The following is a 57,671-nucleotide window of genomic DNA, read 5'->3' on the forward strand; positions in this document are numbered from 1 at the left end:
GATTGCCCGCCGAGGCGGTGATCACGCCGCGCTCGCGCTGGGCGGGCGTGAGGTGCGCCATCTTGTTGTAGGCGCCGCGCAGCTTGAAGGAGAACACCGGCTGGTTGTCCTCGCGCTTCAGGAACACGCGGTTGGAGAGGCGCGCCGAGAGGTTCGGGGCGCGCTCCAGCTCGGTCTCGCGGGCCACGTCGTAGACGCGGGCGGTGAGGATTTTCTTCAGGTAGTCGTCGTGGGTGGCCATGCGGGCGGGCGCTTAAGCGGGAGATGACGGGAAAAGAATCAATGATAGCGCCAACGGCGCACGCGCTGACAGCAGGGGCGGAAGCGAGGGAAGGAAGCGGCGCGGGCCGCCGCGCAGGGGCGGCGGGCGCGTGAACCGGCGTCGGGCAAAGGTGAAACTTGTATGTCCTGCGTATGTCCCTCATATGTTCCGCGTATGACCCTGCGCGCGCCGCGAAGCGTCAGCGCAGGTGCGGATCATGCGTTAAAATCCGCTTTTGACAAGCAGGATCGGAAGATGCTCTGGCAACCTCGGACCGCCCACTTGGTGCCCGCACGGCGCGAGACCCGCCCCGCGGCGCAGAGGCATGTCCGCCACGCACGATCGTGTCGCGGAGTCTGAGCGCCGGGGAACCGTCGGCGTGAGTGCTGCCGCCGCCCATCTTCCCCACCCCCCAGGTCCGCAACCAGCCACAGGCGGACAAGATTTCAGAATAGCGCCCCACGCGCCCAGTCCGCATCGGCCGGACGGCCAGCGAGCCGTTTGCTCGGTACTGACCCAAAGAGTCGTCCAACCATGAACGCACCTCAAGTTTTCGATCCTCACGGCGCCGCCGCTACGGTGACTGCCGACGTCGAACCGCGCCTGCGCGAGATTCCCTATAACTACACGTCCTTCTCGGATCGGGAAATCGTCATCCGCCTGCTGGGCGAGGAGGCCTGGAGCGCCCTTGCCGAGCTGCGCTCGGAGCGCCGCACCGGCCGCTCGGCGCGCATGCTCTACGAAGTGCTCGGCGACATCTGGGTCGTACGTCGCAATCCGTATCTGCAGGACGACCTGCTCGACAACCCGAAGCGCCGCGCGCTCCTGATCGAAGCGCTGAATCACCGTATCGCCGAAATCGAAAAGCGCCGCCGCGCCGACCTGAGCGAGCACGGCGACAACGCGGGCATGGACCGCGCCGCACGCGTCGAAACGCTGATTACCGCCGCGCGCCGCGCGATCGACGCGTTTGCCGGCGAATTCGGGGAAATGGCCGAGCTGCGCCGCCGCGCGACGAAGGTGCTGCGCCGCTGCACGCAGAAGGACAACATCCGCTTCGACGGCCTCTCGCGCGTCTCGCACGTCACGGACGCGACTGACTGGCGCGTCGAATATCCGTTCGTCGTACTCACGCCCGACACCGAAGCCGAGATTGCCGCGCTCGTGAAGGCCTGCTTCGAACTCGGCCTCACGGTGATCCCGCGCGGGGGCGGCACGGGTTACACGGGCGGCGCGGTGCCGCTCACGCCGTTCTCGGCCGTCATCAACACCGAAAAGCTCGAACAGCTGGGCGCGGTCGAAATGACCGACCTGCCGGGCGTCGAACGCCAGGTGCCGACGATCTTTTCGGGCGCGGGCGTCGTCACGCGCCGCGTGACCGAGGCCGCCGAAGCCGCGGGCTTCGTGTTCGCGGTCGACCCCACCTCGATCGACGCATCGTGCATCGGCGGCAACATCGCGATGAACGCGGGCGGCAAGAAAGCGGTGCTGTGGGGCACGGCGCTCGACAACCTCGCCTGGTGGCGCATGGTCGATCCCGAAGGCAACTGGCTCGAAGTCACGCGCCTCGACCACAACCTCGGCAAGATTCACGACGTCGCGCTCGCACGCTTCGAACTCAAGTGGTTCGACGGCGAGCGCGCGCCGGGCGAGAAGCTCTTGCGCACCGAGTGGCTCGACATCGAGGGCAAGCGGTTCCGCAAGGAAGGCCTCGGCAAGGACGTCACCGATAAATTTCTCTCGGGCCTGCCCGGCGTGCAAAAGGAAGGCTGCGACGGCCTCATCACGTCCGCGCGCTGGGTGCTGCACAAGATGCCCGCGCATACGCGCACCGTCTGCCTCGAATTCTTCGGCCAGGCGCGCGAGGCGATTCCGAGCATCGTCGAGATCAAGGACTACCTGTTCGAAACGGCGAAACGCGGAGGCGCGATTCTCGCCGGCCTCGAGCATCTCGACGAGCGCTATCTGCGCGCGGTCGGCTATGCGACCAAGAGCAAGCGCAACGCGTTTCCGAAGATGGTGCTGATCGGCGACATCGTCGGCGACGACGCCGATGCCGTCGCCACGGCGACTTCGGAAGTCGTGCGCATGGCCAACGGCAAGAGCGGCGAGGGCTTCGTCGCGATCTCGGCCGAGGCGCGCAAGCGCTTCTGGCTCGACCGCAGCCGCACGGCCGCCATCGCGAAGCATACGAACGCGTTCAAGATCAACGAAGACGTCGTGATCCCGCTCAATCGCATGGGCGAGTACACGGACGGCATCGAGCGCATCAACATCGAGCTGTCGATCAAGAACAAGCTGCAACTGCTCGACGCGCTCGAAGTGTTCTTCAAGGCCGGCAACCTGCCGCTCAGCAAGAGCGACGACGCGAGCGAAATCCCGAGCGCCGAGCTGCTCGAAGACCGCGTGCAGCAAGCGATCGAGCTGCTCAGGCGCGTGCGCGCGCGCTGGGAGTTCCTGCGCGACAAGCTCGATTTGCCGCTTGCCGAGGCGCAGCACTCGCTCGTGCAGCTCGGCTACGAGGCGCTGGCGGAAAAGTTCGCCGACCGCGTCGACGCGCAGCCCGGCGCGAACGTGTTCCACATCACCCAGGACCGTACGGTGCGCGTGTCGTGGAAGCAGGAGATCCGCGCCGAACTGCGCCAGATCTTCAACGGCGGCGCGTTCAAGGCGATCCTCGACGAAGCCCAGGCGATCCACAAGAAGGTGCTGCGCGCGCGCGTGTTCGTCGCGCTTCACATGCACGCGGGCGACGGCAACGTTCACACGAACATTCCGGTCAACTCCGACAACTACGAGATGCTGCAGGACGCCCACGCGGCGGTCGCGCGCATCATGAAGCTCGCGCGTTCGCTCGACGGCGTGATCTCGGGCGAGCACGGCATTGGCATCACGAAGCTCGAATTCCTCACGGACGACGAGATCGCCGAATTCCGCGCCTACAAGCAGCGCGTCGATCCGCAGGGCCGCTTCAACGCGGGCAAGCTGCTCGAAGGCGCCGACCTGCGCAACGCCTATACGCCGTCGTTCGGCCTCATGGGTTACGAATCGCTGATCATGCAGCAGTCCGATATCGGCGCGATCGCCGAATCGGTGAAGGACTGCCTGCGCTGCGGCAAGTGCAAGCCGGTGTGCGCGACCCACGTGCCGCGCGCGAACCTGCTCTACAGCCCGCGCAACAAGATCCTCGCGACTTCGCTTCTGATCGAGGCGTTCCTGTACGAAGAGCAGACGCGCCGCGGCGTGTCGATCAAGCACTGGGACGAGTTCAACGACGTCGCCGACCACTGCACGGTCTGCCACAAGTGCGTGACGCCGTGCCCGGTCAAGATCGACTTCGGCGACGTCACGATGAACATGCGCAACCTGCTGCGCAAGATGGGCAAGAAGAAATTCAACCCGGGCAGCGCGGCGGGCATGTTCTTCCTGAACGCCACCAATCCGCAGACCATCAACCTCGTGCGTACCGCGATGATGGGCGTGGGCTACAAGGCGCAGCGCTTCGGCAACGAACTGTTCAAGAAGGTCGCGAAAAAGCAGACCGCGCATCCGCCGTCATCCACGGGCAAGCCGCCGGTGGTCGAGCAGGTGATCCACTTCGTCAACAAGAAGATGCCGGGCAACCTGCCGAAGAAGACGGCGCGCGCGCTGCTCGACATCGAAGACAACAAGATCGTGCCGATCATCCGCAATCCGAAGACGACGAGCGTCGATTCGGAAGCGGTGTTCTACTTCCCGGGCTGCGGCTCCGAGCGCCTCTTCTCGCAGGTCGGGCTCGCGACGCAGGCGATGCTGTGGGAGGCGGGCGTGCAGACCGTGCTGCCGCCGGGCTATCTGTGCTGCGGCTATCCGCAGCGCGGCTCGGGCCAGTACGACAAGGCGGAGAAGATCGTCACCGATAACCGCGTGCTGTTCCACCGCGTCGCGAACACGCTGAACTACCTCGACATCAAGACCGTGGTGGTGTCGTGCGGGACGTGCTACGACCAGCTCGCCGGCTACGAATTCGAGAAGATCTTCCCGGGCTGCCGGATCATCGACATCCACGAGTTCCTGCTCGAAAAGGGCATCAAGCTCGAAGGCGTGAAGGGTACGCGCTACATGTATCACGACCCGTGCCACACGCCGATCAAGAACGTCGACGCGGTGAAACTCGTCAACGAACTGATGGGCAGCGATCACGACGGCTACAAGATCGAAAAGAACGAGCGTTGCTGCGGCGAATCCGGCACGCTGGCCGTGGCGCGGCCGGACGTGTCGACCCAGGTGCGTTTTCGCAAGGAAGAAGAAATTCGCCGGGGTGCGGCGAAGTTGCGCGGCATCCCGCTCGTCGGCACCGGCGCGAACGGCGTGCAACCGGCCACGCCGAAAGAGGCGGGCGGCGTGGGCACCGACGTGGACGTGAAGATCCTGACGAGCTGCCCGGCGTGCCTGCAAGGGCTCTTGCGGTACAACGAGGACGCCGATATCGACGCCGATTACATCGTGATCGAAATGGCCCGGCACCTGCTTGGCGAAAACTGGATGGCGGACTACGTTCAGAAGGCAAACAATGGCGGAATCGAGCGCGTGCTGGTTTAATGGCGGCGCGCAACGATTGCGCGAAGTTTTGTAACGATTCCGTGAACCGGTTCGGGGGCAACGATGGGATGCGTATTCTGCAGTGAGGAGGGCGGCGACGTGCTGTGGCAGGACGAGCGGATGCGCGTCGTGCTGGCGACGTCGGAGGCCGACTACCCGGGTTTTTGCCGCGTGATCTGGAACGCGCACGTCGCCGAGTTCTCGGATCTCGGCATGCCGGACCGGGAACACCTTATGCGCGCCGTCTATGCCGTCGAGCGGGCGCTGCGCCGCGTCATGCAACCGGCGAAGGTGAACCTGGCGAGCCTCGGCAACCAGGTGCCGCACGTGCACTGGCACGTGATTCCGCGCTTCACGAACGACGCGCACTTCCCGCTGCCGGTGTGGGCGCCGCGCCAGCGCACGGTTTCCGAGGCGATGCTCGGCCAGCGCCGTGCGCACGCCACGCTGCTGCGCGACGCCGTGCGCCAGGAAATGCAGCAGGCGCTGGCCTGATAAACAGGCCCTGACCCGAGGAGGCCCTGGCCCGAGGCGGCAGGGCGGCCTCGCTGAGCGGGCGGGAGCCCGAGGACGATCATGAGTGGACTGAAAAACGATACGCCGGTGCCGACCGGCGTCGTGGTGCACGCCGTTTCGCGCGTGCTGGAACTGCAATATGCGAACGGCGCGAGTTACCGCATCCCGTTCGAGCTGATGCGCGTGTATTCGCCCTCGGCGGAGGTGCGCGGCCATGGACCGGGCCAGGAGACGCTGCAGACGGGCAAGCGCGAGGTCGCCATTACGGCGCTCGAGGCCGTCGGCCACTACGCGTTGCAGCCGACCTTCTCGGACGGCCACAACAGCGGCATCTATTCCTGGGATCAGCTTTACGAACTGGCAACGTGCCAGGACGAGCTGTGGGCCGACTATTTCGCGAAGCTGAAGGCAGCGGGGGTTGATCGCGATGCGCCCATGGCGCCGCCTCCTGCCGCACATGGCCACTGCCACTGACGCTTCCTGTTACGATCCTGCCCCGTCGTCGCCGCGAGCATGCCGCGACGACTATTCTGAATACAACTGAAGACAAGACCCCCTGCGAAAGGAAGACCGCGATGAGCAAAACCCACTTCGGCTATCAGACAGTCGACGAACAGGACAAGGCGAAGAAGGTGGCCGGCGTGTTCCACTCGGTTGCCTCGAACTATGACCTGATGAACGACCTGATGTCGGGTGGCTTGCACCGCGCGTGGAAGGCCTTCACGATCGCGCAGGCCAACGTGCGGCCGGGCGCGAAGGTGCTCGACATCGCGGGCGGGACCGGCGATCTGTCGATGGCGTTCGCGAAGAAAGCGGGGCCGAAAGGCGAAGTCTGGCACACCGACATCAACGAATCGATGCTGCGCGTGGGTCGCGACCGGCTGCTCGACCGCGGCGTCGTCACGCCCGCGCTGCTCTGCGACGCGGAGAAAATTCCCTTTCCGGACAACTACTTCGATGTGGTGACCGTGGCTTTCGGGCTGCGCAACATGACCCACAAGGACGCCGCGCTCGGCGAGATGCGCCGCGTGCTCAAGCCGGGCGGCCGTGTGCTCGTGCTGGAATTCTCGAAGGTGTGGGAGCCGCTCAAGAAAGCCTACGACGTCTACTCGTTCAAGGTGCTGCCGTGGCTCGGCGAGCGCTTTGCCAACGATTCCGAAAGCTATCGCTATCTCGCGGAATCGATCCGTATGCACCCGGACCAGGAAACTTTGAAAACAATGATGGAACAAGTCGGCCTCGACGCCGTCAAATATTACAATTTGTCAGCTGGCGTGGTAGCCTTGCACGTCGCTACAAAATATTAGCGTCCATAGTTAACTGTTTTTAAAGGAAATTTCGATATGTCTGAGCCCCGAATCATTGCTTCCAAAAAGCTTTCATCGTGGTGGGCCAGACGGATCGGAACCCTGGCCGTAATCGGCGCGCTGGTTGCCGGCTCGTTCGCGTCGTTCGACGCCGAAGCCCGGCGCATGGGCGGTGGCCGCAGCTTCGGCAAGCAATCGCCGGTGGCCACGCAGCGCAGCGCGACTACGCCGCCTGCGCAGCAGAGCCCGGCGGCGCAGCCCGGCCAGGCGCAGCGCGCCCAGCCCGCCACGCCCGCGCCCGCCGCTCCGGCGCGCAACCGCTGGCTCGGGCCGATCGCGGGACTCGCCGCCGGCCTCGGCATCGCCGCGCTTCTTTCTCACTTCGGCCTTGGTGGAGCATTTGCCGGTGCGATGGCCAACGTCATCATCATTGCGCTGATCGCATTCGTCGCCATCTGGCTGATCCGCAAGATCGCGAACCGCCGCCGCGCGGCCCAGCCCGCCTGGCAGACCGGCGGCGGGCTGATGTCGCAGGGCGGTTTGCACGGTGGTCCGCAGGCGTCGGGCAGCTTTCCTTCGGAGCCGCGCTTCACGGCGCCGCCGACCGGCCAATACCTCGCACCCGAAGCGAATCCGCTCACGACGCCGCAGATCGGCGCCGCACCGTCCATCCCCGCGGGCTTCGACACCGAGGGGTTCCTGCGTAATGCCAAGGTCCATTTCGTACGTCTGCAGGCTGCGTGGGACGCGGCCAATCTGGACGACATCCGCGAATTCACGACGCCCGAGATGTTCGCGGAGATTCGCGTGGATCTCGCCGACCGTGGTACGCAGTCGAACCAGACCGACGTCGTGCAGCTCAACGCGGATCTGCTCGATGTGACCGAGCGCGGCGACGAGTATCTCGCGAGCGTGCGCTTTTCCGGCTTGATTCGCGAGACGCCGGGCGTTGCTGCCGAGCCGTTCGCGGAGATCTGGAATCTCTCGAAGTCGCGCTCGACGGGCGAGGGCTGGCTGCTCGCCGGTATCCAGCAGACCGAATCGCACTGAGATTCGCACCGAGAACGCACTGAACGCACTGAATCCCGCTGGCCCTCCGCCTGGCGCGGCACAGGGCCTCGCTTCAGACTGCGCGTCCTGTGGTCGTTCTTCATGATTTGCATCATGACGCCGTCGCGGCACGGTGACAGGACGCCACGTTAGCCGCCCGGCCAGGCCGGCGCGCACCGCGATCGGACCGCACGAACGCTACAATAGGAGCCCGCGCGAGCTTTTGCCCGCGCGGTTTTTCTTATTTCATGTCCGATGACCTTCGCCGCCAAGCCCTTCACCGCCGCCGTCAATCACCTGCTCGCCCGCGAATCGTGGGCCCGCGACCGCCTCGCGCCTTATGCGGGCAAGACGGCGCGCCTGTCGTGTCCGCCCGTCGTGCTTACGCTGCTCGTCCAGCCGGACGGCTACCTCGCCGCCGTGGATGAACACGACGCGCAGCACGCGGACGTCGCGCTGTCTCTGCCCGCCTCGGCGTTCTCGTCGTTCGTGCAGGGCGGCCAGGCCTCGGTGATGAAGCACGTCAAGATCGAGGGCGACGCGGAATTCGCGCAGGTCATCGGCAAGCTCGCGGAGCATCTGCGCTGGGAGCCCGAGGAGGATCTCGCGAAGCTGATCGGCGACGCGGGCGCATGGCGTATCGCCTCGCTCGCGCGTACGGCGCGCGACCAGGCGTGGCGCACCGGCCGCAACGTGCTCGGCTCGGTCACGGAATATCTGCTCGACGAAAACCCGCAACTCGTGCGGCGTGCCGAGCTGGATGGCTTGAACGTCGAACTCTCCCGCGCGCGCGATGCGCTCGCGCGCGTGGAGAAACGCATCGAGCGCCTCGAACAAAAAACGGTTGCCGGCGCGCCCACGCCGCTGCGCAGCATGCGCCCGACAACAGGCCACTAGAACATGCGTTTCCTGCGTTTTCTGAAGATTTTCTTCACGATTATCCGGTTCGGTCTCGACGAAGTGATGCTGAGCCGGATCAACGACCGGCGCGTGCGGCTGCTGTTGCGCATCACCACCATCGGCCGCCGTTTCAACCAGCCGCCCGGCGTGCGGCTGCGTCTCGCGCTGGAAAGCCTCGGCCCGATCTTCGTGAAGTTCGGCCAGGTGCTCTCCACGCGCAGCGATCTGCTGCCGCCCGATATCTCCAGCGAACTCGCGCGCTTGCAGGACCAGGTGCCGCCGTTCGACTCGGCCGTGGCCATCGGCCTGATCGAAAAAGCGCTTGGCGCGCCCGTGGATTCGCTCTTCGATGAGTTCGAGCGTGTGCCCGTGGCGAGCGCGTCGATTGCCCAGGTTCACTTCGCGAAGGTGAAATCGGGGCAGCACGCGGGCAAGCCGGTCGCGGTGAAGGTCCTGCGGCCGAACATGCGCCCCGTGATCGATTCCGATCTCGCGCTGCTGCGCGACCTCGCCATGTGGGCCGAGCGGCTGTGGGCGGACGGCAAGCGCCTGAAGCCGCGCGAAGTGGTCGCCGAATTCGACAAGTACCTGCACGACGAACTCGACCTCATGCGCGAGGCCGCCAACGCGAGCCAGTTGCGCCGCAACTTCGCGGGCCTCGACCTGCTGCTCGTGCCGGAGATGTACTGGGAGTTCAGCACGTCCAACGTGCTCGTCATGGAGCGCATGGTCGGCGTACCGATCAGCCGCGTGGACCGGCTGCGTGCGGCGGGCGTCGATATTCCGAAACTCGCGCGCGAGGGCGTCGAGATTTTCTTCACGCAGGTGTTCCGCGACGGCTTTTTCCACGCCGACATGCACCCCGGCAACATCCAGGTGAGCCTCGACCCGGCGCACTTCGGACGCTACATTGCACTCGATTTCGGCATCGTCGGCGCGCTCTCGGACTTCGACAAGAACTACCTCGCCCAGAACTTCCTCGCGTTCTTCAAGCGCGACTATCACCGGGTCGCTACGCTGCACATCGAGTCGGGCTGGGTGCCGGCCACGACGCGCGTCGAGGAGCTGGAGAGCGCGATTCGCGCCGTGTGCGAACCGTACTTCGACCGCGCGCTGAAGGACATCTCGCTCGGCCAGGTGCTGCTGCGGCTCTTCCAGACTTCGCGCCGTTTCAATGTCGAAATCCAGCCGCAGCTCGTACTGCTGCAAAAGACCATGCTGAACGTCGAGGGGCTTGGCCGCTCGCTCGATCCGGAGCTCGATCTCTGGAAGACGGCGAAGCCGTATCTCGAACGCTGGATGACCGAGCAGATCGGTCTGCGCGGCTGGTACGAGCGTTTCAAGATCGAAGCGCCGCAATGGAGCAAGACGCTGCCGCAGTTGCCGCGCCTCATCCATCAGGCGCTTCAGCACCGCGAGGGCACCGCCCATCTCGCCGACGAGGAAACGCTGCGCACCCTGCTCGCCGAACAACGCCGCACGAACCGGCTGCTGCAAGGCGCGCTGGTGTTCGGCATCGCGGTGGGGGTGGGCATGGTGGTGGCGCGCGTGTGGATTGCGCTCGCCGCGGGCGGTTGAGTCTTCGCAACAGGCACCAGACAGAAGGAGATCGAGCATGAACGAGCCGGTTCGCCCCACGCAGCCCCAAGGTGTACCCGAATTCGACACGCGCGATCCCGGGCTCGCATCGTTCTGGGACGAGCGCTTCAGCCGCGGCTTCACGCCGTGGGACCAGGCGGGCGTCCAGCCGCAATTCGAAGCGTTCGCCGCGGCTCACCCCGATGCAGCCGTGCTGATACCCGGCTGCGGCAACGCGTGGGAAGCGGGCTGGCTTGCCGGGCACGGCCGCACCGTGCGCGCCATCGACTTCGCCCCGGCTGCGGTCGCGAGCGCGCGTGCGGCGCTCGGCGAGCATGCGGCGGTGGTCGAGCAGGCCGACTTCTACACTTACGAGCCGCCGTTCGCACCCGGATGGATATTCGAGCGCGCATTCCTGTGCGCGCTGCCGCCCGCGCACTATCCGCGCTACGCGCAGCGTATGGCCACGTTGCTGAAGCCCGGCGCGCTGCTCGCGGGTTACTTTTTCATCGGCGAGCCGCAGAAAGGGCCGCCGTTTCCGATGCGGCGCGATCAGATCGAAGCGCTGCTTTCGCCGTACTTCACCTTGCTCGACGAGCAGCCTGCGGTCCGCTCGCTACCGGTGTTCGAGGGCCGCGAGCGCTGGATGACCTGGCGTCGCAACGACGTGCGCGTCGAAACTGTCGCGCAGGCCACTTGATCGGCGCTCGGTCCGCCCCAAACTGTCAGAAATTGGCCGCGACCGGCCCCGTCCCGGCAAAAGCCAGGGCGGGCGATCGATTGCGGCTATAATTCAAGGCTTTGCAGGCATTTGTCAGATTTTCACCGGGATAGAGATCATGCCGATCTACGCTTATCGCTGCGAGTCGTGCGGCTTCGAGAAGGACGTGCTGCAAAAGCTCAGCGATGCGCCCCTCACGAAATGCACACATTGCGGTGCCGAAACGTTCCGCAAGCAGGTGACCGCGGCTGGCTTCCAGCTGAAGGGCTCGGGCTGGTACGTGACCGATTTCCGCGGCGGTAACAGTGGCAACAACGGCGGCGGTACGAGCGCGGCTGCAACCGGCGCGAAGGCGGCGGGCGAGTCTGCGGCGTCGTCCGAGGGCAGCAAGCCGGCGGGCGAGAGCGCCGCGGCACCGGCTGGATCGGGCACAAGCGCGGGCACGAGCGCAGCGTCGGGCACGAGCACGAACACCAGCGCGACGGCCAGCACGGCGGGAACCACCTGAGAATCCGCGGCCCGGTTGTATACGCCGGGCCGCACGTACGCTGCGCTGATGGTGCGCGGCTCGCATGGCGGTGTAGACGATGACGAAGAAAGCGACGCTCAAATCCGTATTTCTGACCGGCCTCCTGGTGCTGGTTCCGCTCGCCATCACGCTGTGGGTGCTGAACCTGATCATCGGCACGATGGATGAGACGTTGCTGCTGCTGCCCGAATCGTGGCGGCCCGTGCGGCTATTCGGCCTGCGTCTGCCGGGCATTGGCGCGATCCTCACGCTCGCGTTCATCTTCGCGGTCGGCCTTCTGACGCACAACTTCATCGGCCAGAAGCTGGTCTCGTGGTGGAACGCGCTCGTGCGCCGCATTCCGCTCGTCGGGCCGCTGTACAGCAGCGTCCAGCAGGTCTCCGATACGTTGCTCTCGAGCAACGGCAACGCATTCCGCAAGGCGCTGCTGATCGAATACCCGCGCCGCGGCTCGTGGACGATTGCGTTCCTCACCGGCGTGCCGGGCGGCGACGTGGTGAATCACCTGCGCGAGCCGCACGTCAGCGTTTACGTTCCCACCACGCCGAATCCCACCTCGGGTTTTTTCCTGATGGTGCCGAAAAGCGAGGTGATCGAGCTGGATATGAGCGTCGATGCGGCGCTCAAGTATATTGTTTCGATGGGCGTCGTCGCCCCGGCAGCGCCTGTGCGCCGCCCCATCGATCCTCCGCTGTAATACCGGGCGCCGGACGCGGCTCATGACTGCGCGCGGCCGCCCGTTCAATTATTCATGCATAACGAAAGACGAACATCATGTCGATGAGATCTGAATATTGCGGTCTGGTGACCGAGCAGTTCCTGGGCCAAACTGTTTCGCTGTGCGGATGGGTGCATCGCCGCCGCGACCATGGCGGCGTCATCTTCATCGACCTGCGCGATCGCGAGGGCCTCGTTCAGGTGGTCTGCGACCCGGACCGCGCAGAGATGTTCAAGGTGGCCGAGGGCGTGCGCAACGAATTCTGCGTTCGCATCACGGGTGTCGTGCGCAACCGTCCGGAAGGCACGGTCAACGCGAACCTCACGAGCGGCAAGATCGAAGTGCTGTGCCACGAACTCGTGGTGCTGAACGCGTCGGTCACGCCGCCGTTCCAGCTCGACGACGACAACCTCTCCGAAACCACGCGCCTCACGCATCGCGTGCTCGACCTGCGCCGTCCGCAGATGCAGCACAACCTACGCCTGCGCTATCGCGTGACGATGGCCGTGCGCAAGTATCTCGACGCGCTCGGCTTCATCGACATCGAAACGCCGATGCTCACGAAGAGCACGCCGGAAGGCGCGCGCGACTACCTCGTGCCCTCGCGCGTGAACGCCGGCCAGTTCTTCGCACTGCCGCAATCGCCGCAGCTCTTCAAGCAGCTGCTGATGGTGGCGAACTTCGATCGCTACTACCAGATCGTCAAGTGCTTCCGCGACGAAGACCTGCGCGCCGACCGTCAGCCCGAATTCACGCAGATCGACTGCGAAACGTCGTTCCTCGGCGAGCAGGAAATCCGCGACCTGTTCGAAGACATGGCGCGTCACGTGTTCCGCGAAACCATCGGCGTCGAACTCGATGCGAAGTTCACGGTCATGCAGTACTCGGAAGCCATGAGCCGCTTCGGCTCGGACAAGCCGGACCTGCGCGTGAAGCTCGAATTCACCGAACTGACCGACGCCATGAAGGACGTCGACTTCAAGGTGTTCAGCGCCCCGGCCAATACGAAGGACGGCCGCGTCGCGGCGCTGCGCGTGCCGAAGGGCGGCGAACTCTCGCGCGGCGATATCGACGGCTACACGGAATTCGTGCGCATCTACGGCGCGAAGGGCCTCGCGTGGATCAAGGTCAACGAAGTGGCGAAGGGCCGCGACGGCCTGCAAAGCCCGATCGTCAAGAACCTGCACGACGCCGCGATTGCCGCGATCCTCGAGCGCACCGGCGCGCAGGACGGCGACATCATCTTCTTCGCGGCCGACCGCGCGAAGGTCGTGAACGACAGCCTGGGCGCGCTGCGCCTGAAGATCGGCCACTCGGAATTCGGCAAGGCCAATGGTCTCGTCGAGAGCGGCTGGCGTCCGCTGTGGGTCATCGACTTCCCGATGTTCGAGTACGACGAGGAAGAAAACCGCCACGTGGCCGCGCATCACCCGTTCACGAGCCCGAAGGACGAGCACCTGGAATACCTCGAATCGGATCCGGGCCGCTGCCTCGCGAAGGCCTACGACATGGTGCTGAACGGCTGGGAAATCGGCGGCGGCTCGGTGCGTATCTATCAGGAAGAAGTGCAGAGCAAGGTGTTCCGCGCGCTGAAGATCGGTCCGGAGGAAGCGCGTGCGAAGTTCGGCTTCCTGCTCGACGCGCTGCAGTACGGCGCGCCGCCGCACGGCGGTATCGCGTTCGGCCTCGACCGCATCGTCACGATGATGGCCGGCGCCGATTCGATCCGGGACGTGATCGCGTTCCCGAAGACGCAACGCGCCCAGTGTCTGCTTACGCAGGCGCCGAGCCCGGTGGACGAGCGCCAACTGCGCGAACTCCACATCCGTCTGCGTCAGCCCGAGCAGAAGGCTGCACAGTAAGCACGCGCAGTCCGTGCGGCGGGCCTCGCGGGCGGGGCGCCGCACGAGACAACGCAACGCAAAACCCAACGCAAAACCCAACGCAGGAAAGGCGCATCGAGCGCCTTTTTTGCTTTTTGCGTTACATTTTGTCCTTGTATTTCTCTTTGTAGTTTCTCTATCAGGCCCGCGCGAGCGACGACGCGTGCCGCGAGAGTCCACTCACGCTCCGTCACCATGCAGAAGCCGCCGAAGATTCCGGAATCCGTACTCGTCGTCATTCACACGCCGCAGCTCGAAGTGCTGGTCATCGAACGCGCCGACCGGCCGGGTTTCTGGCAGTCGGTGACGGGCTCGAAAGACCGCCTTGACGAGCCGCTCGCCGAAACCGCCGTGCGCGAGGTGGGCGAGGAAACCGGCATCGTCGTCGGGGCGGGCGACGTGCCGCATGCCGCGCTCGTCGACTGGCGCCACACGATCGAATACGAGATCTATCCGGTCTGGCGCCATCGTTACGCGAACGGCGTCACGCGCAACACCGAACACTGGTTCAGCCTCGAAGTGCCGCACGGCACGCCTGTGACGCTCGCGCCGCGCGAGCACATTGCGTATCTCTGGCTGCCGTACGAAGAGGCGGCTGCAAAGTGCTTCTCGTCGTCCAACCGCGAAGCGATCCTGCAGTTGCCCGGCCGGCTGCGCGGAGCGCGCGTGTGATGGATATCGATCCGCGGCGCGCCGTCCGGCTGCACGAACTGCTGCTCGGCCGGCGCTACCGGACTCGCTATCGCTTCACGAGCGGCAACGACGTGCGCCTGTTCGCCTCGGGCGCGGCGCTCTTTGGCGCGATGATCGAGCACATCGACGCGGCCACGCGCGACGTCGCGCTCGAAACCTACATCTTTCGCGACGACAGCATGGGCCGCGCGGTGTCGGCGGCGCTCGTGCGCGCCGCCGTGCGCGGCGTGCGCGTGCGCGTGATCACCGATGGCATCGGCAGCCCGCGCACGGCGCTCTTCGACGACTGGCCCACCGCCGGTGTCGAGCATCGCGTCTACAACCCGCACATCTTCGGCCGCTTCGGCTTTTCTCGCACGCACCGCAAGCTCGCCGTCATCGACGATCAGTACGCGTATTGCGGCGGCATCAACGTCATCGACGATCGCGAACAGGACGGCAGGACGTTGCCGTTCGCCCGTTGGGATTTTGCCGCCGAGCTGAGCGGTCCCGTGGTGGTCGACGTACGCGAGGCGTTCGAATTCCAGTGGCGCCGCATTCAACTCGGCTACCGTCCGCCGGTGCCGCGCTCAGCAGCGGTGCAGCCGTTTCCCGGTGTGCCCGCGAGCGTGGGCTTTCTCTCGCCGCATCCGACCGGCCAGGGCACGGGCCGCCGCGTACGGCCCGTCGACGACGCCCTGCGCGAACTGGCGAGAGCCGTGCCGCGCGGGCGCGCGGCGCGCATCGTCGAGCGGCTGCGTGCGCGCCTGCGCGCAAGCGTGCGCGACCCGCGCACCGCGCGCGTGCCGTGCGTGGCGTTCGTCGCGCGCGACAACGTCGTGAACCGGCGCACCATTGAAAGGGCCTATCTCGACGCCATCGGCGCCGCGCGCGACGAAGTGCTGCTCGCCAACCCGTATTTCATGCCCGGGCGGCGGCTGCGGCGCTCGCTCATCGAAGCGGCCGGACGCGGGATCACCGTGCGCCTCCTGATCGGACGAAAGGAGTTCAAACTCCTCGACTACGCGGTGCCGTTCCTCTATCACACGCTCTTGTCCGCGGGCGTGCACATCGCCGAATACGAAAAGACCATGCTGCACGGCAAGGTGGCGGTGGTCGACGCGAAGTGGGCCACCGTGGGCTCCTCGAATCTCGACGCGCTCAGCCTCGTGCTCAACAACGAGGCCAACGTGGTGATGGTGCTGCATCCGCAGATCCAGCAACTGCGCGACGCGATTCTGGCGGCGTTCAGCGACGCCAGGCCGATAGACCGCGCGCGCTATGAGGCACGCCCGGTGCTTGAGCGGGCGGTAAGCTGGCTTGCCTATTCGGCCTATCGTGCGGTCATGAAGCTGCTGACGGTCGGCGGCTACGATTAGCTGCAACCCGCGCCAACCCAGGCTCCCCCGTCGTGCCTGCCATACGAAGAGATAAGGGCGCAATCGATGGAAGCCCGCTTGTGCGCGGCACGCTTTGCCCCAGAATTAGAGCATTCGTTAGAAACCGGTTTCTAATAAAGTGCTTGTTTCGCGGACGGCTGTACTCAACAATAGTACGTCCGTTCGATTTTATATCGGCCTCCATTCCGGCCACATCGTTACGGTAAAAACAGCTATGCGAAAAGGCGAACAGACACGAGCCGCAATTCTCGATGCAGCACTCGACCTGGCAGGTCGTGATGGACTGGAAGGTCTGACGATCGGCCTGCTGGCGGAGCGCATGCAGATGAGCAAGAGCGGCGTCTTCGCTCATTTCGGTTCGCGCGAGGATCTGCAGGCCGAGGTGGTGCGCGAGTATCACCGCAGATTCGAGGAAGAAGTCTTCTTCCCGAGCTTGCGTGAACCGCGCGGTTTACCCCGTCTGCGTGCGATGCTGTCGCGGTGGTTCGAGAAGCGCATTCACGAAGTCACGACCGGCTGCATCTACATCAGCGGCGCGGTGGAGTACGACGACCGCGCGGACAGCCAGGTGCGCGAGCAGCTTGTGTCGAGCGTCACGATCTGGCGTGCGGCGCTGCTGCGCGCCATTTCGCAGGCGATCGAAGAAGGCCATCTGCGCCGCGACACCGATCCGGGGCTGATGTTGTTCGAAGTCTATAGCGTCACGCTCGGCCTGCATCATGACGGTCGCTTCCTGCATCTGCCGGACGCACCGAAGCATGCGTGGGCCGCGCTGGAAAAACTGATTGTTTCGTATCAGAGCGAAGGCCGGTAACGCCTGGCTATCGGCTGACTGGCGGCGCCGGGTGCGTCGCGGCGGCGGTTGACCGGCAACGCTCTTAATCTGGAGAGAAGAGATGGGACAGTACACCGCGCCGCTGCGCGACATGCAGTTCGTGCTGCACGAGCTGCTGAACGTGGAAGGCGAAGTGAAGCAGATGCCGAAGCATGCGGACCTCGACGCCGACACGATCAACCAGGTGCTCGAAGAAGCGGGCAAGTTCTGCTCCGAGGTGCTGTTTCCGCTGAACCAGGTGGGCGATCGCGAAGGTTGCACGTACAGCGGCGACGGCGTCGTCACCACGCCGGCCGGCTTCAGGCAGGCGTACGCGCAGTTCGTCGAAGCGGGCTGGCCCGCACTCGCGTGCGACCCCGACTTCGGCGGCCAGGGCCTGCCCGTGTTCATGAACAACGCGCTGTACGAAATGCTGAATTCGGCGAACCAGGCGTGGGGCATGTACCCGGGTCTCTCGCACGGCGCTTACGAATGCCTGCACGCGCACGGCACGCCTGAACTTCAGAAGACCTATCTGCCGAAGATCGTCTCGGGCGAGTGGACCGGCACGATGTGCCTGACCGAGCCGCACTGCGGCACCGACCTCGGCCTCCTGCGCACGAAGGCCGAACCCGGCAGCGACGGTTCGTACGCGATCTCCGGCACGAAGATCTTCATCTCGGCTGGCGAACACGACATGTCGGCCAATATCGTTCACCTCGTGCTGGCGCGCCTGCCGGATGCGCCGCTCGGGACCAAGGGCATTTCGCTCTTCGTCGTGCCGAAGTTCGTGCCGACGGCAGCGGGCGAGCCTGGCGAGCGCAACGGCATCAAGTGCGGCTCGATCGAGCACAAGATGGGCATTCACGGCAACGCGACGTGCGTGATGAACCTCGACGGCGCGAAGGGATGGCTGGTCGGCGAGCCGAACAAGGGCTTGAACGCCATGTTCGTGATGATGAACGCAGCGCGCCTCGGCGTCGGCATGCAAGGTCTCGGCCTCACCGAAATCGCGTACCAGAACTCGCTCGCGTATGCGAAGGACCGCTTGCAGATGCGCGCGCTGACCGGCCCGAAGGCGCCGGACAAGCCCGCCGATCCGATCATCGTCCATCCGGACGTGCGCCGCATGCTGCTCACGCAGAAGGCCTGGGCCGAAGGCGCCCGCGCGTTCACGTACTGGTCGGCGCTGCAGATCGACCGTGAGCTCTCGCACGCCGACGAAGACGAGCGCAAGCAGGCCGCCGATCTCGTCGCGCTGCTCACGCCGATCATCAAGGCGTTCCTCACCGACAACGCGTTCGAAAGCACCAACCTCGGCATGCAGGTGTTCGGCGGCCACGGCTTCATCTCCGAGTGGGGCATGGAGCAATACGTGCGCGACGCGCGCATCAACCAGATCTACGAAGGCACGAACGCGATCCAGTCGCTCGACCTGCTGGGCCGCAAGGTGCTCGGCGACATGGGTGCGAAGCTCAAGAAGTTCGGCAAGCTCGTGACCGATTTCGTCGAAGCCGAAGGCATCAAGCCGGAGATGCAGGAGTTCATCAACCCGCTCGCCGACATCGGCGACAAGGTGCAGAAGCTCACGATGGAAATCGGCATGAAGGCGATGCAGAACCCGGACGAAGTGGGCGCGGCTGCGGTGCCGTATCTGCGCACGGTCGGCCACCTCGTGTTCTCGTACTTCTGGGCGCGCATGGCGCGCATCGCCCTCGACAAGGAAGCGTCGGGCGACCTGTTCTACAAGTCGAAGCTCGCCACCGCGCGTTTCTATTTCGCGAAGCTGCTGCCGGAAACGGCCGCCGCGATCCGCCAGGCGCGCGCGGGCTCGAAGACGCTCATGGAAGTCGACGAAGCGCTGTTCTAAAAGCCTGTCCGGTGCGGCGCCGAGGCTGAGGTTGGGCCAGACAGCGCCGCACGGCCTCGATGTCCGAACGCGGCGTCGCAGCGTGCAGCAGTGCGTAACACATCGCACCCGATCGCACGCAGGGCGCCGCCCACACTCCCAATCCGCTCGACATTGCATATCCGCTGGAGGAACAACGTGAGCAATTTCATTATTCGCAAGGTCGCCGTGCTCGGCGCCGGCGTGATGGGCGCGCAGATCGCAGCGCACCTGATCAACGCCCGCGTGCCCGTGCTGCTGTTCGATCTGCCCGCGAAGGAAGGCCCGAAAAACGGCATCGCGCTCAAAGCCATCGAGAACCTCAAGAAGCTCTCGCCCGCGCCGTTCGGCGTGAAGGAAGACGCGCAGTACATCACGCCCGCGAACTACGAAGACGACATCGAAAAGCTCGCGCAATGCGACGTCGTGATCGAAGCCATCGCTGAGCGCATGGACTGGAAGCACGATCTGTACAAGAAGGTCGCGCCGCACATCGGCCCGAACGCGATCTTCGCGACCAACACGTCGGGGCTGTCGATCACCGAGCTTTCGCAAGGCTTCGGCGACGATCTGCGCGCGCGCTTTTGCGGCGTGCACTTCTTCAACCCGCCGCGCTACATGCACCTCGTCGAGCTGATTCCGACCGTGCACACGAAGCCCGAAATCCTCGACCAGCTCGAATCGTTCCTTACGAGCGTCGTCGGCAAGGGCGTGGTGCGCGCGAAGGATACGCCGAACTTCATCGCGAACCGCGTCGGCATCTTCTCGATCCTCGCGGTGATCGCCGAGGCAAAGAAGTTCGGTCTGCGCTTCGACGAAGTCGACGATCTCACCGGCAGCCGCCTCGGTCGCGCGAAGTCGGCGACGTTCCGCACGGCCGACGTCGTGGGCCTCGACACGATGGCGCACGTCATCAAGACGATGCAGGACAACCTGAAGGACGATCCGTTCTTCCCGGTCTACGAAACGCCCGCGGTGCTCGCGGGGCTCGTGGCGAAGGGCGCGCTCGGCCAGAAGAGCGGCGGTGGTTTCTATCGCAAGGAAGGCAAGACGATCAAGGTGCTCGATGCGAATTCGGGCGAGTACGTCGAAGCCGCCGGCAAGGCCGACGAGCTCGTCGGCCGTATCCTCAAGCGCCCGGCCGCCGAGCGCCTGAAGCTCCTGCGCGAGTCGCAGCATCCGCAGGCTCAGTTCCTGTGGTCGATCTTCCGCGACGTGTTCCATTACATCGGCGTGCATCTGGCGTCGATTGCCGAGAACGCGCGCGACGTCGATCTCGCGATCCGCTGGGGCTTCGGCTGGAACGAAGGCCCGTTCGAGGGCTGGCAGAGCGCGGGCTGGAAGCAGGTCGCCGACTGGGTCAAGGAAGACATCGACGCCGGCAAGGCGCTCTCGAATGCGCCGCTGCCCGCGTGGGTGTTCGAAGGCCCGGTCGCCGCGAACGGCGGCGTACACGGCGCACAAGGCTCGTGGTCGCCCGCCGAACGACGCTTCGTGCCGCGCTCGAACCTGCCGGTGTACGAGCGCCAGGTGTTCCGCGCGCCGCTCTTCGGCGAAGCCGGTGCACGCGATCCGTTGACCTTCGGCAAGACGCTTTTCGAAGACGACCACGTGCGCGCCTGGACCGACGAGCGTGCGGGTGAAGACGACGTCGTGATCGTCTCGTTCAAGAGCAAGATGAACACCATCGGCCCGGGCGTGCTCGACGGCCTCGCGAAGGCAATCGAGATCGCGGAAGCGGGCTACAAGGGCGTCGTCGTGTGGCAGCCCACGTCGCTCAAGCTCGGCACGCCGGGCGGCCCGTTCTCGGCTGGCGCGAACCTCGAAGAAGCCATGCCCGCCTTCATGATGGGCGGCGCGAAGGGCATCGAGCCGTTCGTGAAGAAGTTCCAGCAAGGCATGCTGCGCGTGAAGTACGCGAACGTGCCGGTCGTGGCGGCGGTGTCGGGCATCGCGCTCGGCGGCGGCTGCGAGCTGATGCTGCATAGCGCGAAGCGCGTCGTGCACGTCGAGAGCTATGTCGGTCTCGTCGAAGTGGGCGTGGGCCTCGTGCCCGCGGGCGGCGGCCTGAAGGAAGCCGCGCTGCGCGCTGCCGATGCCGCGAACGCGGCCGGTGCCGCGAACGCGGCCGGTGCCGCGCCGGGCGACCTGCTGCGCTTCCTGCAGAAGTCGTTCGAGAACGCCGCGATGGCGAAGGTGTCCGGCTCGGGTCTCGAAGCGCGCGCAATGGGTTACGTGAAGCAGTCGGACACGATCGTCTTCAACGTGTTCGAACTGCTCGACACGGCGAAGAAGGAAGCACGCGCGCTGAGCGCCGCCGGTTACCGCGCGCCGCTGCGCCCGGTGCAGATTCCGGTCGCGGGCCGCTCGGCGATTGCGACGATCAAGGCATCGCTCGTCGGCATGCGCGACGGCCGCTTCATCAGCGATCACGATTTCCTGATCGCGAGCCGCATCGCCGAAGCGGTGTGCGGCGGCGACGTCGAAGCGGGCAGCACGGTCGACGAAGAATGGCTGCTCACGCTCGAGCGCCGCGCATTCGTCGATCTGCTCGGCACGCAGAAGACGCAGGAACGCATCATGGGCATGTTGCAGACCGGCAAGCCGGTGCGCAACTAAGCGGCACGACGCACACCAGACACTGGAGTATCAGATGAGCAAACAGTTGCAGGACGCATACATCGTCGCCGCGAGCCGCACGCCCATCGGCAAGGCGCCGCGCGGCGCGTTCAGGAACACCCGCCCGGACGAGCTGCTCGTCCACGCGATCAAATCGGCGGTGGCGCACGTGCCGGGTCTCGACACGAAGGTGATCGAAGACGCAATCGTCGGCTGCGCGATTCCCGAAGCCGAGCAGGGCCTGAACGTGGCGCGCATCGGCGCGCTGCTGTCGGGACTGCCGAACACGGTGGGCGGCGTGACCGTCAACCGCTTCTGCGCGTCGGGCCTCACGGCGCTCGCGATGGCGGCGGACCGCATCCGCGTCGGCGAAGCCGATGCGATGATCGCGGCCGGCTGCGAATCGATGAGCATGGTGCCGATGATGGGCAACAAGCCGTCGATGTCGCCGCATATTTTCGATTCGGACGAAAACATCGGCATTGCCTACGGCATGGGCCTGACCGCCGAGAAGGTCGCTGAGCGCTGGAAGGTGAGCCGCGAGGCGCAGGACGCGTTTGCGGTGGAATCGCACCGCCGCGCGCTCGCCGCGCAGCAGGCAGGCGAGTTCGACGACGAGATCGCGCCGTACACGATCATCGAACGCTTGCCGGATCTCGCTTCGGGCGACGTGAAGGTGAAGGAGCGCGTGCTCTCGCTCGACGAAGGCCCGCGTGCGGATACGTCGATGGAAGGGCTCGCGAAGCTGCGCGCCGTGTTCGCGAACAAGGGCTCGGTGACGGCGGGCAACAGCTCGCAGACGTCGGACGGCGCGGGCGCGCTGATCGTCGTCTCCGAGAAGATGCTCAAGCAGTTCAACCTCACGCCGCTCGCGCGCTTCGTGAGCTTCGCGGTGCGCGGCGTGCCGCCCGAGATCATGGGCATCGGCCCGAAGGAAGCGATTCCGGCCGCGCTGAAGGCCGCGGGGCTCAAGCAGGACGACCTCGACTGGATCGAACTGAACGAGGCGTTTGCCGCGCAGTCGCTGGCGGTGATTCAGGACCTCGGCCTTGATCCGTCGAAGATCAACCCGATGGGCGGTGCGATTGCGCTGGGCCACCCGCTCGGCGCGACCGGCGCGATCCGCGCGTCGACGCTCGTGCACGGCCTGCGCCGCCGCAATCTGAAGTACGGCATGGTGACGATGTGCGTCGGCACCGGCATGGGCGCGGCGGGCATCATCGAGCGCCTGTAAGCGGCTCGGGCGCTTTGGGGTATTCGGTGCCGAAGCGCCGGAACAACACGGTTCGCAGGCTACACGTGGTCTGCGAACCGTTTTTCATCCTGGGTGGCGACGCATGGCCCACGAGGAGACAAAAGGAGAACGCGGATGACCAATACGGCGACGAAGGAAATCCAGATCGCGCGCGAAAACGGCGTGCTGTCGATCACCATCAACCGCCCCGAGCGCAAGAATGCGCTCACGCCGGCGATGTACGAGGCGATGAACGATGCGCTCGCCTCGGCGCAGGAGGACGCGTCGGTGCGTGTCGTGCTGCTGCGCGGCCAGGCCGATATCTTCACCGCTGGCAACGACATCGAAGACTTTCTGAAGACGCCGCCCGCTGGCGGCGATTCGCCCGTGATGCGCTTCCTCGGGGCGATTGCGAGCGCCGACAAGCCGCTCGTCGCGTCCGTGGCCGGTGCGGCGATCGGCGTGGGCACGACGCTGCTGCTGCATTGCGACATGGTCTATGCGGCCGATACCGCAAGCTTCGCCCTGCCGTTCGCGCAACTGGGGCTGTGCCCGGAAGCGGCGTCGTCGCTGCTGCTGCCGCGTATCGCCGGTTATCAGGCGGCGGCGGAAAAGCTGCTGCTCGGCGAGATGTTCGGCGCCGCCGAAGCGCACCGCATGGGCTTCGTGAACCGCGTGCTGCCCGCAGCCGAACTCGATGCGTTCGTGTCCGCGCAACTGGCGAAGCTCGTGGCGCTGCCCGCTTCGTCGCTGCGTCTGACGAAGGCGCTCATGAAGCGTGCGAGCGGCGAGGAGATCAAGATGCGGATCCAGGAAGAGGCGGTGCACTTCGGCAAGATGCTGCTGCAGCCGGAGGCGCGCGAGGCGTTCACGGCGTTTCTGCAAAAGCGCAAGCCGGACTTCCGGCAGTTCGACTGACGCGCGCCCGCGCGGCCTCGACAACGTTCTGGCCGCGCCGCCTGCAGCGCCTGCTCCTGGCGTCCGCCTTTAGCGAACCTCGTAGTCGATGTAACCGGATTCGCGGCAGAAGCTCACGAGGCGCAGACCGGCGCGCTGCGCGATGGCGATGGCGAGCGAGGAGGGCGCGGAGATCGTCGCGAGCATCGGGATGCCGACGCGTGCGGCCTTGCGCACCAGCTCGTAGCTCGCGCGGCTCGACAGGAACACGAAGCCTTGCTGCGTGTCAGTGCGGTCGAGCGCGAGTCGCCCGATGAGTTTGTCGAGCGCGTTGTGGCGGCCGACGTCCTCGAATGCGCAAAGGATCGAGCCTTGCGCGTCGCACCAGGCGGCTGCATGCAGGCCGCCGGTCAGCTTCGTGAGCGCCTGATGTTCCGGCAACTCGTGCGCGGCGCGTGCGATGGCGCCGGGCGCGAGACGCTCGACGAAGCCCGTGTCGGGCACGCGCTCGGGCTGCAGTTCGAGCAGGTCGATGCTCTCGACGCCGCACACGCCGCAGCCTGTGCGGCCGGCGAGTGCGCGGCGCTTCTGCTTGAGTCCGGCAAAGGCCTGCTGAACGACCGTGAGGTGGACCTCTGCGTGCGGCAGGTCCGCATCTTCGTGAAAGACGACCTCGATGTCCTGGATGTCCGCGTTGCGTGCAACGATGCCCTCCGAAATCGCGAAGCCCACGGCAAACGCTTCCAGATCGCAAGGGGTGCACATCATCACGGCATGCGAGATGCCGTTGAACACGAGCGCGACGGGCCATTCCTGGCCGACGTAGTCGGCGCGCGTTTCGACCGCCCCGCTGTCGTGCCGGCGCACATGCAGCCGGACGGTGCCGGGCTGGTCTTCTGTTTCGAGTGGGTTCAAGCGTGATACTCCGTCTTCTGGCCTCGCGTGGCGTGCTCGCGCGCCGCGCGGAAGGCTCTAAAATACCTCAAGCGGGCGCCTCCAGCATACGTCCGCCTTGCGAGGATACCGCCATGACATTGAACGCCGCTCCGCTTCTGTTCCGGTTCGAAGTCGAATCGTCGGAAAACCTCACCTACATTCCCATGTGCGTGCGCTTCAATCTGGACCGCTTCGGCCTGCGCATCTCGCTGTCCCAGTGGCAGTTGCTGCCGCTGGAGGATCGCAGGCTGCTCGCCCGCTTTCCCGTCGACGAAGACATCGCGACCGAGCCCAATTTCGACCACGCGCTCTTCGAAATGCTGCGCACGCACGCAAATGTCGAGCCCGAGTGGTTCGAGCCCGACGAAGCGCCGGCCTGGCGCGACCTCAACGCCGTGCCGGGCGGCATCGCGCAGCAGGCGGCGCTCGCGAGCGTCGCCGCGCCGGACCTCGAAGCGTGGGCGCGGCTTGCGCCGTTCCAGCGCTACGTGCTCGCCAAGCTCGCCCGCAAGCCCGAGAGCAACCACGATTTTGTTCCCGCCATGCGCGAGTTCGGGCTTGCAGCGGGCGCTTAAATCACGTCCGAGGGCCGTCCGGATCCCTTCATCGGCGAGCGCCGTCCTGGCGCCGCCGAATATTCCCGCCGAATATTCCAGCCCCTGGCTCTCAAGCCTCGCCGAAAGCGTGCCGTTATCCGGTTTGGCGCAGTAGACGCCGGCCATTCGCACGCAGGTCGTTTCCTTTCGTCCCGCGCACACCGTCCGGGGGACGAACGACGTTCGGCACACAATGAACCTTCTTTTTTCGAGACGCCAGCTCATCAATCTGGCGGTCGTCGTGGCAGCCATCGGGGCCAACGCGTTCGTCGCATGGTCGCAGATCGGTTTGCAGCGCGAGATCGATACGCAGGCCGCGCGCGCCTCGCGCGTGAGGCATGACATCGCGCGCGTGCGCGATGTGCTGACCGGCGCGATCGGCGCGCTTGCCCGCCTGCAGACGACCGGGGAGCAGGAGGCGCCCGCTGCGCGCGCCGGGCGTGCCGCGCTGCTCGACGAAATCGTGCGATCGGCGCGCGCCGGGCTCGCGAACAATCCCGAGCTTGCCGGCCGGTTCGATGCGGTGGCGCCCGAAGCGATCTCGCTCGAGCACGATATCGACGACGCGCAGGCGCGCGACGCCCGGCAGCTGGCCGATGCCCAGGCCGCAGGCGCCGCCGGTGACGGCCACGCGGATTCCGGCGCTGCAGGTGCTACGGGTACTGCGAGTGCTGCGGGCGCGGCGCGCGTGGCGGGCGCTGCAAGCGATGTGCAAGGCGCCGGCGCGTCCGCCATCGTGGGCGAAGCCCGCGCTTCGCTCGCGAGCGACTACATTCGGCTCGACGCGCGCACCCACCAGCTCAACGCGAAGCTTGCGGGGCTCCAGAGCTCGGAGGATCTCGCCCTGGCCGGTGCGCTCAGCGAAGCGGCCCGGTCGGCGAGCCGCACGCTGCTGATGCTGGTCGTGACGATGCTCGCGGGCGTTACCGTGCTCATCTACACCTTCGCCGCGCGCGAGAATGCGGCTCGCGAGCTGCTGCGCGGCGTGCGCTCGCGCGGCGAGCGCTTCCAGGGGCTGTTCGACGCGCACCCCGTGCCGATGTACGTCTTCGACCGCGAGACGCTGCGCTTTCTCGCCGTCAACGCGGCGGCCATCCAGCAGTACGGCTACAGCGAAGAAGAATTCCTGACGATGACGATCCGCGACATCCGCCCGCCCGAGGACGTCTCGCGACTCGAACAGCACCTCACGCGCTCGGACACGCTTACGCCGAACGTGCGCACGATGGCGGGCATCTGGCATCACCGGCGCCGCGACGGCTCGATCATTAGCGCGGATGTGTCGCACCACGCGCTGACCTTCCTCGGCCGCGCCGCCGTATTCGTGCTCGCCGACGACGTCACCGACCAGATCATGGCCGAAGCCGAAGCCCAGCGCTCGAACCAGATGCTCGAAACGGTCATCGACAACATTCCGCAGCGCATCTTCTGGAAGGATGCTCAATCGCGCTACCTCGGCTGCAACATGGCGTTCGCGCGCGACGCGGGCCTCGCGTATCCCGAGCAGGTGGTCGGCAAGATCGACGATGAGCTGCCGTGGAGCACCTACGCGGCGTCCCTGCGCAGGCAGGATCTCGAAGTGCTCGAATCGGGGCTGCCGAACATCAACTTCGAGCAGGACCTCGTGATCCGCGGCGAGCACAAGACGAGGCTTTCGAGCAAGCTGCCGATGCTCGACGGCGAGGGCCGCGTGATCGGCGTGCTCGGCACCTACACCGACACCACCGCGCACAAGCGTGCGGATCTCGCGCTGCGCCTGCAAAGCCGCGCGCTCGACGCCTGCGTGAACGCCATTCTCATCACGGCGCCGGGGCTGGACGGCAGCAATCTGATCGAATACGCGAACCCCGCATTCAGGCGCATCACGGGCTACGATCCCGCCGAAGTGCTCGGCCTCGACAGCCGCCTGCTGCAGCGCGACGACCGCAACCAGGACGGACTTGTCGCGGTCCGGAAGGCGCTTGTCGCGGACCGCGAGGTGAGCGCCGTGCTGCGCAATTACCGCAAGGACGGCGCGCTCTTCTGGAACCAGCTGCTGATCGCGCCGGTGCCCGGCGTCGATGGCCGCACCACGCACCACATCGGCATCATCAACGACGTCACCGAGCTGATCCGCTATCAGGAGCAGCTCGAATATCAGGCGAACTACGACAGCCTCACGATGCTGCCCAACCGCAACCTGCTGCGCACCCGCCTGCAGCAGGCGCTCATGGCTGCGCACCGGCAGGCGCGCAGCGTCGCCGTGGTGTTCGTCGACCTCGACGGTTTCAAGCACGTGAACGACAGCCTCGGCCACAGCGTCGGCGACCGGTTGCTCGCCGTGGTCGCCGAGCAGCTCGTGCGCTGCGTGGGTGCGGGCGACACCGTGGCGCGCCACGGCGGCGACGAGTTCGTGATCGTGCTCACCGATATCGTCGACGAGCGCGCGCTGGTCGGCTGGATGGAGCACGCGCGCGCGATCATCTCGGAGCCGTTGTGGGTCGACGGCACGGAGCTGTACGTCGGCTGCAGCATGGGCGCGAGCCTGTATCCGCAGGACGGCGACGACGCCGAATCGCTGCTCAAGAAGGCCGACGTCGCGATGTACCGCGCGAAGGACATGGGGCGCAACACGTTCCAGTTCTTCCAGCCGGAGATGAACGCGAACGTCGACGTGCGCATGAACCTCGAACGGCGCCTGCGCCGCGCGCTGCGCGACGGCGAATTCAAGCTGCACTACCAGCCGCAGGTCGAGGTGGAAACGGGACGGATCATCGGCATGGAGGCGCTGGTGCGCTGGTTCGATCCCGATTCGGGGCTCGTGCCGCCCGCGAAGTTCATCCCGGTCGCGGAGGAGAGCGGCCTGATCGGTCCGTTGACGGACTGGGTGCTGCGCGAGGCCTGCCGCCAGAACCGCGCGTGGCAGCGCGCGGGGCTCTTGCCCGTGCGCATGTCGGTCAACGTGTCGGCGCGCGAATTCCATCAGCGCAATATCGCCGAAGTGGTGACCGAAGTGCTGGCCGAAACGGGACTCGACCCCTGCTACCTCGAACTCGAACTCACCGAGAGCGCGCTCATGCGCAACGCGGAAGAAGCCGTGTCCATGCTCAACGAACTGCACGAGCTTGGAATTGGACTTGCGATCGACGACTTCGGCACCGGTTATTCGAGCCTGAGCTACCTGAAGCGCCTGCCCGTGGACCGGCTCAAGATCGACCAGTCGTTCGTGGCGGATATCGGCACGAACGGCAACGATCAGACGATCACGGCCGCGATCATCGCGCTCGCACACGAATTGCAGTTGAAGGTGATCGCGGAGGGCGTGGAGACGACCGTGCAGTTCGAGTTTCTGCGCGAGCGCGCGTGCGAGGAGATGCAGGGCTTCTTCTTTGCGCCTGCGCTGCCGGGCGACGATATCGAGCGCTTGCTGCGCGCGAGCGCCACGCCAGTCGAAAGCCGTGGCGTCGCGTGGGTGTCGTGACGCACCGATGTGACGTATCGACGTGACGTATCGACGTAACAAGCGGTGCGGGGCGCTTGTGTTGCGCCCCGGCAGGTTTTACTCGAGCGGCGGCAGCGGGCGCGGACGGCGGTCGTTGCCGGTGGCGACGTAGGTGAGCGTCGCTTCGGTGACTTTGACGACCTCATCGGCGAGACGCATGCGCTGGGCGTACACCTCGACTTCGACGGTCACCGACGTCCTGCCCGTCTTCACGATCTCGGCATAGAAACTCAGCAGATCGCCGACGAACACCGGCTGCTTGAAGAGAAACGAGTTCACCGCGACGGTCGCGACGCGGCCGTTCGCGCGGCGGCTCGCCGGGATCGAGCCGGCGATGTCGACCTGCGACATGATCCAGCCGCCGAAGACGTCGCCGTGGACGTTCGCGTCCGACGGCTGCGGCATCACGCGCAAGGCGGGCGGTTGTTGGGGGAGCGGATGGGCGTCGTTCATCGGTGATCCACAAAAAAAGGTGAAACGTTGGGGCGTCGGCGCGCCGCAAGGTACGCGGAAGGTGCGCCTAATGTACGACTAAAATGCGCCGGTTGGCGGGCCTCAGCGGCGTGTGCAGCGTTCTGCGACAATACCGGGACTAGGAATTGTACGAGAAAGCGGTACGGGACAGCGGTACGGGAAAGCGGGCTGGCGGCTGGCCGATGCAGACAGCGCGGTTCCTGCCGAACGCCCGCCGAACGCCCGCCAAACGCCCGCCAAACGCCCCGCCGACCCGTTGCCCGCAACGCCGCCGACACCCCGAAATACGCTCTCACGCCTCGCTTTCGCCCATGCGCCGTTTCCCGTCCTCCAACGACCCCGTGCTGCCCGCCGTCGGCCCGCGCAACGACTGGCAGACGATCGTCTCGCTGCTGCCGTATCTCACGGCCTACAAATGGCGCGTGGCGTTCGCGCTCGCTTGCCTGATCGGCGCGAAGGTCGCGAACCTCGGCGTGCCGATCGTGATGAAGCACATCGTCGACAATCTCGCCGCGGTGCGCCATCTCGCGGCGCTCGGGCGCGAACAAAACGCGCCCGGCATCGTGCTCGTCAGCGGGCTCGGGATGCTCGTGATCGCGTATGCGGTCGTGCGGCTCTCGACGTCGCTCTTCACCGAACTGCGCGAGATCCTGTTTTCGAAGGTGACGCAAAGCGCCGTGCGCCTGCTTGCGCTCAAGGTGTTCCGCCATCTGCACGCGCTGTCGCTGCGCTTCCATCTCGACCGGCAGACGGGCGGCATGTCGCGCGACATCGAGCGCGGCACGCGCGGCATCATGCAGCTCATTTCGTACTCGCTTTACAGCATCTTGCCGACGCTCGTGGAAGTGGGGCTCGTGCTCGGCTTCCTGGTCGTGAAGTACGAGGCGTATTACGCGATCGTCACGCTTATCGCGCTCGTCGTGTACATCGTGTTCACGGTGCGGGTGACCGAGTGGCGCACGCACTTTCGCCGCACGATGAACGAACTCGATTCGCGCGCGAATTCGCGCGCCATCGACTCGCTGCTCAACTACGAGACCGTCAAGTATTTCGGCAACGAAGAGTGGGAAGCGAAGCGTTACGACGAAAATCTGCAGCGCTACCGCGCGGCCGCGATCCAGTCGCAGCAGTCGCTCTCGGCGCTGAATTTCGGGCAGCAGACGATCATCGGCACGGGGCTCGTGTTCATCCTGTGGCGCGCGACGCAAGGCGTGATGGCGGGCAGGCTCACGCTCGGCGACCTCGTGCTCATCAACACGTTCATGCTGCAGCTCTACATTCCGCTTAATTTTCTCGGCGCCGTGTATCGCGAACTCAAGCAGAGCCTGACCGACATGGACCGCATGTTCACGCTGCTCACGGTCTCGCGCGAAGTCGCCGACGCGCCGGGTGCGCCGCAGCTTGCCGTGCGCGGCGGCGAAGTGCGCTTTTCGCGCGTGAGCTTCGCGTATGAGCCGTCGCGGCAGATCCTGCACGACGTGAGCTTCACGATTGCCGCTGGGACGACGACGGCGGTGGTGGGCCACAGCGGCTCGGGCAAGTCGACGCTCGCGCGCCTGCTGTTCCGCTTCTACGATCTCGAGCGCGAGACGGGCGGGGCGATCACGATCGACGGCCAGGATATCCGCGACGTCACGCAGGAGACGCTGCGTGCGTCGATCGGCATCGTGCCGCAGGATACGGTGCTGTTCAACGACTCGATCTACTACAACATCGCGTACGGGCGGCCCGATGCGAGCCGTGACGAAGTGATCGCGGCGGCGCGCGCGGCGCATATTCACGCGTTCATCGAGACGCTGCCGAAGGGCTATGACACGCCGGTCGGCGAGCGTGGACTGAAGCTGTCGGGCGGCGAGAAGCAGCGTGTCGCGATTGCGCGCACGCTGCTGAAGAATCCGCCGATCCTGCTGTTCGACGAGGCGACCTCGGCGCTCGATTCGCGCTCGGAGCGCGCGATCCAGCAGGAACTGGACAACATCGCGCGCGAGCGCACGACGCTCGTGATCGCGCACCGGCTCTCCACGGTCGTGCATGCCGAGCAGATCATCGTGATGGACCATGGGCGGATCGTCGAGCGCGGCACGCATGCCGAATTGCTGCGCGCGGGCGGCCACTACGCGCAGATGTGGGCGCTTCAGCAGCAGAAGTCGAGCGAACCGGCCGGGCAGATGGCGGAGCCTGCGGGCGGGAAGTGAGGCGCGTGGCGGGTGGATTGGGCGCGCGTTGTGCGTGGGTTGGGCGTGGCGCTTGTGTGAGCCTGTGTGAGGCCCATGCGGTCCATGCGGCTCAGGCGGCTCAGGCGGCTCAGGCGGCTCAGGCGGCCCATGCAGCGCGCACGGGCCGTCCGCTGCGCTTTAACCGTGCTGGCGGGCCAGCAAGGCTTCGTCGAGCGCCGCGAGTTGCGCGGGCGTGCCGACGTTTTCCCAGTGTCCTTCGTAAAGCTCGCCGCTCGCGCGCCGCTGCGCGATGCTCTCGCGGTAGTACGGCGTGAGCGCGCGCTTCGTGCCGCGCGCGAGCGCGCGGAACATGCGCGTGTCGTAGAGCCCGATGTTGCCGAAGGTGTAGCGCGGCGCTCCGTCGGCGGCGAGCACGCCATCGGCGCCGAGGGTGAAATCGCCGTTGGGATGGAACGGCGGATTCGGGACCATCACGAGGTGCATATGCGGCTCGGGCTGCACGGCGAGTGCCTCGGCGCGTGCGTCGAGCCGCGCGAAGTCGAATTCGCTGTAGACGTCGCCGCTCACGGCGAGGAACACCGCCGGTTCGCCGTTCAGTTCGAGGAGCGGCAGCGCTTCGGCGATCCCGCCCGCCGTCTCCAGCGCATCGCGCTCGGGCGAATAGCGCAGCGCGACGCCGAATTGCTCGCCGTCGCCGAGCGCCGCCTCGATCCGGTCGCCGAGCCACGCGTGATTGATCACGATATTCGTGTAACCCGCCGCCGCAAGCCGCTCGATCTGCCACGCGATCAGCGGTTTGCCGCCCGCGCTCAGCAGCGGTTTGGGACAGGTATCGGTAAGCGGGCGCATGCGTTCGCCGCGCCCGGCTGCGAAGATCATCGCCGTGCGCTCGAAACGGGCGCGGCTCATCGCGTGAATCTCGTCATGGGCGGGCATGGTCAGAAGGTGTAGCCGGTTTCGACGCTCGCGCCCTGCAGCTCGTCGATGAGCCGCGCGAACGCCGCCAGCGGCCGGTAACGATGCGCGACCTTGCTCGCGTAGCCGAGGAAGCGCGGCAGGTCGGCCATGTAGTGCGCCTTGCCGTCGCGGTAGTTGATGCGGCAGAAGAGGCCGAGCACCTTGATGTGCCGCTGCAGGCCCATCCATTCGAGCTGGCGGTAGAAGTCGCCGAAGTCGGCGTCGACGGGCAGCCCGGCTTTTTTGGCGCGCTCCCAGTACCACGCGACGCAATCGAGTTCGAATTCCTCGTCCCAGCTGATAAACGCGTCGCGCAGCAGCGACGCAATGTCGTACGTGATCGGTCCGTACACCGCGTCCTGGAAGTCGAGCACGCCCGGATTCGGCGTTGCGATCATCAGGTTGCGCGGCATGAAATCGCGCAGCATGAACACCTGCGGCTGCATGCGCGCATTCGCCACGAGCAGCGCGAAGGTGCGATCGAGCACGCCGCGCGTGGCCTCGTCGATTTCGCGGCCGAGATGGCGCTGCAGAAACCACTCGGGCATCAGCTCCATTTCGCGGCGCAAAAACGCTTCGTCGAACGGCGGCAGCACGTCTTCGCGCGACGACAGCTGCCAGCGGATCAGCGCATCGAGTGCGTCGCGCATCAGTTCGCGCGAGCGCGGGCCGGGGCCGGCTGCCTGCAACGCCTGCAGATACGGTGCGGCGCCGAGATCGGTCACGAGCATCAGGCCCGCTTCGAAGTCCACTTCCAGCACGCGCGGCACATGCACGCCCGCTGCGGCGAGCAGGTCGGCGATCCGGGCGAATTCGCGGCATTTTTCGGGCGGCGGCGCATCGACGGCGATCAGCGATGCGCCGTGCTCGCTGCTGCTACTGCTGCTGGCGATGCGAAAGTAGCGCCGGAAGCTCGCGTCGGAGGACGCCGGGACGAGCGTGGCGAGGTCGAGGGCGTAACGGTCCGCGTGGCGGGCAAGCCAGGCGGCGAGCAGGGTGTGCCGGGGATCGGCGGGAGTGTCGTCTAGGCGGGGTGCGGCGGTCGAGGTCATGAAAACCGGGGGCAAAATCAGTGGATCAACGTCTTGCCATATAATACCCCACGACTTTTTTGACGCGACCCGCGCCAAAGCCCACGTGACGGTTCGTACGCCGCCTCGATCGAACGATCGAGGGTAACCGGACGTGCAGCCGGGCCTCGCCTCGCGCCGGCGCGAGAGGCACGAGGCAGCGCTGGACCGGGCAGACGGCCGTGCCGATTCGCCAAAACCATAAATGCCGCCCAGACAGTTTTTCCAGACGATCTCCAGCAGTGACGACGGCGTGCCGGGCAAGCGGCGGCTCATCGCGGCACTCGTGGCCGTGCCGGGTTTGATGCCCGTGCTGGCGCACGCCCAGCTGTCGGGTGCCGCCGCGCAGCCCGAGCCGCTGGACGGCCCGTTGAGCCTGCGCCTCGCACCGCAACTCGAAGTTCACCCGAATGTGTCCGCGCAGCGCCCGGCCACGTTCGTGCTCGGCGACTCGACCACAGGCACCGCCAACACCGACATCGCGCTCAGGGGCTCGGCCGAACTGCGCCAGGGCACCAATATCGTGAAGGGCGAGGCGCTGCACTACGACGTCGACACCGACACCGCCGCCGCGTACGGCCACGTCGTGGTCTCCCAGAGCGGCGCGACGTTCACGGGCCCCGAGGCTCACCTGAGAGTCGAAGCCAACGAAGGCTTCATGCCCGCGCCGAAGTATCACTTCACGTTGACGGGCGGCTCCGGCAGCGCCGAGCGCGCGGACCTGCTCGACAGCGAGCGTTCGGTGCTCACGAACGGAACCTACACGGCATGCCGGTGCTCGACGAACCCGGCGTGGTACATCAAGGGCAGCGAGTTCGACTTCGACACCGGCGCGGACGAAGGCGTAGCGCACAACAGCGTGCTGTTCTTCCAGGACGTGCCGATTTTCGCGAGCCCGTGGCTGACGTTTCCGCTGTCGGGCGACCGCCGCAGCGGCTTGTTGCCGCCGACGTTTTCGGTCAGCTCGACGAACGGCTATGAGATCGCGCTGCCGTATTACTTCAACATCGCGCCGAACCGCGACCTGACGCTCACGCCCGAACTGATCTCGAAGCGCGGCGTGTTCACGGAGGCCGCCTACCGGTATCTGTCGACCAACTACAGCGGCACGATCACCGGCACGTTCCTGCCCGACGACGCGATCACGAAGACGAACCGCTATGCGGTGTTCATCCAGCACAACCAGAACTTCGGCGGCGGCTTCGGCGGGTACATCTACTACAACAGGGTTTCGGACAACACCTATCCGGAAGACCTGGCTTCACCGGTCAACCAGTTCCTGAACGGCACGCAGCTGCTGTATCAGCAGGAAGCGGGCTTGACCTACAACAACGGCCCGTGGTCGGTGCTCGGGCGCATCCAGCACTGGCAGACGCTCGAGCCGACCGCGGCGCCGTATGGCCGCGAGCCCCAGTTGAACGTCCAGTACGCGAAGTACAACGTCGGGGGCTTCGACTACGGGGCGGAAGCCGACTACTCGCGCTTTCGCATCACGAGTTCGGACATGACCGAAGGCGACCGCGTCGTCTTCAATCCGTACCTGTCGTACTCGCTGATCGGGCCGGGCTACTTCGTCACGCCGAAGGTGCAGTGGCACTTCGCGTCGTACGACCTCAGCAACATCGGTTCGGGCTCGCCGGCCGGACAGCCGAAGAACTTCACCGAATCGGTGCCGACCTTCAGCTTCGACACGGGGCTCGTGTTCGACCGCTCGGTGCACCTGTTCGGCCGGGACTACATCCAGACGCTGGAACCGCGCCTGTACTACGTGTACACGCCGTACCGGAACCAGAGCTTCGCGCCGCTCTTCGACACGGCCGAGTCCGACTTCGGACTCGCGGAAATCTTCACGCCGAACACGTTCGTCGGCAACGACCGCATCGCCGACGCCAACCGCATCACCGCCGCGATCACCACGCGCTTCATCGACGCGGCCACGGGCGACGAGCGCGCGCGCTTCGTGCTCGCGCAGCAGTACTACTTCCGGGATCAGCGCGTCACGCTGTTGCCGACCGAAACGACCGCGCAGGCCACGCATTCGGACCTGATCGCGGGCGCGTCATTGAAGCTCGGGGCGGGTTTCGCTTCGGAAACGGCGTTCCAATATAATGCCGACAACGAACAGCTCACGAAGGCGAGCATCGGATTCGGCTACAGCCCGGGGACGAGCCGCGTGTTGAATGTCGCGTACCGCTACACGCGCGCGAACACGACGCTCGACAACCAGCCAATCAACCAGATCCTGATCTCGGCGCAATGGCCGCTTTCGCACCGGGTGTACGCTGTGGGCCGCTTCAACTACGACGTGAACGGCACGCGCCTCGTCGACGGGCTGGTCGGCTTGCAGTACGACGCCGATTGCTGGGCGCTCGGCGTCGGCCTGCAGCGCTACGCTAACGGGGTCAATACGACAGGCGGTCAAAACTCGGCTACGCGGTTCCTCGCGCAACTCACGCTCAAGGGGCTGTCGAACGTCGACAACGGGTTGGTGGCGGCGTTCCGCGCCAGCGTGCCGGGCTACACGCCGCTGCCCGGCCAGCCGCCTGTGCCGTCGCGCTTCACGGATTATCAATAACGCGTGATCCGCCGCGTTTTCCCAAACCGGGACGCGCGGGGCAACGTGGGGTCGGTTGCATAGAGACGGGCGAAGCTGCCCGCCAACATTGGAGTATCTGTGGGAATGATGAACAAGCTTCGCCTGTCAGCTTTCGCTGCGACTTTCCTCGCCGCCGCAGTGCTCGCGCCGGTCGCCCCGGCGCAAGCGCAGGCGCTGCCCGCCGGATCGGGCCAGTCCTCCACGAGCCATGCGGCCGACTCCGGCCAGATGGTCGACACGATTGCAGCCGTCGTGAATAACGGCGTGATCACGCAGCGCGAACTGGATGAGCGCGTCGAAATGATCGCGCGCCGCCTGAACCAGCAGAAAGCGCCCGTGCCGCCGACAGACCAGCTGCGCTCACAGGTGCTCAACCAGATGGTGATCGAGCGCATCCAGCTCCAGAAGGCGAAGGAGGACGGCATCGTCGTCGACGATACCGCCGTGCAGCGCACGCTCGAACGCCTCGCCCAGGTCAACGGCATGGACCTGGCCACTTACCGTTCGCGTATCGAGGCAGCGGGCGTGCCGTGGAGCACGTTCATGAACGACGCGCGCACCGAACTCACGCTCTCGAAGCTGCGCGAACGCGAAGTGGACAGCAAGATCTCGGTCTCGGACGCGGAAGTCGTGAACTACATCGCGAGCCAGCGCGGGCCGAACGCGGGTCAGCAAAACGACCTGCGCTTCGAGCGCATCCTGATCAAGGCGCCGCTCAACGCATCGCAGACGGACATCGAGGCCGCGCAGGCCAAGGCTAACGCGCTGCTCAAAGAGGCGCTCGGGGGCAGCAAGTTCGCGAGCCTCGCGAAGTCGAACTCGCAGGCGCCGGAAGCGAAAGCGGGCGGCGACATGGGCTTTCTGCCGCCGGAGAAGCTTCCCGCCGAATTCGTGACGGCCGCATCGATGCTGCGCCCGGGCGAGGTGAGCCCGTCGGTGATCCGCACCAACGACGGTTTCGAGATCATCCGTCTCGTCGATCGACGCGCGGGCCGCGGCACGTCGGCCGATGCGCCGAAGCTCGTGCAGACGCACGTGCGCCACATCCTGCTGCGCGTCGGCGAAGGCACGTCGGAGCCGGAAGCGCGCCAGAAGCTCCTCGAAATCAAGCGTGAACTGCAGGCAGGCGGCGATTTCGAGAAATTCGCACGCAGCTACTCGCAGGACGGTTCGGCCTCGCAGGGCGGCGATCTCGGCTGGGTCAGCCCGGGCGAAACCGTGCCCGAATTCGAACGCGCCATGAACACGCTGCAGGACGGCCAGGTGAGCGATCCGGTCCGCACCGAATACGGCTACCACCTGATCCAGGTGCTCGGCCGCCGCGACGCCGAGGGCTCGGTCTCGCAGCAGATGGACATCGCGCGCCAGGCCATCGGCCAGCGCAAGGCGGAGCGCGCCTACGCCGACTGGCTGCGCGAACTGCGCGACAGCGCCTACGTCGACTACAAGATCAGCGGCATGACGCCGCCGCAGCACTAAAGGAATCGCACCGTGAACGCCCCCGCAACCTCGCCGTCGGCCACGCCGGCTCCGCGGGGGCCGCAGTCTGTCACGCAGCCTCTTCCGCAGCCTCTCCGTATTGCCATCACCACCGGCGAGCCCGCCGGCGTCGGTCCTGAACTGACTGCGATGGCGCTCGCGGGCGCGGCCGCGCACTGGCCCGATGCGGAGTTTGTCGTACTGGGCGACGCGGATCTGATGGCGGCGCGCGCCGCCGTCGTGAACGTCGACTGGGCTGCACTCTGCACGACTGGCGCGGGTTCGCGCGTGCGCGTCGAGCATGTGCCGCTCGCGGCGCCGGCGCAGGCAGGCAAGCTCGATGCCGCCAATGGCCGCTACGTGCTCGGGTTGCTCGACCGGGCAATCGACGGCGCGATGGCGCGGACGTTCGACGCGATCGTCACCGCGCCGCTGCAAAAAAGCACGATCAACGATGCCGGCGTGCCGTTCACCGGTCACACCGAATATCTGGCGGAGCGCACCCATACGCCGCGTGTCGTGATGATGCTCGCGGGCACCGGCGCACGGCCGCTGCGCGTGGCGCTCGCGACGACGCATCTGCCGCTCAAGGACGTTCCCGCCGCGCTGACGATCGACTCGCTCGTCGAGACGCTGCGCATTATCGACCACGACCTGCGCCGCCATTTCGGCGTGCCGCAGCCGCGCATCCTCGTGACGGGGCTCAATCCGCACGCAGGCGAAAACGGTTACCTGGGCCGCGAAGAGATCGACACGATCTCGCCCGCGCTCAAGGCAGCCGTTGCGGCCGGGATCGATGCGCGCGGTCCCTATCCCGCCGATACGCTGTTCCAGCCGCGCTACCTCAACGAAGCCGATTGCGTGCTGGCGATGTTCCACGACCAGGGCCTGCCGGTCCTGAAATACGCGACGTTCGGCGAAGGCATCAACGTGACGCTCGGTCTGCCGATCATCCGTACGTCGGTGGATCACGGCACCGCGCTCGATCTCGCCGGAACGGGCCGCGCCGATGCGGGCAGCCTGATTGCCGCGGTCGACGCCGCCGTTTCGATGGCGCGCTTTCGTCATACCCGCGCCGCGCCCCCCTGATTGATTTTCCAGACGATGTCCAATAGCAGCAGACAGCACCAGGGCCACTTTGCGCGCAAGCGCTTCGGGCAAAACTTTCTCGTCGACATGGGCGTGATCAACGCGATTGTCGACACCATTCGCCCGCAGCGCGGCGAACGCATGGTCGAGATCGGGCCGGGCCTCGGCGCGCTCACCGAGCCGCTGATCGAGCGGCTCGCCACGCCCGAATCGCCGCTGCACGCGGTCGAGCTCGACCGCGACCTGATCGCGCGGCTCACGAAGAAATTCGGCGCGCTGCTCGAACTCCACGCGGGCGACGCGCTCTCGTTCGATTTCGGCTCGCTCGCGGCGCCTGGCGAGAAGCCGTCGCTGCGGATCGTCGGCAATCTGCCGTACAACATTTCGAGTCCGCTGCTGTTTCACCTCGCGACGTTCGCGCCGTGCGTGATCGATCAGCACTTCATGCTGCAGAACGAAGTGGTCGAGCGCATGGTCGCCGAGCCGGGCAGCAAGGCGTTCGGCCGCCTCACGGTGATGCTGCAGTACCGCTATGTCATCGACAAGCTCATCGACGTGCCGCCCGAATCGTTCCAGCCGCCGCCGAAGGTCGATTCGGCGATCGTCCGCATGATTCCGTATGCGCCGCGCGAACTGCCGGTGGTCGATGACGCGATCCTCGGCGATCTCGTGACCGCCGCGTTCTCGCAGCGGCGCAAGATGCTGCGCAACACGCTGGGCGCGTATCGCGAGCGCGTGGATTTCGAGGGACTCGGCTTCGATCTCGCGCGCCGCGCCGAGGATGTGCCCGTGCAGGAGTATGTGAGCATCGCGCAGGCGCTGGGCCGGGAAGCGCAGGCGCCAGGCTGATCGCGGCGCAAGTCGGTACAAGCTGGACAGACCATGCGGGCGCGAAAGCGCCCGCAGTCGTTTTCAGCCGGGCTGGAAGACAAACAGCCGGTACACAGGTCGCACCAGCGCGCGGCGCGCTTCAGCTTTGCTTTGCTTTCGCGGGCGCGTTGACGAGCGCGATCCCGGCCAGCACGAGAAGCGCGGCGGCGAGAAAGCGGCTGCTGAACGATTCGCCGAGCAGCAGCACGCCGAACGTGACGCCGAAAAGCGGCGTGAGGAACGAGAACACCGAAAGCCGCGACGCCATATAGCGTGTGAGGAGCCAGAACCACGCGAGATAGCTCGCGAACGCGACCACCACGGCTTGATAGCCGATCGCCATGACCGCAAGCGGCGTGACGGTGCGGACCTCCATCTGGCCGAGACCCGCCGCAAGCGCAAGCAGCACGAGCGCCGACACCGCCAGTTGATAGAAGAGCACTTTGCTCGCGCTTACGTGAGCGAGCGTGCTGGTGCGTACGACGACGGTCGTCGCGGCCCACAGCGCGCCGCCGAGCACGCCGAGCGCATCGCCCGCGAGACCGGTGAGCATCGCGTGCAGATCATTTGCGCTGCCGGCGCCGCTGCTTGCACCGCTGTCTGTACCGTTGCGCACGAAACCATCCGCGAAGGCGAGCGCCATGCCCGCAAACGCCACCGCAATCCCGATCCACTGGGTGCGCCGCATCCGCTCGCCAGGCGTGAACCAGTGCAGGCCGAGCGCCGTGAAGCAGGGGGCGGTGTAAAGGAACACGGCCATGCGCGACGCGCTTGTCATCGTCAGGCCGAGAAAGATGCAGATGAACTCGCCCGCGAACAGCACGCCCGCGAGCAGACCCGCGGCCAGCGTGCCGTCCTCGCGAAAGAGCGGCGTGCCGCGCGCGCGTGCGAAACCGCACACGAGCACGGCGGCAATCGCCGAGCGCAGCCCCGCCTGAAATACCGGCGGCAGCATCGCATTGGCGCTCTTGATGGCGACTTGCTGGAGGCCCCAGATCGCGCAGAGCACGATCATCAGGATCACAGCCTGGCTGTCGGGTGCGCGGCGCGCGGGCAAGGCGATTGTGCTCATCGGTCGGCGGACGGCTGTGGTCGGACCGATAAGATATCAAACTCCGCGCGCATTCAATAACGATGCCCCGGCGCTGGGCACGGGGCTTTCGGGCGAATACGGGTACTTATGCCGAAGCGCGTTGTACCTCGTAGGCCTTCAAGTGGCTATAGGCGATGCGCAGCACCGAAATCGCGTCGCCGTTCTGCGCTTCGCCACCGCGCCGGATCAAGTCGCCGAGCACGTGATCGGCTTCGATTTGCGAGCCGTTTTGCACGTCGCGCAGCATCGAAGCCGTAAATGGCGAGCCAGGCGCGAAGAGCATCGAGCGTGCGCGGGCGACGAATGCGTCGCGTACCGCGTGGCTGTTCGCTGCCGCAATCGCGCGGCACTCGGCGAAGAGGCGCTCGACAGTCGCTTCGCCGTCGGGCGTGGCGAGAATGGTGCCGACCGACGCGCGAAAGAGACACGTTGCGCCCGCAAGCGATGCGAGGAACACCCATTTTTCCCACATCTCCTGGAGAATGCGTTCGCTCGCCTCGACATTGAAACCGGCGTTGGAGAACGTATCGGCGATGGCCTGCGCGCGCGTCGAGATGCCGCCTCCGAGGTCGCCGAAGGTGATCGCATGCATGTCGTTCAGATGCACGATTTCGCGTTGCTCGTTCAGTGTCGCGGCAATCACGCAAACGCCGCCGAGAACGGCTTGCGTGCCGAAGCGCGCCTGCAGCACGTCGAGGTGGCGCATGCCGTTCAGCAGCGGCAGGATCAGCGTCGAGGGGCCGACGCCCGCCGCGAACGAGTCGATCGCGCCGTCGAGATCGTAGGCCTTGCAACTGAGCAGCACGACATCGAATGGCTGTGCGCCCGGCGCTTTTAGTGCGTCCTGTGTGATGGTTTTGACGTCGCGCAGCGTGAGGTCGCCGAAGCGGCTGCGGATCACGAGGCCGTGTTCGCGCAACTGCGCCGCGCGCGCGGGCCGCACGAGGAATGTCACGTCGTGCCCGGCGGCGGCCAGGCGCCCGCCGAAGTAACCGCCCGTCGCCCCTGCTCCCACTACCAGAATCCGCATGTCTTCTCCTTGTATCGATCAACGTCTCAACTTCGACTGTATGGCTTGCCTGCCGCACCTGGCAAATTCGGGATGGCGTTCATGCTAGTGCAAATCGGGGAAGCCTGCCGGTCCGGCCGGTCCGGCCGGTCCGGCGTGGGCAGGGCGGACGGGATTTTGGTAGAGTCCGGTTTTTGACGATGGCAAAACGGAGTTCACGATGCGCCTGCTTCACACGATGATCCGGGTCGGCGACCTCGATCGCTCGATCAAGTTCTACACCGAACTGCTCGGTATGAAACTGCTGCGCCGCGACGACTTTCCCGAAGGCAAATTCACGCTGGCGTTCGTCGGCTACACCGACGAGCGCGATGGCGCCGTGATCGAGCTGACCCACAACTGGGATACGCCGTCATACGATCTGGGGACGGGTTTCGGTCACCTGGCGGTGGAAGTCGACGACGCCTACGCCGCGTGCGCGAAGATCAAGGCGCAGGGCGGCACCGTCGTGCGCGAGGCCGGGCCGATGAAGCACGGCACCACCGTGATCGCGTTCGTGACCGATCCGGACGGCTACAAGATCGAGTTCATCCAGAAGAAGTAAGGACGCGCCGTAGGTGCTGCACGCGGCGCCGGATCGTTCCGGCGCCCGTTGCGTTTGATGGCTGACGCCGTGCCTGGCGCCGGCTACTCATCTTGTTCCGGTGGCTCACGATTAATCTGCAGTCCGGATAATCGCGTATTGGCTGGCAGCGGCGAGCACGGCCACTAAAAATACAGCGAGCGGGCCCGCTCACACGCCCGGCACCATCTCCGGCGGATGCTGCCTGAGCGCCTTTCGGGCTTCGCGAAACTCGGGAAAAATCGACTCGACCGTTTGCCAGAACCGCGGGCTATGGTTCATTTCGCGCAGGTGAGCCAGTTCGTGCGCGACGACATAATCGACGATCGAAAGGGGAAAGTGCACGAGCCGCCAGTTAAGGCGGATGCGTCCTTCGCTTGAGCAGCTTCCCCAGCGCGTCGCAGCCGAAGAAAGCGCATATGAACGAAACGTCACGCCAAGCCGCCCGGCGTAGAGCGCAAGCCGCTCGCCGAAAATGCGCTTCGCTTCGCCCTGCAGCCAACCGAGCGCACGATCCTTGATCTGCTGCGGATCGGCATGCGGCGGCAGTGGCAGCGCCAGCACGCGCGTGACTTCGTCGAATTCCAGGTGCCGCGCGCCCAGCACGACCCGCACGGGCTTGCCGAGATAAGGCAGTTCGGCCCCATCGTTCCATTCGATGCGCGGCAGCGCGCGCTGCTCGACGCGCGTTTGCCATTCGGCGAGCTTGGCGAAAATCCAGCGCTGCTTCTCGGCGATGGCGTTCTCGACATCCGCGAGCGTGACCCAGCGCGGCGCCGTGATCGCGAGCCCCGTGCCGTCGATTGCAAAGCCGATCGAGCGCCGCGAAGAGCGTTTGAGCCGATAGTGCAGCGTTCGCGCGCCCAGGACGAGCGTGCGCAGCTTCGTGCCGTCCGGCGCGAGCGGTGCGCTGGACGGTGAAGCAGGCGTGGTGGATGTAGCAGGCGACGCCGGCTCGGCGAAGAGCGGCAGATCGAGTTGACGGTTGTCGAGCGCCGCAGCGGGCCGCGGCGTGGAGGACTTCTGCATCGTCAGGTCTGGTGCGATTGAGCGGGTGCCGCGTGCTGCGCGTGAAGTGCGAAGCGTGTCGCCGAACCACCCGCGCGCTTCAGATCTGTGCGGGGTTCGCAGACGCGTTTTTCGTCACGCGATACGCGTCGGGATCGATACGGCGCATTTCGGCTTCGATCCATGTTTCGACGCGCGTATTCACTTCATCGGGCGAGAGTCCGGCCGTGTCGATCGGCTTGCCGATCGACACCGTGACTATACCCGGATATTTCGTGAACGAGTTGCGGGGCCAGACGTGGCCTGCATTGTGCGCGACCGGTATGACCTGCGCGCCCGTTTCGATAGCGAGGCGCGCACCGCCGCTCTTGTACTTCCCCTGCTTGCCGACCTGCGTGCGCGTGCCTTCCGGGAACATGATGACCCACGCGCCTTCGTCCATGCGCAACTTGCCCTGGCGCGTCACCGATTCGAATGCGGCCTTGCCTTCCTTGCGGTTGATATGAACCATCTTCAGGAGGCCGAGCGTCCAGCCGAAGAACGGAACGTAGAGCAGTTCGCGCTTGAACACGTAGCACAGCGGGCGCGGCATCAGCGCGGGCAGCGCGACTGTTTCCCATGCGGACTGGTGCTTCGCGAGCACTACCGCCCGCCCGTCCGGCAGGTTCTCCATGCCCTCGACGCGATAGCGGATGCCGTTCAGCCAGCGCGCCACGAAGAGCGTGGTGCGGCACCAGCCCACCGCCATCCAGTAGCGCCGCTCGGCGTTCATGAACGGGAACACCAGCATGCATGCCGTGGCGTACGGCGCCGTGAACACGATGAGGTAGATGAAGAGCAGCAGGGAACGGAGAAAGCGCATCGGTCGGGCCGGAGGGGAGGGGCGTGCGGCGCGCAGCTTGCGTGCGCCGCAGCCTGTGAGGTTAGTGTTGCGTCGGGTCGGACGTGCTCAGACGTGCTCTTTCGCCAGGAAGTCGAGTGCGAACGCGCGCAGGTCGGCGTGGACTTGCGTGCCGGCGGGCAGGCCGCCCGCCGCCAGCGTCTTCTCGCCCTTGCCGGTCAGCACGAGGTGCGTGCGAAAGCCGAGCGCGGCGCCGGCTTCCAGGTCGCGCAGCGAGTCGCCGACAACCGGCGTGTCTTCCGGATCGACTTCGAAGCGCTCCGCGATCATCTTCAGCATGCCGGGCTTCGGCTTGCGGCAGTCGCAGTGGTCCTGCGAAGTGTGCGGGCAGAAGAACACCGCGTCGATGCGCCCGCCCACGGCGGCAGCCTGGCGGTGCATCTTCGCGTGCATGGCGTTGAGCGCAGCCGTGTCGAACAGGCCGCGGCCGATGCCCGACTGGTTCGACGCCACCGCGACGCGATAGCCCGCCTGGTTCAGGCGTGCGATCGCTTCGAGGCTGCCCGGAATCGCGACCCATTCGTCCGGCGACTTGATGAACGCCTCGGAATCGAGGTTGATCACGCCATCGCGGTCGAGGATCACGAGCTTTCTGCTGGGACTGGTCGGCATGGCGTCGCGCTCAGTGGTGGGTTCGGGGCATCACGCGGCGAGCCGCGAAATGTCCGCAACGCTGTTCATCTGGCGATGCAGCGCCTTGAGCAGCGCGAGGCGGTTGGCCCGCAGCGCCGGGTCTTCGGCGTTGACCATCACGTCGTTGAAGAACATGTCCACGGACTCGCGCAGTGCCGCAAGCGCGGTAAGCGCGCCCGTGTACTCGCGTGCGGCGAGCTGCGTTTCGACGCGCGGCGTGACGGCTTCGAGCTGGGCATGGAGCGCTTTTTCGGCGGCTTCGACGAAGAGGGAGATCTGCACACCCGCATCCCCGGCGCCATCGGACTTCTTGAGGATGTTCGAGATGCGCTTGTTCGCAGCCGCGAGCGACGCGGATTCAGCGAGCGCCGCGAATTCGCGCACGGCGTCGAGGCGCGCGACGATGTCGTCGAGGCGCGTGGGGTTCAACGCGAGCACCGCGTCGATTTCGGCGGCGGCGTAACCGCGCTCGCGCAGCAGGCCGCGCAGGCGGTCCATGCAGAACTCGTAGATCGCGTCGGTGGAATCGGTCACGGCCGGGACGTTCGCGAATTGCGCGGCGGCGGCGCGCAGCAGTTCGACGAGGTCGAGCGGCAACTGCTTCTCGACCAGAATGCGCAGCACGCCGAGTGCGTGGCGGCGCAGCGCGAACGGGTCTTTCTCGCCGGTCGGCGCGAGGCCGATGCCCCAGATGCCGACGATCGTCTCCAGCTTGTCCGCAAGCGCGGCGATCGTGCCCGTGGGCGTGCCCGGCAGTGCGTCGCCGGAGAAGCGCGGCTGGTAGTGCTCGGAACACGCGAGCGCCACTTCTTCGGCTTCGCCGTCGTGGCGCGCGTAGTAGGTGCCCATCGTGCCTTGCAGCTCGGGGAACTCGCCGACCATGTCGGTCAGCAGATCCGCCTTCGCGAGGCGTGCGCCGCGCTTCGCGAGCGCGACGTCGGCGCCGCACAGCTGCGCGATTTCGCCCGCGAGCGCTTCGAGGCGCTCCACGCGCTGAAGCTGCGAGCCGAGCTTGTTGTGATACACGACGTTCGCGAGCAGCGGCACGCGCTGTGCGAGCGGCTTCTTCTTGTCCTGCTCGAAGAAGAACTTGGCGTCGGCCAGACGCGGGCGCACGACGCGCTCGTTGCCTTCCACGATTTCGACCGGCGTGTCGGTCGCGATATTCGAGACGATGAGGAAGCGCGAGCGCAGGCGGCCTTCGGCGTCGGTAAGCGCGAAGTATTTCTGGTTCGTCTGCATCGTGAGGATCAGGCATTCCTGCGGCACTTGCAGGAATTCGTCCTCGAACTTGCACGCGTACACCACCGGCCATTCGACGAGCGAATTCACTTCGTCGAGCAGCGCGTCGGGCATCACGACCTGGTCGGCGAGCGCGGCGGCGATCAGCTGCGAGCGGATCGATTCGCGGCGGTCCGCGTAGCTCGCGATCACGAAGCCCTTATGCTGCAGCGTGTGCGCGTAGTCGTCGGCGCGCGTGATCGCAATCGGGCCTTCGGACAGGAAGCGGTGGCCGCGCGTCGTGTCGCCGGCGTCGATGCCGAACGCCGTCACCGGCACGATCTTGTCGCCGTGCAGCACCGTGAGACGGTGCACCGGGCGCACGAACTGCACGTTGGTGTCGTCCGGGCGCTGGTACGTCATGACCTTCGGAATGGGCAGCTTCGTGAGCGCTTCGTCGAGCACGGCCTGCAGGCCGTCGGCGAGCGTCGCGCCCGGCGCCGCGTAATTCAGGAAGAACGCTTCGTTCTTGCCGTCCGAGGCGCGCTCCAGCTCGCTCACCGGGGTGTCGGGGAAGCCGAGTGCCGCGAGCTTCTTCGCGAGCGGCGCGGTGGGCTGGCCATTGGCGTCGAGCGCAACCGTGACCGGCAGCACTTTTTCGCGCACCTGCTTTTCAGGGGCGACGCTGCGCACGTTCTTGATCGTCACCGCGAGGCGGCGCGGCGTGGCGTAGCGGTCGAAGGAGAGATCGCCTTCGATCAGGTCGCGCGCGGCGAGGCGCTGCGCGATGCCTTCGGCGAACGCGTCGCCGAGGCGCGCGAGCGCTTTCGGCGGCAGTTCCTCGGTCAGCAGTTCGACGAGGAGAGTGGCGTGATGAGCTTGGGTCATTGTTGTCGGAAATCCGGTCATTCCTCGTCGAGCTTGCGTTCGACCTTCAGCGGCGGTGCCCACGCGGGCATCGCGGCGTCCTGTTCGTCGGTGGTGAGGCCAGGCACGCCGTGCACCGGATTGCCGAGCATCGGGAAGCCGAGCTTCTCGCGCGAGTCGTAGTACGACTGCGCGACGCTGCGTGACAGCGCGCGGATGCGGCCGATATACGCCGCGCGCTCGGTCACCGAGATCGCGCCGCGCGCGTCGAGCAGGTTGAACGTGTGAGCGGCCTTGAGCACGAGTTCGTAGCCGGGCAGGGCGAGCTGAAGCTCCATCATGCGCTTCGCTTCGCTCTCGTACGCGTTGAAGAACGTGAACAGCAGGTCGACGTTCGCGTATTCGAAGTTATACGTCGATTGCTCGACTTCGTTCTGGTGATAGACGTCGCCATAGGTGAGGCGGCGCAGTTCGGGGCCGTTCGGGCCTTGCTCTTCCCATTCGGTCCAGACGAGGTCGTAGACGTTCTCGACCTTCTGCAGATACATCGCGAGACGTTCGAGCCCGTAGGTGATTTCGCCGAGCACCGGCTTGCAGTCGAGGCCGCCCACCTGCTGGAAATAGGTGAACTGCGTGACTTCCATGCCGTTGAGCCACACTTCCCAGCCGAGCCCCCACGCGCCGAGCGTCGGATTTTCCCAGTCGTCCTCGACGAAGCGCACGTCGTTCTGCTTCAGATCGAAGCCGAGCGCTTCGAGCGAGCCGAGGTACAGGTCGAGGATGTTTTCGGGCGCGGGCTTGAGCACCACCTGGTACTGGTAGTAGTGCTGCAGGCGGTTCGGGTTTTCGCCATAGCGGCCGTCCTTCGGGCGGCGCGACGGCTGCACGTAGGCGGCGCGCCACGGCTCGGGGCCGATTGCGCGCAAGAAGGTGTGGACGTGCGACGTGCCGGCGCCGACTTCCATGTCGATCGGCTGGAGCAGCGCGCAGCCCTGCTTGTCCCAGTAAGACTGGAGCGTCAGGATGATTTGCTGAAACGTGAGCATGAAGTGCCTGCAGTGTCTTTGGGGCAGGAAGCGGCGGCTCCGGCGGCGCGCGAACGAGTCGTGCTGCGAGTTGTGCTACGACTCGTGCTGCGCCGCCTGGCTGCCCTGGCCGGTTGCCTCGGCCAGCTACCTTGGCCGGGAACGGCCTGGTGCTAAAACGCTGAATTTTACCGGATTGCCGGGGCGTTGAGGTTCGGGACCGTATTGCGCGGCGTGCGGGGTCGGTGCGGGTTGGGTGCGCGCCGTGTGCGGATTACGCGCGGGCGTCGCCGCGCGTCGTCTGAAACGGTGCGCAACAAGCGGTGCCCACGCGCCTTACTGCTCGTCCTGCGCCTTGCGGCGAGCGCGCCGCGCGGGACCGAATGCGAAGCCGAACGCGAGCATCAGGAGCGAAACCGCGATCACGGTGTTGTTGCCGCTCCTTACGTAGGGCGTGAAGCCCGTCGTGCCCTCGATGCGTACGTCGAGCGAGCCCGCCGTGTAGGCGGGCAGACGCGCGATCACGCGGCCGTGGGCGTCGATGGCGGCGGTCGCGCCGGTATTCGTCGCGCGCAGCATCGGCCGGCCGGTTTCGAGCGAGCGCATGCGCGCGATCTGCAGGTGCTGGTCGATTGCGATGGTGTCGCCGAACCACGCGAGATTCGTCGAATTGATCAGCACGCCGGGCGCGGCCGCATTCTCGCGCACGTTGCGCGCGATCTCTTCGCCGAAGATGTCCTCGTAGCAGATGTTGACGGCCACCGGCTGATTGTGGACGAGGAACGGCGGCTGCACGGGCGCGCCGCGCGCGAAATCGCCGAGCGGAATGTTCATGAGATTCACGAACCAGCGAAAGCCCCACGGCACGAATTCGCCGAAGGGGACGAGATGGTGCTTGTCGTAGCGGTAGAGGCCCGGCTGGCCTGGCGTGATGCCGAAGAGGCTGTTCGTGAAATCGTAGGCGCGTCCGTCCGGCGTCACGGTGGCGCCCACGGCGCCGAACAGGATCGCCGTGCCGGTCGAATCGGCGAAATGACGAATGGCGAGCCCGAACGGCCGGGGAATCTCCTGCACCAGCACCGGAATCGCGGTTTCCGGCGTGACGACGAGATCGGCGGGTTTTTCGGTGATGAGCGTCTGGAATTCGTCGAGCGCGGCATTCATGCCCTCGTCCGTGAATTTCATCTCCTGCTTCAGATTGCCTTGCAGCAGCCGCACGTTCAGCGGCGCGTTGGCGGGCTCGGTCCACGACACGAGCGGCAACAGCAACCCGGCGACGATGACGGCCAGTGCCGCGACCGCCGGTGTGGCGAAGGCGGCGCGCGGCGATCGGCGGGGTGCGTCCGATTCGGAGAGCGAAGACCGCTGTTGTGGATCCAGCGCGCGCACGAGCGCCTGCACGAGCAATGCCGCGACGAGCGCGAGCACCCAGCCGACGCCGAATACGCCCGCAAGCGGCGCGAAACCGGCGAGCGGGCCGTCCACCTGCGCGTAGCCGCTCGCGAGCCACGGAAAGCCGGTGAATACATAGCCGCGCGCCCATTCGCAGAGCGCCCACGCGGAGGCGAATGCGAAGGCGCCGTGCCAGGTCGGGGAGAAGGGTTGCTCTTGCGTGCGGCCGTTGCTTGCGTGCCCGGCGCAAAACGACCACAGACCGGCGGCGAAGGCGGGATACAGGCCGAGATAGAGCGAGAACAGCACGACGGCGCCGCCCGCGAGCGCAGCGGGCATGCCGCCGTAGTCGTGCATGCTCACATAGAGCCACCAGATTCCGGTGACGAAGTTACCGAAGCCGAAGGCCCAGCCGGTGAAAAGCGCGCTCTTCCAGCCGGTCGTGCGCGTGAGCCACAGGTAGAAGGCCGTGAAGACCGCGATCTGGAGCCAGCCGCCTTGCGGTGTCGGCGCAAACGAGGCCGTGTTCAGCGCGCCCAGTGCGGCGGCGGCGAGATAGTGCCAGGCGGGCAGCGCGCGGCGCGCAGCGCCGTTTCTGCCATTGGTGCTGGCAGGCGTGGCGGAGGGCGCGCTTTCGCGCGTGGGGGAGTGGAGCTGTTCTGCCATTTAATCGGGTTGCGCGTCGCGCGGTTGCTCGAGGTCTGCTGCGGCGGCGCCCAGGGCGCGCCAGCGAGCGCAACGATAGCACTTTCGTGCGTCGGATTCGGTGTCGCTAACCGGATGGCCAGGCCGCACGGGCCTTGGCTGTCTGGTTGCGGTGCGCGCGGTGCGTGCGAGCGGTGTGCAAACGGCGTGGAAGTAACGTGCAAACGGCGGGCCTTGGCCCGCCACCGCTTGTTTCGGCGTGTCGCAACCTGTCGCTCAGGGCCGGTGCACGCGGTGCGGCGGTTCCCGGCCCGGGCTCGGCCCGGCGATGTGCGGCTCAGGTCCCTTGCGGCTGCAACTCGCTCTCGCGCTGACCGGCCAGCGGGTCGCGCCGCACGAGCAGCATGTGCACCTGACGCGCGTCGGCGCGCTGCACCTCGAAAATCAGCTTGCCGATGCGCGCTTTCTCGCCGCGATGCGGCACGCGCCCGAAGTGATGCGTGACGAACCCGCCGATCGTGTCGACTTCCTCATCGGAGTAATCGGTGCCGAACGTTTCGTTGAACTGCGCGATCTCGGTGAGCGCGCGTACGCGAAAACGGCCGTCCGGCGCGGCGATGATATTGCCGCTTTCCTCGTCGAAATCGTACTCGTCCTCGATATCGCCGACGATCTGCTCCAGCACGTCCTCGATCGTGATGAGGCCCGCGACGCCGCCGTACTCGTCGACGACGATCGCCAGGTGGTTGTGGTTCACGCGAAAGTCGTGCAGCAGCACATTGAGCCGCTTCGATTCCGGAATGAACACCGCCGGGCGCAGCATGCCGCGCACGTCGAATTCTTCCTGCGCGTAGTAGCGCAGCAAATCCTTCGCGAGCAGCACGCCGATCACGTTGTCGCGGTTGCCGTCGTAGACCGGATAGCGCGAGTGCGCCTTGTCCAGAACGAACGGGATGAATTCGTCAGGTGTTTCGGCGATGTTGATCGCGTCCATCTGGGCGCGCGGCACCATGATGTCGCGCGCGCACAGTTCGGACACCTGGAACACGCCTTCGATCATCGAAAGCGAATCGGCGTCGATCAGGTTGCGTTCGTGGGCGTCCTGGAGGATTTCCAGAAGCTCGGCGCGCGAGTCGGGCTCGGGCGAGATGAAGTCGGTCAGCCGCTCGAGGAGGGAGCGCTTTTCCTGCGGTTTGTCGGTATGTCGTCGACTGGGATAAGAGTCGTTCATGGTGGTGCGCCTTCGGGCCGGACGGGCTGGGCGCGTTGTTGCGGAATGGTTAAGGATACAACACGACCGTGGCGCGTCCGTGTCGCCGTGTCGGTAAGGCCGGTCAATCAATCGTAACGCAGATGATGCCCGGGTGCTCGGCGCGGCGAAGCGCCGCCGCGCGCGCCGGGATTCGCAGACCGTCAGGCGCAGCGCGCGAGCAAGTGCTCCAGCGCGCGGTCGGGCATGCCGCTTTCGCGCAGCGCCTGGGTCGTGCGCAATACGTAGTCGAGTGTCGTTCCGTAGCGGCCCGATGCGCAGCCGAGTACGGTGCGCACGGTTTCGTCGGTGAGCTTGCCGGTGTAAGTGGGCACGTCGCGGCGCATGACGAAGGCGAGCGCCGCGACGCGCTGCCCGTTCGCGAGCGCGCACGGCAGCCACGCCGGTCGATACGAACCCATCACCATTTCGCGCCGCCACAGCGCTTCGAGGTGCGGCATCACGCCTTGCGCGGCGAGCCGGAAGGCCACGCCGGTACACGAGCCGCCGCGATCCAGCGCGAGCACGAGACCGGGCTGCTCGGGCGTGCCGCGGTTCACGCGCGACCAGAGATAGAGCCCGCGGTGGTAGCCATGCACGCGCGCGCGAACGTTCTCGACCGTCGGCAGCCCCGGGTTCCAGATCAGCGAGCCATAGCCGAAGAGCCACAGGTCGCTCGTGCGGTCCCAGCCCTCGAGCGCGCAGTCGAGCGACGCGCGCAGTTCGGCGTCGGTGAGAACGCGCGATTCGCCGAGATACGGCGGATAGCCGGGGCAGGGCGCGCGCGCGGCGCTGCCGCGTTGGCTGACGGGGTTGGCGACTGGGTTGGTGACTGAGTTGCCGACTGAGCCGGCGCTTGGCCCATCATCGGCCAGAAGCTCGGGGATTTTGTCGGAGGCTTTTGCGCTCATGTCGTGCGGGTCGGCGAGCGGCAGCCTTAGCGGTCCGAACCCGGCCGGTACGGGTCCGGGTAGCCGAGCGAGGTGAGGATCTGCGTTTCGATGCCTTCCATCTCTTCGGCTTCGGCCTCGTCCTCGTGATCGTACCCTTGTGCGTGCAGCGTGCCGTGCACGAGCAGATGCGCGTAGTGGGCGGCGAGCGGCTTGCCCTGCTCGGCGGCTTCCTTCTCGACCACCGGGCAGCACAGGATCAGGTCGCCCGTGACCGGATCGTCCTCACTCTCCGCGTAGGCGAACGTGAGCACGTTGGTCGCGTAGTCCTTGCCGCGCCAGGTGCGGTTGAGCGCGCGGCCTTCCTCGGCGTCGACGAAGCGCACGGTCAGTTCCGCGTCGGCGAAGAGCGCGGCCTTCACCCACGTCGCGATGGTCGCGCGCGGCAGCGCCGCCTTGTGCTGGGCGAACGCCTTCGCGGCGGGAAACTGCACGGTCAGCTTGAGTTTCGGTGTGGGGGCCATAAAGCGCTTACGGTGTTCCTGACATTCAGCGGGCGTCGCCGTTGCCTTCGTCTTTCCTGGCGTGGGCGTCATAGGCCTCGACGATACGCGCGACGAGCGGATGGCGTACGACGTCTGCACTCGTGAAGCGCGTGAGCGCGATGCCGCGCACATCGCCCAGCACCTGCTGCGCTTCGATCAGGCCGCTCTTGTGGCCGCGCGGCAGGTCGACCTGGGTGGTGTCGCCGGTCACGACCGCCTTCGAGCCGAAGCCGATGCGCGTGAGGAACATCTTCATCTGTTCGGGCGTGGTGTTCTGCGCCTCGTCGAGAATGATGAACGCGTGATTGAGCGTGCGCCCGCGCATGTAGGCGAGCGGCGCGATTTCGATCATCTGGCGCTCGAACATCTTGGCCGTCTTGTCGAAACCGAGCAGGTCGTAGAGCGCGTCGTACAGCGGACGCAGATACGGATCGACCTTCTGCGCGAGATCGCCCGGCAGGAAGCCGAGCCGTTCGCCCGCTTCGACGGCCGGACGGGTGAGCACGATGCGCTTGACCTGGTCGCGTTCGAGCGCGTCGACGGCGCAGGCGACCGCGAGATAGGTCTTGCCGGTGCCCGCCGGGCCGACGCCGAACGTGACGTCGTGCGAGATGATCTGCTTGAGGTATTCGCGCTGCGCGGGCGTGCGGCCGCGCAGGTCGGCGCGGCGCGTGTAGAGCTTCGGGCCGGGTTCTTCGGCGTCGATGTGGTCGCCCACGGGCTCGTCGAACGGATGATCGGGGTCGCCGCGAAAACGCGGGTCGATCGGCTCGCCGCCGTTTTCGCCATTACCGCCGTTGCCGCCACTGCGACCGTTACGCGGATCGTTCGCCGGATTGCCGGGATGGCGGGCCTCGACGAGCGCGAGCTGGATATCGTCGACGGAGATCGGATCGCGCGCCCGGTTGTAGAAGTTTTCGAGCGCGGCGAGCGCGAGTTTCGCGCCGCGTCCTCGGATCGTGATGCGGTGGCCGCGGCGCGACAGCGTCACGTCGAGCGCCTGTTCGATTTGCCGCAGATTTTCGTCGAGCGGGCCGCACAGATTCGCGAGCCGCGCATTGTCGTCGCGCGGTGCGGTGAATTCCAGATGCTGCTGTTGGGTCTTCAAGGTATCGATGAACTCCGGTTTCGGGGCTCTTGCTCAGTGCGGGAGCGCCGACGTGTCTTCGTGCGTGAGCACGAGTTCGCCGCGCAGCGAATGCGGATATGCGTGATCGATCTTCACGTCGATCATCTGGCCGATCAGGCGCGCGTGCGTTTCGGGCGCTGCCGGGAAATTGACGACACGGTTGTTCTCGGTGCGGCCCGACAGCTCGTTCGGGTCCTTGCGCGAGGGGCCTTCGACGAGAATGCGCTCGATCTTGCCGACCATCGACTGGCTGATGCGCTGCACGTTCTCTTCGATCGTCGCCTGCAGGTGTTGCAGGCGCTTGAGCTTCACTTCGCGCGGCGTGTCGTCCTGCAGGTTCGCGGCCGGCGTGCCGGGACGCGGGCTGTAGATGAACGAGAAGCTCGTGTCGTAGCTCATCTCGGCGACCAGCGCCATCGTCTTCGCGAAGTCCTCGTCGGTTTCGCCCGGGAAGCCGACGATGATGTCGGTGGACAGCGACAGGTTCGGCCGGATCGCGCGCAGCTTGCGGATCACCGACTTGTATTCGAGCACGGTGTAGCCACGCTTCATCGCCATCAGCACGCGGTCGGCGCCGTGCTGCACCGGCAGGTGCAAGTGGCTCACGAGCTTCGGCACCTTCGCGTAGGTGTCGATCAGGCGCTGCGTGAATTCCTTCGGATGCGAGGTCGTGTAGCGGATGCGCTCGATGCCGGGGATGTCCGCGACGTATTCGATCAGTGTCGCGAAGTCGGCGATGTCGTGCGAGCCCGCGGTGAGCGCGCCGCGATAAGCGTTCACGTTCTGGCCGAGCAGCGTGACTTCGCGCACGCCCTGGTCGGCGAGGCCGGCGATTTCGGTGAGCACGTCGTCGAGCGGACGCGATACTTCGTCGCCGCGCGTGTACGGCACGACGCAGTAGCTGCAGTACTTGCTACAGCCTTCCATGATCGAGACGAAGGCGCTCGGGCCTTCCACGCGCGCGGGCGGCAGATGGTCGAACTTTTCGATCTCGGGGAACGAGATGTCGACCTGCGGGCGTCCCGAGACGCGGCGCGCGTCGATCATCTGCGGCAGGCGGTGCAGCGTCTGCGGACCGAACACGAGGTCCACGTACGGTGCGCGCGCAACGATGGCCGCGCCTTCCTGGCTCGCGACGCAGCCGCCGACGCCGATCAGCAAGCCCGGCTTCGCTTCCTTCAGTTCGCGCACGCGGCCGAGGTCGGAGAAGACTTTCTCCTGCGCCTTTTCGCGCACCGAGCAGGTGTTGAAGAGGATCACGTCCGCGTCTTCGGGCGTGTCGGTTTTCACGAGGCCTTCGCTTACGCCGAGTACGTCGACCATCTTGTCGGAGTCGTACTCGTTCATCTGGCAGCCAAAGGTCTTTACATAAACTTTCTTGGTCATCTGGATTCGCCGTTCGCAGTGGTTGACCTGGGGGCGTCGTCCATTGCTGCAACACTGGACTACGGTCAAAAAATGAGGGCTGAATCGGTCGGCAGGTCCGCTTTGCCATTCCGGCCGCTTGCCGCGGTCGTCACAGGTCTGGTGGTCTTCGCGCTTGCTTTTTGGCAACGGATTGTCGGGTTCCGATGCGGCATTTTGCGCACTTTTTTGCGCGATTTTCGACGCCACCGGGCCGCCTTTCAGCGTAATCGGACATTATAGCCGTTTGCGTTCCCCGGCTTCGTGCGCCGGGAAGGGGCGCACACGGGGCATATGCGGGGCGAACGCGGCCGTTTCGCCACCCGGCATGGCCGCGCTCGTTGCATGTGCAACTGTGCCGCACTGTCGTCGTGGTTACTCTGCATATCGCGGACGGCTGATGTATGCTTTGCCCGCCGGTTGATCCGGCAATCAGTGCGTCTTCAGGGCGGGGTGAAATTCCCCACCGGCGGTATGCCGGCCCAGGTCGTCAGGCCTGGCCAGCGAGCCCGCGAGCGCCTGCGCGAGCTTTCCAGTCCCGTGGTGTGAGCCACAGGCGTGCAGGGTCAGCAGATCTGGTGCGAAGCCAGAGCCGACGGTCAGAGTCCGGATGGAAGAAGATGTGCAGATGGTCATGCCCGCCCGGCCATTGCGGCTTTGCGGCCGTGCGCGAACACGCCTTTGCGGGTGTGCATTCAGAGGTGCAATTCGCGCGCGTCCCGAGTCCGTAGAGAAGGGTGTCCTGTCTGTTTACAATGCCCTGAAACGTTTTTCGCCCAACTTTTGCGAGGACGTTTCACATGCCTTTTATCCCCACCGCTATTTCAGCTTCTGCCGCTGCCGGGCAACCGCTCGACGCGATTCACGATCTCGAGTTGCTCGACGCCGCGCAGGTGCCGCCGCGCATCGCCGCCGCGCTGCAGGCCATGCGCGACGGCCGTCCGGTCGTGCTTCAGGACGATCACGACCGCGAGGACGAGGCCGACCTGATCGTCGCCGCCGAACGTCTGACCAACGAAACGATGGCGCTTTTCATCCGCGAATGCAGCGGCATTGTCTGCCTGTGCCTGTCCGACGAGAAAGTGCGCGCGCTTGAACTGCCGCCGATGGTCTCGCACAACGAAAGCCGCAACCGCACCGCGTTCACGGTCACGATCGAGGCGCGCGATGGCGTGAGCACCGGCGTATCGGCGGTCGACCGCGTGACGACGATCCGCGCCGCCATTGCCCCGAATGCGGTGCCCGCCGACATCGTGCGCCCGGGCCACGTCTTCCCGCTGCGCGCGCAGCCCGGCGGAGTGCTGGCGCGCCGCGGCCATACCGAAGGCACGGTCGATCTCGCCGCGCTCGCGGGTCTCGCGCCAGCGGGCGTGCTGTGCGAACTGATGAACCCGGATGGCACGATGGCGCGCGGCGAACAGGTGGAGCGCTTCGCGAAGCTGCACGGCCTGCCGATGCTGTCGATCGCGGAACTCGTGGAGTTTCGCGAGTCGCTCGCCGCGTTGCGCGAGCGCTGCGCCGAACCCGCCTGAAGCGGGGAGGACTCGCCGGTTCGCTGTAGCCGGCGAGGCAAGCCGTGGGGCAACCGGCGAGGCAATCGGTGAGATAAGCCGTGAGGCAAGCGGTGAAATAAGCGGCAAGGTGCCCGGATCACGCCGGGCTTGCTGCGCGCGAGCGCGCGGCGCCGTGCGCACGTCCCGCGCGGCGTCCCGCCCCTTACGACTGCACGTCGCCGAATTCGCCGCGCATGCCCGCCAGGACGAGAGCGGGCAATTGATCCATCCGTTCCATGATCCGGGTGATGCCCATCTTGCGCAGCACGTCGGCATAGCCCGACGGGATGTGGCTTGCGCCGACGAACGCGATGGTCTTCATCCCCGCCGCGCGTGCGGCGTTCAGGCCGGACACGCTGTCTTCCACGACGAGGCACCGCGCCGGTTCCACGCCGAGTTGTTCGGCGGCGAAAAGATAAACATCGGGGTAAGGCTTGGGCCGGGCGACCTGATCGGCGCTGAACACACGTGGGCCGAAGAGGGTGTCGAGCCCGGCGCGGCGCACCGATGCGCTCACGCGCGCCATACGGCTGTTCGACACGACGGCGGCCGGCAGCGGGATCTGGCGCAGCGCGTCGCGCACGCCGTTGATCGGGCTCACCGACGCGGCCAGCGCGGTGTCGACGTTGTGGTCGATGGTGGCGAGGAAGTCCTCGGGCATCGTGAGACCGAAGCGCGCGGCAACGTCTTCCAGAAAGCGCGAGGTTTGCTGGCCGAAGGCCGATTTCACGGCGGCGCGGAAGTCGATGCCGGGAAAGGTCTGCGTGAGTGTTTCGAACAGGACGCGGTCGGCGATGATTTCGCTGTCGACGAGTACGCCGTCACAGTCGCAGATGAGATGGTCGATCATGCGTAAAACGAAGAGCTGGGCGCCGAGGCGCTGGCGAAATGGGTGAAGCCGCCATGATACGTGCTTTTGCGGCGGCGCCCCGTGCGGCGCGGGTTGGCCGGCCGGCCAGGCCGAATGGCCGATAGGTGGCGCGCTCGACGCAATGCGACAATAGCCGCATCGACAGTCAGTGACCGGTTGCTCAAATGAAGACGGGGAAATACATGCGTGGACTTGCGATGATCGGCGCGGCGGCGGTGCTGGCGGGATGCGCGATTACGCCGCCGGGGGTTGAGGGCGGCTGGCGGGCGCCGTCGTTCGCCGCGTTACAGGGCATGTGCGGCGGCCATCCGGTCGATTTC

At 66.1% G+C, this 57,671-nt stretch carries 46 protein-coding genes, 1 pseudogene and 1 riboswitch (1 of these 48 running past the window's edge); of the genes and pseudogenes, 28 read left to right on the forward strand and 19 right to left on the reverse strand.

All coding sequences use genetic code 11. From position 1 onward, the window contains the following. A partial coding sequence (locus tag Q0L30_RS16275) for a pyridoxal-phosphate dependent enzyme (RefSeq protein WP_296658347.1) occupies positions 1 to 241 on the reverse strand: 241 nt, incomplete at its 3' end. Between the two features lie 555 nt (positions 242 to 796). Between Q0L30_RS16275 and Q0L30_RS16280 the strand changes: the two genes are divergently transcribed. The 18 genes and pseudogenes from Q0L30_RS16280 to Q0L30_RS16365 all read left to right on the forward strand — a co-directional run bounded on the left by Q0L30_RS16280 (position 797) and on the right by Q0L30_RS16365 (position 23,590). Further along, on the forward strand, positions 797 to 4,843 hold the full coding sequence (locus Q0L30_RS16280; RefSeq protein WP_296658351.1) for an FAD/FMN-binding oxidoreductase: 4,047 nt from the start codon (positions 797 to 799) through the stop codon (positions 4,841 to 4,843). 63 nt (positions 4,844 to 4,906) lie between these two features. Further along, the gene (locus tag Q0L30_RS16285; RefSeq protein ID WP_296658355.1) at positions 4,907 to 5,338 is read left to right on the forward strand and encodes an HIT family protein; all 432 of its coding nucleotides are present in this window, start codon (positions 4,907 to 4,909) and stop codon (positions 5,336 to 5,338) included. An 81-nt stretch (positions 5,339 to 5,419) separates the two neighbouring features. Further along, positions 5,420 to 5,833 (forward strand): DUF971 domain-containing protein, encoded by a 414-nt coding sequence (locus Q0L30_RS16290; protein WP_296658358.1) that lies wholly within the window; start codon positions 5,420 to 5,422, stop codon positions 5,831 to 5,833. Positions 5,834 to 5,934: 101 nt separating this feature from the next. Beyond that, the gene (gene ubiE / locus Q0L30_RS16295; RefSeq protein WP_296658359.1) at positions 5,935 to 6,666 is read left to right on the forward strand and encodes a bifunctional demethylmenaquinone methyltransferase/2-methoxy-6-polyprenyl-1,4-benzoquinol methylase UbiE; all 732 of its coding nucleotides are present in this window, start codon (positions 5,935 to 5,937) and stop codon (positions 6,664 to 6,666) included. A gap of 36 nt (positions 6,667 to 6,702) precedes the next feature. Next, positions 6,703 to 7,716 carry a TIM44-like domain-containing protein gene (locus tag Q0L30_RS16300; RefSeq protein WP_296658362.1) on the forward strand — a complete coding sequence of 338 codons (1,014 nt, stop codon included), beginning with the start codon at positions 6,703 to 6,705 and terminating at the stop codon, positions 7,714 to 7,716. Between the two features lie 255 nt (positions 7,717 to 7,971). Then, positions 7,972 to 8,613: an SCP2 sterol-binding domain-containing protein gene (locus Q0L30_RS16305; protein WP_296658364.1), complete on the forward strand. Its 642-nt coding sequence runs from the start codon at positions 7,972 to 7,974 to the stop codon at positions 8,611 to 8,613. A 3-nt stretch (positions 8,614 to 8,616) separates the two neighbouring features. Next, positions 8,617 to 10,194: a ubiquinone biosynthesis regulatory protein kinase UbiB gene (ubiB, locus tag Q0L30_RS16310; RefSeq protein ID WP_296658366.1), complete on the forward strand. Its 1,578-nt coding sequence runs from the start codon at positions 8,617 to 8,619 to the stop codon at positions 10,192 to 10,194. Between the two features lie 37 nt (positions 10,195 to 10,231). Then, positions 10,232 to 10,894 (forward strand): methyltransferase domain-containing protein, encoded by a 663-nt coding sequence (locus Q0L30_RS16315; RefSeq protein WP_296658369.1) that lies wholly within the window; start codon positions 10,232 to 10,234, stop codon positions 10,892 to 10,894. Between the two features lie 139 nt (positions 10,895 to 11,033). After that, positions 11,034 to 11,423 (forward strand): zinc ribbon domain-containing protein, encoded by a 390-nt coding sequence (locus Q0L30_RS16320; RefSeq protein WP_296658371.1) that lies wholly within the window; start codon positions 11,034 to 11,036, stop codon positions 11,421 to 11,423. A 79-nt stretch (positions 11,424 to 11,502) separates the two neighbouring features. Then, positions 11,503 to 12,141 (forward strand): DUF502 domain-containing protein, encoded by a 639-nt coding sequence (locus Q0L30_RS16325; RefSeq protein WP_296658374.1) that lies wholly within the window; start codon positions 11,503 to 11,505, stop codon positions 12,139 to 12,141. Positions 12,142 to 12,218: 77 nt separating this feature from the next. Further along, the gene (gene aspS / locus Q0L30_RS16330) at positions 12,219 to 14,024 is read left to right on the forward strand and encodes an aspartate--tRNA ligase (RefSeq protein ID WP_293033354.1); all 1,806 of its coding nucleotides are present in this window, start codon (positions 12,219 to 12,221) and stop codon (positions 14,022 to 14,024) included. Positions 14,025 to 14,240: 216 nt separating this feature from the next. Beyond that, positions 14,241 to 14,717 carry a dihydroneopterin triphosphate diphosphatase gene (gene nudB / locus Q0L30_RS16335; RefSeq protein WP_296658381.1) on the forward strand — a complete coding sequence of 159 codons (477 nt, stop codon included), beginning with the start codon at positions 14,241 to 14,243 and terminating at the stop codon, positions 14,715 to 14,717. Between the two features lie 41 nt (positions 14,718 to 14,758). Further along, a pseudogene (locus Q0L30_RS16340) lies at positions 14,759 to 16,096 on the forward strand (phosphatidylserine/phosphatidylglycerophosphate/cardiolipin synthase family protein); the annotation flags it as partial. 235 nt (positions 16,097 to 16,331) lie between these two features. After that, positions 16,332 to 16,931 (forward strand): TetR/AcrR family transcriptional regulator, encoded by a 600-nt coding sequence (locus Q0L30_RS16345; protein WP_296658386.1) that lies wholly within the window; start codon positions 16,332 to 16,334, stop codon positions 16,929 to 16,931. 82 nt (positions 16,932 to 17,013) lie between these two features. Next, positions 17,014 to 18,801 carry an acyl-CoA dehydrogenase C-terminal domain-containing protein gene (locus tag Q0L30_RS16350; protein ID WP_296658387.1) on the forward strand — a complete coding sequence of 596 codons (1,788 nt, stop codon included), beginning with the start codon at positions 17,014 to 17,016 and terminating at the stop codon, positions 18,799 to 18,801. A gap of 177 nt (positions 18,802 to 18,978) precedes the next feature. Further along, positions 18,979 to 21,438, forward strand: a complete 2,460-nt coding sequence (locus tag Q0L30_RS16355) for a 3-hydroxyacyl-CoA dehydrogenase/enoyl-CoA hydratase family protein (RefSeq protein WP_296658390.1) — start codon at positions 18,979 to 18,981, stop codon at positions 21,436 to 21,438. A gap of 34 nt (positions 21,439 to 21,472) precedes the next feature. Further along, positions 21,473 to 22,672 (forward strand): acetyl-CoA C-acyltransferase, encoded by a 1,200-nt coding sequence (locus Q0L30_RS16360; RefSeq protein ID WP_296658392.1) that lies wholly within the window; start codon positions 21,473 to 21,475, stop codon positions 22,670 to 22,672. A gap of 135 nt (positions 22,673 to 22,807) precedes the next feature. Beyond that, positions 22,808 to 23,590, forward strand: coding sequence for an enoyl-CoA hydratase (locus Q0L30_RS16365; protein ID WP_296658395.1), 783 nt, complete (start codon positions 22,808 to 22,810; stop codon positions 23,588 to 23,590). Positions 23,591 to 23,659: 69 nt separating this feature from the next. Here the strand turns inward: Q0L30_RS16365 and fdhD are convergent, their stop codons facing one another. Beyond that, positions 23,660 to 24,484 carry a formate dehydrogenase accessory sulfurtransferase FdhD gene (fdhD, locus tag Q0L30_RS16370; RefSeq protein ID WP_296658397.1) on the reverse strand — a complete coding sequence of 275 codons (825 nt, stop codon included), beginning with the start codon at positions 24,482 to 24,484 and terminating at the stop codon, positions 23,660 to 23,662. 113 nt (positions 24,485 to 24,597) lie between these two features. Here fdhD and Q0L30_RS16375 point away from each other — a divergent pair, with 113 nt between their 5' ends. After that, positions 24,598 to 25,080 (forward strand): nitrate reductase associated protein, encoded by a 483-nt coding sequence (locus Q0L30_RS16375; protein WP_296658400.1) that lies wholly within the window; start codon positions 24,598 to 24,600, stop codon positions 25,078 to 25,080. 214 nt (positions 25,081 to 25,294) lie between these two features. Further along, positions 25,295 to 28,561 carry an EAL domain-containing protein gene (locus Q0L30_RS16380; RefSeq protein WP_296658403.1) on the forward strand — a complete coding sequence of 1,089 codons (3,267 nt, stop codon included), beginning with the start codon at positions 25,295 to 25,297 and terminating at the stop codon, positions 28,559 to 28,561. Between the two features lie 78 nt (positions 28,562 to 28,639). On the opposite strand, the gene Q0L30_RS16385 is transcribed toward Q0L30_RS16380, so the two are convergent. After that, positions 28,640 to 29,035: an acyl-CoA thioesterase gene (locus Q0L30_RS16385; RefSeq protein ID WP_296658405.1), complete on the reverse strand. Its 396-nt coding sequence runs from the start codon at positions 29,033 to 29,035 to the stop codon at positions 28,640 to 28,642. A 332-nt stretch (positions 29,036 to 29,367) separates the two neighbouring features. On the opposite strand from Q0L30_RS16385, the gene Q0L30_RS16390 reads away from it, so the two are divergent. Further along, positions 29,368 to 31,251, forward strand: coding sequence for an ABC transporter ATP-binding protein/permease (locus Q0L30_RS16390; RefSeq protein ID WP_296658409.1), 1,884 nt, complete (start codon positions 29,368 to 29,370; stop codon positions 31,249 to 31,251). Positions 31,252 to 31,410: 159 nt separating this feature from the next. On the opposite strand, the gene murU is transcribed toward Q0L30_RS16390, so the two are convergent. Together murU and Q0L30_RS16400 are read right to left on the reverse strand one after the other, a co-directional pair. Continuing rightward, on the reverse strand, positions 31,411 to 32,142 hold the full coding sequence (gene murU / locus Q0L30_RS16395; RefSeq protein ID WP_296658411.1) for an N-acetylmuramate alpha-1-phosphate uridylyltransferase MurU: 732 nt from the start codon (positions 32,140 to 32,142) through the stop codon (positions 31,411 to 31,413). A 29-nt stretch (positions 32,143 to 32,171) separates the two neighbouring features. Further along, on the reverse strand, positions 32,172 to 33,242 hold the full coding sequence (locus Q0L30_RS16400; RefSeq protein ID WP_296658414.1) for a phosphotransferase: 1,071 nt from the start codon (positions 33,240 to 33,242) through the stop codon (positions 32,172 to 32,174). A gap of 223 nt (positions 33,243 to 33,465) precedes the next feature. Between Q0L30_RS16400 and Q0L30_RS16405 the strand changes: the two genes are divergently transcribed. From Q0L30_RS16405 to rsmA, 4 genes are all read left to right on the forward strand, one after another. Continuing rightward, a complete protein-coding gene (locus tag Q0L30_RS16405) occupies positions 33,466 to 35,835 on the forward strand; it encodes an LPS-assembly protein LptD (RefSeq protein ID WP_296658417.1) in 2,370 nt (789 codons plus the stop codon). A 99-nt stretch (positions 35,836 to 35,934) separates the two neighbouring features. Next, positions 35,935 to 37,335 (forward strand): peptidylprolyl isomerase, encoded by a 1,401-nt coding sequence (locus Q0L30_RS16410; protein WP_296658419.1) that lies wholly within the window; start codon positions 35,935 to 35,937, stop codon positions 37,333 to 37,335. A gap of 12 nt (positions 37,336 to 37,347) precedes the next feature. Then, positions 37,348 to 38,424: a 4-hydroxythreonine-4-phosphate dehydrogenase PdxA gene (gene pdxA, locus Q0L30_RS16415; RefSeq protein ID WP_296658422.1), complete on the forward strand. Its 1,077-nt coding sequence runs from the start codon at positions 37,348 to 37,350 to the stop codon at positions 38,422 to 38,424. Positions 38,425 to 38,439: 15 nt separating this feature from the next. Continuing rightward, positions 38,440 to 39,273, forward strand: a complete 834-nt coding sequence (rsmA, locus tag Q0L30_RS16420) for a 16S rRNA (adenine(1518)-N(6)/adenine(1519)-N(6))-dimethyltransferase RsmA (protein ID WP_296658425.1) — start codon at positions 38,440 to 38,442, stop codon at positions 39,271 to 39,273. Positions 39,274 to 39,394: 121 nt separating this feature from the next. Here rsmA and Q0L30_RS16425 read toward each other — a convergent pair whose 3' ends face one another. Together Q0L30_RS16425 and panE are read right to left on the reverse strand one after the other, a co-directional pair. Next, positions 39,395 to 40,366 carry a DMT family transporter gene (locus tag Q0L30_RS16425; RefSeq protein WP_296658428.1) on the reverse strand — a complete coding sequence of 324 codons (972 nt, stop codon included), beginning with the start codon at positions 40,364 to 40,366 and terminating at the stop codon, positions 39,395 to 39,397. A 106-nt stretch (positions 40,367 to 40,472) separates the two neighbouring features. Continuing rightward, a complete protein-coding gene (gene panE, locus Q0L30_RS16430) occupies positions 40,473 to 41,417 on the reverse strand; it encodes a 2-dehydropantoate 2-reductase (RefSeq protein WP_296658431.1) in 945 nt (314 codons plus the stop codon). Positions 41,418 to 41,616: 199 nt separating this feature from the next. Between panE and gloA the strand changes: the two genes are divergently transcribed. After that, positions 41,617 to 42,000, forward strand: coding sequence for a lactoylglutathione lyase (gene gloA / locus Q0L30_RS16435; protein WP_296658433.1), 384 nt, complete (start codon positions 41,617 to 41,619; stop codon positions 41,998 to 42,000). Positions 42,001 to 42,189: 189 nt separating this feature from the next. Here gloA and Q0L30_RS16440 read toward each other — a convergent pair whose 3' ends face one another. The 11 genes from Q0L30_RS16440 to miaB all read right to left on the reverse strand — a co-directional run bounded on the left by Q0L30_RS16440 (position 42,190) and on the right by miaB (position 54,909). After that, positions 42,190 to 43,047, reverse strand: a complete 858-nt coding sequence (locus tag Q0L30_RS16440; RefSeq protein ID WP_296658435.1) for a M48 family metallopeptidase — start codon at positions 43,045 to 43,047, stop codon at positions 42,190 to 42,192. A gap of 79 nt (positions 43,048 to 43,126) precedes the next feature. After that, the gene (locus Q0L30_RS16445; RefSeq protein WP_296658437.1) at positions 43,127 to 43,888 is read right to left on the reverse strand and encodes a 1-acyl-sn-glycerol-3-phosphate acyltransferase; all 762 of its coding nucleotides are present in this window, start codon (positions 43,886 to 43,888) and stop codon (positions 43,127 to 43,129) included. 87 nt (positions 43,889 to 43,975) lie between these two features. Next, positions 43,976 to 44,539, reverse strand: coding sequence for a D-glycero-beta-D-manno-heptose 1,7-bisphosphate 7-phosphatase (gene gmhB, locus Q0L30_RS16450; RefSeq protein ID WP_296658441.1), 564 nt, complete (start codon positions 44,537 to 44,539; stop codon positions 43,976 to 43,978). Between the two features lie 30 nt (positions 44,540 to 44,569). After that, a complete protein-coding gene (gene glyS, locus Q0L30_RS16455; RefSeq protein ID WP_296658444.1) occupies positions 44,570 to 46,669 on the reverse strand; it encodes a glycine--tRNA ligase subunit beta in 2,100 nt (699 codons plus the stop codon). Between the two features lie 17 nt (positions 46,670 to 46,686). Further along, on the reverse strand, positions 46,687 to 47,694 hold the full coding sequence (glyQ, locus tag Q0L30_RS16460; protein ID WP_296658447.1) for a glycine--tRNA ligase subunit alpha: 1,008 nt from the start codon (positions 47,692 to 47,694) through the stop codon (positions 46,687 to 46,689). 315 nt (positions 47,695 to 48,009) lie between these two features. Then, the gene (lnt, locus tag Q0L30_RS16465; protein WP_296658449.1) at positions 48,010 to 49,731 is read right to left on the reverse strand and encodes an apolipoprotein N-acyltransferase; all 1,722 of its coding nucleotides are present in this window, start codon (positions 49,729 to 49,731) and stop codon (positions 48,010 to 48,012) included. 316 nt (positions 49,732 to 50,047) lie between these two features. Beyond that, positions 50,048 to 50,941, reverse strand: a complete 894-nt coding sequence (locus Q0L30_RS16470; RefSeq protein ID WP_296658451.1) for an HlyC/CorC family transporter — start codon at positions 50,939 to 50,941, stop codon at positions 50,048 to 50,050. A 182-nt stretch (positions 50,942 to 51,123) separates the two neighbouring features. Then, positions 51,124 to 51,870, reverse strand: a complete 747-nt coding sequence (locus Q0L30_RS16475) for a gamma-glutamylcyclotransferase (protein WP_296658453.1) — start codon at positions 51,868 to 51,870, stop codon at positions 51,124 to 51,126. A gap of 26 nt (positions 51,871 to 51,896) precedes the next feature. After that, positions 51,897 to 52,373 carry an rRNA maturation RNase YbeY gene (ybeY, locus tag Q0L30_RS16480; protein WP_296658456.1) on the reverse strand — a complete coding sequence of 159 codons (477 nt, stop codon included), beginning with the start codon at positions 52,371 to 52,373 and terminating at the stop codon, positions 51,897 to 51,899. Positions 52,374 to 52,398: 25 nt separating this feature from the next. Beyond that, positions 52,399 to 53,502, reverse strand: a complete 1,104-nt coding sequence (locus Q0L30_RS16485; protein ID WP_296658458.1) for a PhoH family protein — start codon at positions 53,500 to 53,502, stop codon at positions 52,399 to 52,401. A gap of 33 nt (positions 53,503 to 53,535) precedes the next feature. Then, complete coding sequence (miaB, locus tag Q0L30_RS16490; protein WP_296658460.1) at positions 53,536 to 54,909, reverse strand: tRNA (N6-isopentenyl adenosine(37)-C2)-methylthiotransferase MiaB; 1,374 nt, start codon at positions 54,907 to 54,909, stop codon at positions 53,536 to 53,538. A gap of 453 nt (positions 54,910 to 55,362) precedes the next feature. Then, a riboswitch (FMN riboswitch) is annotated at positions 55,363 to 55,553 on the forward strand. Positions 55,554 to 55,727: 174 nt separating this feature from the next. On the opposite strand from miaB, the gene ribB reads away from it, so the two are divergent. Next, positions 55,728 to 56,459 carry a 3,4-dihydroxy-2-butanone-4-phosphate synthase gene (gene ribB, locus Q0L30_RS16495; RefSeq protein ID WP_296658463.1) on the forward strand — a complete coding sequence of 244 codons (732 nt, stop codon included), beginning with the start codon at positions 55,728 to 55,730 and terminating at the stop codon, positions 56,457 to 56,459. Positions 56,460 to 56,643: 184 nt separating this feature from the next. Here ribB and Q0L30_RS16500 read toward each other — a convergent pair whose 3' ends face one another. After that, positions 56,644 to 57,330 (reverse strand): HAD family hydrolase, encoded by a 687-nt coding sequence (locus tag Q0L30_RS16500; protein WP_296658465.1) that lies wholly within the window; start codon positions 57,328 to 57,330, stop codon positions 56,644 to 56,646. A 185-nt stretch (positions 57,331 to 57,515) separates the two neighbouring features. Here Q0L30_RS16500 and Q0L30_RS16505 point away from each other — a divergent pair, with 185 nt between their 5' ends. Continuing rightward, positions 57,516 to 57,671, forward strand: partial view of a hypothetical protein gene (locus Q0L30_RS16505; RefSeq protein WP_296658468.1) — the start only. The gene runs 240 nt beyond the window's last position; the window shows 156 of its 396 coding nt (coding positions 1-156); its start codon is at positions 57,516 to 57,518; its stop codon lies off the right edge, out of view.

Source organism: Paraburkholderia sp. (genome assembly GCF_024281035.1).
In the GTDB taxonomy this organism is placed as follows: Bacteria; Pseudomonadota; Gammaproteobacteria; order Burkholderiales; family Burkholderiaceae; genus Paraburkholderia.

Coding starts and splice junctions, on each gene's coding strand:
- Q0L30_RS16280 (WP_296658351.1), top strand. CDS start 797: ATGAACGCACCTCAAGTTTTCGATCCTCACGGCGCCGCCGCTACGGTG.
- Q0L30_RS16285 (WP_296658355.1), top strand. CDS start 4,907: ATGGGATGCGTATTCTGCAGTGAGGAGGGCGGCGACGTGCTGTGGCAG.
- Q0L30_RS16290 (WP_296658358.1), top strand. CDS start 5,420: ATGAGTGGACTGAAAAACGATACGCCGGTGCCGACCGGCGTCGTGGTG.
- ubiE (WP_296658359.1), top strand. CDS start 5,935: ATGAGCAAAACCCACTTCGGCTATCAGACAGTCGACGAACAGGACAAG.
- Q0L30_RS16300 (WP_296658362.1), top strand. CDS start 6,703: ATGTCTGAGCCCCGAATCATTGCTTCCAAAAAGCTTTCATCGTGGTGG.
- Q0L30_RS16305 (WP_296658364.1), top strand. CDS start 7,972: ATGACCTTCGCCGCCAAGCCCTTCACCGCCGCCGTCAATCACCTGCTC.
- ubiB (WP_296658366.1), top strand. CDS start 8,617: ATGCGTTTCCTGCGTTTTCTGAAGATTTTCTTCACGATTATCCGGTTC.
- Q0L30_RS16315 (WP_296658369.1), top strand. CDS start 10,232: ATGAACGAGCCGGTTCGCCCCACGCAGCCCCAAGGTGTACCCGAATTC.
- Q0L30_RS16320 (WP_296658371.1), top strand. CDS start 11,034: ATGCCGATCTACGCTTATCGCTGCGAGTCGTGCGGCTTCGAGAAGGAC.
- Q0L30_RS16325 (WP_296658374.1), top strand. CDS start 11,503: ATGACGAAGAAAGCGACGCTCAAATCCGTATTTCTGACCGGCCTCCTG.
- aspS (WP_293033354.1), top strand. CDS start 12,219: ATGTCGATGAGATCTGAATATTGCGGTCTGGTGACCGAGCAGTTCCTG.
- nudB (WP_296658381.1), top strand. CDS start 14,241: ATGCAGAAGCCGCCGAAGATTCCGGAATCCGTACTCGTCGTCATTCAC.
- Q0L30_RS16345 (WP_296658386.1), top strand. CDS start 16,332: ATGCGAAAAGGCGAACAGACACGAGCCGCAATTCTCGATGCAGCACTC.
- Q0L30_RS16350 (WP_296658387.1), top strand. CDS start 17,014: ATGGGACAGTACACCGCGCCGCTGCGCGACATGCAGTTCGTGCTGCAC.
- Q0L30_RS16360 (WP_296658392.1), top strand. CDS start 21,473: ATGAGCAAACAGTTGCAGGACGCATACATCGTCGCCGCGAGCCGCACG.
- Q0L30_RS16365 (WP_296658395.1), top strand. CDS start 22,808: ATGACCAATACGGCGACGAAGGAAATCCAGATCGCGCGCGAAAACGGC.
- Q0L30_RS16375 (WP_296658400.1), top strand. CDS start 24,598: ATGACATTGAACGCCGCTCCGCTTCTGTTCCGGTTCGAAGTCGAATCG.
- Q0L30_RS16380 (WP_296658403.1), top strand. CDS start 25,295: ATGAACCTTCTTTTTTCGAGACGCCAGCTCATCAATCTGGCGGTCGTC.
- Q0L30_RS16385 (WP_296658405.1), bottom strand. CDS start 29,035: ATGAACGACGCCCATCCGCTCCCCCAACAACCGCCCGCCTTGCGCGTG.
- Q0L30_RS16390 (WP_296658409.1), top strand. CDS start 29,368: ATGCGCCGTTTCCCGTCCTCCAACGACCCCGTGCTGCCCGCCGTCGGC.
- murU (WP_296658411.1), bottom strand. CDS start 32,142: ATGAGCCGCGCCCGTTTCGAGCGCACGGCGATGATCTTCGCAGCCGGG.
- Q0L30_RS16400 (WP_296658414.1), bottom strand. CDS start 33,242: ATGACCTCGACCGCCGCACCCCGCCTAGACGACACTCCCGCCGATCCC.
- Q0L30_RS16405 (WP_296658417.1), top strand. CDS start 33,466: ATGCCGCCCAGACAGTTTTTCCAGACGATCTCCAGCAGTGACGACGGC.
- rsmA (WP_296658425.1), top strand. CDS start 38,440: ATGTCCAATAGCAGCAGACAGCACCAGGGCCACTTTGCGCGCAAGCGC.
- Q0L30_RS16425 (WP_296658428.1), bottom strand. CDS start 40,366: ATGAGCACAATCGCCTTGCCCGCGCGCCGCGCACCCGACAGCCAGGCT.
- panE (WP_296658431.1), bottom strand. CDS start 41,417: ATGCGGATTCTGGTAGTGGGAGCAGGGGCGACGGGCGGTTACTTCGGC.
- gloA (WP_296658433.1), top strand. CDS start 41,617: ATGCGCCTGCTTCACACGATGATCCGGGTCGGCGACCTCGATCGCTCG.
- Q0L30_RS16440 (WP_296658435.1), bottom strand. CDS start 43,047: ATGCAGAAGTCCTCCACGCCGCGGCCCGCTGCGGCGCTCGACAACCGT.
- Q0L30_RS16445 (WP_296658437.1), bottom strand. CDS start 43,888: ATGCGCTTTCTCCGTTCCCTGCTGCTCTTCATCTACCTCATCGTGTTC.
- gmhB (WP_296658441.1), bottom strand. CDS start 44,539: ATGCCGACCAGTCCCAGCAGAAAGCTCGTGATCCTCGACCGCGATGGC.
- glyS (WP_296658444.1), bottom strand. CDS start 46,669: ATGACCCAAGCTCATCACGCCACTCTCCTCGTCGAACTGCTGACCGAG.
- glyQ (WP_296658447.1), bottom strand. CDS start 47,694: ATGCTCACGTTTCAGCAAATCATCCTGACGCTCCAGTCTTACTGGGAC.
- lnt (WP_296658449.1), bottom strand. CDS start 49,731: ATGGCAGAACAGCTCCACTCCCCCACGCGCGAAAGCGCGCCCTCCGCC.
- Q0L30_RS16470 (WP_296658451.1), bottom strand. CDS start 50,941: ATGAACGACTCTTATCCCAGTCGACGACATACCGACAAACCGCAGGAA.
- Q0L30_RS16475 (WP_296658453.1), bottom strand. CDS start 51,870: ATGAGCGCAAAAGCCTCCGACAAAATCCCCGAGCTTCTGGCCGATGAT.
- ybeY (WP_296658456.1), bottom strand. CDS start 52,373: ATGGCCCCCACACCGAAACTCAAGCTGACCGTGCAGTTTCCCGCCGCG.
- miaB (WP_296658460.1), bottom strand. CDS start 54,909: ATGACCAAGAAAGTTTATGTAAAGACCTTTGGCTGCCAGATGAACGAG.
- ribB (WP_296658463.1), top strand. CDS start 55,728: ATGCCTTTTATCCCCACCGCTATTTCAGCTTCTGCCGCTGCCGGGCAA.
- Q0L30_RS16500 (WP_296658465.1), bottom strand. CDS start 57,330: ATGATCGACCATCTCATCTGCGACTGTGACGGCGTACTCGTCGACAGC.